Raw genomic sequence first — 55,778 nt, 5'->3', positions numbered from 1 at the left:
CGAGTGCCGTTCGGAGGCGGCGAGGAAGGCCGCGTTGCGGATCCGGACGTGGCTCAGGTCGCCCAGCGCGGTGACCCGGGCGAGCCGGCGGTGGCCGAGCCCGGCGAGATAGCCGACGGCCTCGTCCATGGCCGCGGCGTCGTCGGTCCAGACCGTGGTGAAGCCGTCGGTGACGCTGGGGTCACCCACGAGGACCGCCGGCAGGCCGACCTCGCGCAGCACGGCCAGTCGCCGGTCGTCGACCCGCAGGTCCATCACGACCGCCGCGTCCACCCGGCGTTCGGAGCTCCACGTGCGGTAGGTGGCCAGCTCGCTGTCCATGTCGGGACAGACCTGCAGCAGCAGCGCGTATCCTCGCGAGCCCAGCTCAGACTCCATCCCGGCCGCGAACTCCATGGAGAACGGCTCGCTCGCCAGCGTCCGTGGGTCCCGGCCGAGGATCAGCCCGAACGAGTCGGTCCGCGAGCCCGACAGCAGCCTGGCCGTCCGGTTGGGCGCCCAGCCCAGCTGGTCGGCCACGGCGAGGATGCGCTGGCGGGTCGCGTCGGAGACGCCGGGGCGGCCGTTGAGGGCGTAGGAGACCGCGCCCTTCGACACACCGGAGCGGCGCGCGATGTCGTTGATCGTGACCCGGGACATGCCTGCCCCCTCTCCGTCGCCGATCGTGATGCGTAATGTAGCGACTGAACCGGTTTTGGTACGTTCGACATGACCTTGACGCGCCGGCCGTGGCCGGCCCCCACCCCAGGAGGATCATGTCCCAGCACGACCTGTCGGTACAGCTCTACACCGTGCGTAACGCCTTGGCCGAGGACTTCGACGGCACCCTGGAGCGCATCGCCGGCTTCGGCTACACCCAGGTCGAGCCCTTCCAGTTCGTCAACTTCCTCGACGGCCTCGGGGCGCTGGCCAAGCACGGGCTCACCGCACCTACTGCTCACGTGGGTCTGTTGGCCGGCGACCAGGACGAGATCTTCGGGGCCGCCGAACAGCTGGGTATCGGCACGGTGATCGAGCCTGCGGTGCGTGAGCCGCAGTGGCAGGGGGCCGACGCCATCCGCGAGGTCGCCGCCCAGCTGAACGCAGCGGCCGAGAAGGCCGCCGAGCACGGTCTGCGGGTCGGCTACCACAACCATTGGTGGGAGCTGCAGTCCACGGTCGAGGGCCGGCACGGGCTCGAGGTGCTGGCCGACCACCTGGCCCCCGAAGTGGTGCTCGAGGTCGACACCTACTGGGCCAACGCCGGCGGCGCCGACGTGCCGGCCTTGCTGGGTCGGCTCGGCGACCGGGTCGTCGCGCTGCACGTCAAGGACGGCGACGGCAGCCTGGACACCAAGAAGCAGGTCGCGGTGGGTTCGGGCACGCTGCCCGTCTGGGACTACATCGCCGCCGGCCCCGAGAACGCGCTGCGCGTGGTCGAGCTCGACGACAGCGCCGGCGACCTGCTGGACGCGGTCCGGGACAGCCGCACCTACCTGCTCGCGGGACAGGGCGCCTGATGGCCGGGGCGACCCGGCGGACCGGACCGGTCGGCGTCGGCATCATCGGCGCCGGCGTGATCAGCACGACCTACCTCGACAACCTGACCGCGTTCGGCGACACCGAGGTGCTCGCCGTCGGCGACCTGTTCCCCGAGGCGGCGCGGGCCCGGGCGGCCGAGTACGGCGTGGGCGTCGCCGGTGAGGTGTCCGACGTCCTCGACCACCCCGACGTTGAGCTGGTCATCAACCTGACCATCCCGGTGGCCCACGCCGAGGTGGCGGGCCAGGCGGTCGCCGCCGGCAAGCACGTCTGGAACGAGAAGCCGCTGTCGCTGGACCGGGCGAGCGGCCAGGCGCTGCTCAAGGCGGCGGACGCGGCCGGGCTGCGGGTCGGCTGTGCCCCGGACACCTTCCTCGGTACCGGTCTGCAGCAGACGCGCCGGCTGCTCGAGTCGGGGGTGATCGGTACGCCGCTGAACGCCCTGGTGCTCATGCAGGGTCCGGGCCCGGAGTCGTGGCACCCCAACCCGGCGTTCCTGTTCGCCGAAGGCGCCGGCCCGCTCTTCGACATCGGCCCGTACTACCTGACCGCGCTGACGCAGTTCTTCGGCGCGGTCAGCTCGGTGGCCGCGATCAGCGCCAAGGCCCATGACACCCGGACGATCGGCTCCGGCCCGCGGGCGGGTGAGGTGTTCGACGTGACCGTCCCCAGCCAGCACGCAGCGCTGGTGGCGTACGCGTCCGGTCAGTCGGCCACGATGATCTTCTCGTTCGACTCCGCCGTGCCGCGGACGTTGCTCGAGGTGACCGGCACCGACGGCGCGCTGCTCGTTCCCGACCCGAACCAGTTCGCCGGGGAGATCAAGGTGCGGCACCGCGACGACGAGGACTGGCAGGTCGTGGCCGAGACGACCGAGGTCTCCTCACGCGGCACCGGCGCCTTGGACATGGCCCGGGCCATCCGCGAGGACCGGCCGCACCGGGCCCAGGGGGCGCTGGCCTACCACGTGCTCGACACCATGATCGCGATCAGCGAGTCGGCCGAGCAGGGCGAGTTCGTCCGGGTGGCGAGCACCGTCGACAAGCCCGAGCCGCTGCCCGAGGACTGGGACCCCACGGCGGTCACCGTCTGACCGACGCGGGGGTCACGCTGATCGATCCTGTCGCGACTACGCGTCAGGATCGATCAGCCTGAGTCCGACCAGGTCGTTGACCGACCGCAGCACCGGCTTGGTGGTCAGGGCCGCCTCGTCCACGGCGACGCCGACGACGGTGAAGGTGTGCTGCTCGCCGGCCAGCAAGGTGACGAGGCCGGTGTCGACCCGGGCGGCCGGGTCGAGCCGGTCGGGGAAGAGCATCAGGTCCTTGACCAGGGCGGCGGCGGTCACGGTGACCGTCCAGCCACCGGCGGCGAGCTCGACCACCACCTCGGCGGCAGTGTCGGCGTCGACCAGCGCCAGCGCCGTGTCCTCGACGAAGTAGCCGTACGCCGGCGCCATCTCGGCTGCGGTCACCGCGATGACCTCGGCACGCGGGTCGGCGGGGGAGAGGACGTCGGCGTCCAACGCCACCGAGACCGCTGACCGCGGCTCCAGGTGGAACGCTGCCCGCTGCTCCGCCAGGACCGGCGAGCCGAGCCCCGTACCCCGCCTGGTGATCGCGAGCTCTCCCGACCAGGCTGCGTCACTGTCGTTGTGCGCGAACAGGGTGAGTACCGACGCTTCGTCCCCGTTCCCTGAGCCTGTCGAAGGGCGTGGTTGCAGCGTGGCTAGGTGCGGTGCGTAGACCCGGCGCAGCGCGTGCCACAGGGGCTTGCGGATCCCGGCGCTGTCGACCGCCGCCCAGGAGACGACGGGCCAGTTGTCGTTGAGCTGCCAGACCACCGCCCCGCGGTTGCGCGGGTACCAGCTGCGGAGGTGCTCGATGCCGTAGGCGACCGCCCGCGCCTGGTTGAGCGAGGTCAGCCAGTGCCAGTCGTCCATGTCGGCTCGGCCGTGCCCGTCGACCGGCCAGTGCGGCAGGTGGTCGCCCAGTCCGCGTTCGAGCTTGAGGTTGCCCTCGTGGGCCTTCTGGTGCACCAGCATCTGCGGGCCGTACGGGTCGAGCGGCTCGTCGTGCACCACCGCGGTCAGCGTCGACCACGCAGCCGGCCCCTGGAAGCCGAACTCGGAGACGAAGCGTGCCGGGTAGTCGCGGTAGTGGGTGTAGTCGACCTGGTTCCAGACGTCCCAGATGTGCATGGTGCCGCTGCGGTGGTCGTTGGGGTGGGAGTACTTGGCGAACGAGTACGGCGACCCGGGAGTGTACGGGGTGCGCGGGTCGAGCTCGGCCACGATCGCCGGCAGCAGCTCGGTGTAGTAGCCGTCGCCCCAGCTGCGGCCGGCCAGCGAGGTCTGCCAGTTCCACTCGACGAAGCCCCAGATGTTCTCGTTGTTGCCGTTCCAGACCGCGAGGCTGGCGTGGCTGCTGAGCCGGGTGACCGCCTCGCGGGCCTCGGCCTCGACCTCGCTGCGCAACGGCTCGTCCTCGCTGTAGGCGGCGCAGGCGAAGAGGAAGTCCTGCCAGACCAGCACGCCGAGCTCGTCGCAGACCGTGTAGAAGGACTCGCTCTCGTACAGCCCGCCGCCCCAGACCCGAAGCAGGTTCATCCCCGCGTCGACCGCGTCGCGGATGCTGGTGCGGTAGGTCTGCGGGGTCAGCCGGGTGATCAGCGCGTCGTCGGGGATCCAGTTGGCGCCGCGGACGTAGACGGGACGGGCGTTGACGGCGAGCACGAACTCGTGTCCCTGCGGGTCCGGCGCGGTGCTCAGGCTGATGGTGCGGAACCCGACCCGGCCGGACCAGTGGGCGAGCGCGTCGTCCGACGGTCCGAGGGTCACCGAGACGTCGTAGAGCGGCTGGTCGCCGTAGCCGACCGGCCACCACGGGCTGACGTCCGGCACCCGGGCCGTGAGCGCGATCGACGACTGCCCGACTGCCGCCGTTCCGGCCACCACCGTGGAACCGACCTGGACCGTGACCTCCACCTCGCTGGCTGCGTCCGGCAGCCACGCGAGGTCGACGTGGGTCTCGAGCACGCCGTCGGCGCCGTCGAGACCGGCCAGCGGGCGCACCGCAACCAGTCGTACGTCGCTCCAGCTCTCGATCCCGATCGACTTCCAGATGCCGACCCCGGCGAGGTCCGGGCCCCAGTCCCAGCCGTACTGGCTGGCCATCTTGCGGAGCGCGTTGAAGGGGTGCCCGTAAGCGCGTGGCCGGTCCCCGAGCTCGGCCGAGAGCCGCTGAGCGCCCCGTACCGGCGACTCGAAGCGCACCTGCAGCGTGTTGTCGCCCTCGACGAGAGCGTCGGTGACGTCGAACCGGTGACTGCGGTGCTGGTTGGCCGTCCGGCCGATCTCGGTGCCGTTCAGCACCACGGTGGCGAGGGTGTCGAGACCGTCCGCGACCAGGTCGTGCCGCGCCTGCAGCCCGCCCGCCCACCAGAAGCTCGTGGCGTAGGCCCAGTCGGTCTGTCCGATCCAGGCCAGCGCCGCCTCGTGCGCGCCGTCGAAGGGGTCCGGGATCAGACCCGCCGCCAGCAGGTCGACGTGCACCTCACCCGGCACGGTGGCAGCGAGGTCGCCCTGACCCACCGCCGCCCAGGCCTCGGGTACCGGGCTGAGCGCCGTCAGCGTCCAGGCGGTGCCGGCGGCGGAATCGAGCGAGGTACGGCGCAGCGGTGTCGTCTGTTGAGGGCGCGCCGTCCTGGTCGGGTCCGAGGTCACGCGCGGCACGCTACTTGACCGGTTCAGCAGTCCTCAAGACCGGCCACGTCCGGAGTTGTTACCCGCGAGTAGGTTCCGGCGCTACGCTGACGCGATGAGTGACTTCGACGTCTACCGGCTCACCGACGAGCACGACGCCTTCCGGGCCGCCGTCCGGGAGGTATGCACCGAGAAGGTGGCACCGAACGCGACCGAGGTCGACGAGCTGGCCGAGTTCCCGAAAGCGTCCTTCGAGGCCCTGCGGGCGGCGGAGTTCCACGCCCCGCACATCCCCGAGGCCTACGGCGGCGTCGGCGCCGACGCGCTGGCGACGGTGATCGTGATCGAGGAGGTGGCCCGCGCCTGCGCCTCCAGCTCGCTGATCCCGGCGGTGAACAAGCTCGCCACGTTGCCCTGGATCCTGGCCGGCAGTGAGGAGCTCAAGCAGCGCTATCTGCCGGCGGTGGCCCGCGGCGACGCGATGGCCTCCTACTGCCTCTCCGAGCCGGGCGCCGGTTCCGATGCGGTCAGCATGACGACTCGCGCGGTCCGGGACGGCGACGGCTGGGTGCTCAACGGGGTGAAGCGCTGGATCACTAACGCGGGGGTCTCGGACTTCTACACCGTCTTCGCCGTCACCGACCCGACCGCCCGGTCGAAGGGGATCAGCGCGTTCGTGGTCGAGCGGTCCGACGCGGGCGTCTCGTTCGGGGCGCCGGAACGCAAGCTCGGCATCAAGGGCTCGCCGACCTGCGAGGTCTACCTGGACGACGTCCGGATCCCGGGCGACCGGATCATCGGCGCCGAGGGGACGGGCTTCGCGACCGCGATGCGCACCCTCGACCACACCCGGATCACCATCGCCGCCCAGGCGGTCGGCATCGCCCAGGGGGCGCTCGACTTCGCGCTGGGCTACGTCAAGGAGCGAGAGCAGTTCGGCCGCGCGATCGCGGAGTTCCAGGGTCTGCAGTTCATGATCGCCGACATGGGCATGAAGCTGGAAGCCGCGCGGCAGCTCACCTACGCCGCCGCGGCCAAGTCCGAGCGCGGGGACGCCGACCTGACCTACTTCGGGGCCGCGGCCAAGTGCTTCGCCTCCGACACCGCCATGGCGGTCACCACCGACGCCGTCCAGCTGCTCGGCGGCTACGGCTACACCCGCGACTACCCCGTCGAGCGGATGATGCGCGACGCCAAGATCACCCAGATCTACGAGGGGACCAACCAGGTGCAGCGGATCGTGATGGCCCGTCAGCTGCTTCGAGGGCTGCCCTCGAGCTGACCAGGGCCTTCGCGGGAGCGCCCCCGCGAGACCCGCCGCCGCTGTCGCCTCGGTCGTGGTGACCGTCGCGCTGGTGCTCGTGTCCCGAGCCCGGATCTCGACCAGCAGCCAACCCGGGCTCGTGTCGACCCTGTTGCCCGGGCTGCTGATCACCGTGGCCCTCGAGACGGTCGTCGCCGTGGCGATCTGGGTGCTGCGGGACCGTCCCAGCCGGTGAGCCGCCAGGGGGATCGGGTCTTCGGCCTGGGTTCGTTCACGCTGCGCTGCGACGGTCGGGCCGTCGCTCCGCTCGCGGTGGCCGAGACCTCGGCTACCCGGAGCAAGGGTCTCGGGGGGACCGACCGCATCGAGGGCGCCCTGTGGATCACCCGGTGCCCCTCGGTGCACATGGTGGGCATGCGCTACCCGATCGACGTCGCCGTGGTCGACCGCGGCTGACCCAGCCGTCATCGACGCCGGGTGCCTCGTGCCGCAGGGCCGCCGGTGCGGTCAGGCCGCCACCGAGACGGTGGCGGCGAGGGCGAGCAGGGCGCGTCGGCCACGGTGGGCCCGTTCCCAGCGGTCGCGGGTGTCCGACCAGCCCGAGGCCGGTGGGTCGGTGGGCCGCCAGTCCCGGATCTGGACGTTGACCGGCTCGTTGCCGCGGAGCGTGACCGCGATGGAGGCGCCGACGAGCGCGGCGGTCAGGGCCCGAGCCGCCGCTCGCCGCGGCCGCCGCTCGGTGGCCGCCACCGCGGCGGCCAGTGCCGCACCGGCTGCGGTGGTGAGGAAGAGCGGTGGGGCGAGCCGGGACATGACCCGGTCGAGCCGCTGGTGGCCCGCGACCCAGCCCGACCAGTCCGGCGCCCGGCGCAGGTACGCGGTCGGGTCGAGCACGACCAGGCCCACCGTGGCCCCCAGGCTGCCCAGGTGGAGTCCCTCGGCGAAGGCTCCTGCGTTCATCCGGCCAGCCTGGCGGATGAGCGGCTCCGGCGGCAAGCCCTGCCCCCTCCGTGGTCCGGGGCGGGGCCCTGGTCGAGGATGTCGGGGAACAGATCAGAGGAGGTCGTCGGTGATCCGTCACACCGTGTCGTTCGTGCTGGTCCACCCGCCGGGGTCGGCGGAGGAGACAGCGTTCCTGACCCAGGGCCGGACTGTGCTCTCCGCGATCCCTGGCGTGGAGGACTTCGTGGTGTCGGCTCAGGTGAGCCCGAAGAGCCCGCACCGGTTCCAGTTCGCGATGTCGTTCGCGGACGAGGCGGCCTACCGGGCCTACGACGCGCACCCCGCCCACGTCGGATTCGTGACGTCGTCGTGGGTTCCCGAGGTCGCCGACTTTGCTGAGCTCGACCTCGTACCGCTGCCGCCCGAGGGCTGACCACGACCGAGAGCTACGCGAGTCGGCTAGCGCGCGGTGCGCTCCTGGTCGGCGATCCGTGCGAGCTGGTCGTCGGCGACCAGTCCGGCCACCACGACGGCGGAGCCGCCGCCGAGCACGGGCCCGAGGGCCGCGGCCCGGGCCGTCGGCCAGGCCGTCGAGGGTCGGACGAGCTGGCGGCCTGTTGGCCAGCTGCCGCTGACCAGGTCGGCCTGGCTCAGCCGGCGTTCGGGATCCTGCCAGGCCAGGGCCACGGCGGGCTGGGCGGAGGGGGCGTAGCGGTCGGCCTGGCCCCGGACCTCGAGGGCGTAGTCGAGCACGCTCGAGGCCAGTCGACCGCCGAGCGGCAGCCCCAGCGGGTGCAGCGAGCAGGCCACGACGTCCGGTCCGGCGTCGGCGTACGGCACCCAGTCGGGGCCGGTGACCAGCAGCCGTGCGTCGGTCGCCGCGCCCTGACGCACGAGCACCGGTCCGACGATCACCGCGGCGCCCACCTGCCAGCAGGCCAGCTCCCAGACCACGGTCACCCAGTGCCCGGGCGCGGTCTCGGCCAGCACCAGGGCCACCCGGTCGCCGGCTGTCACGTCCAGCTCGTCGAGCAGGTGGGAGGTCTTGTCTACCCAGTTGAGCAGCGTGGTCGCCGACAGCTCGATCCGGGTGCCGACGGCCGGCTCGTAGTAGGTCAGCAGCGGATCCGGACCCGCCTCGGCGGCCCGCCGGCGCAGCCGCGCGGAGACCGAGTTGTCAGACACCAGTTGTCCCATAGGGCAACTGGCTTCTGACAAGTCGGCGAACGGTTACTCGGCGGCCGGTCACTGGGCGTACTTCTTCAGGTCGGAGGTGTCGCCGCGGGCGACGTCGGCGAACATCGCCTTGGCCTTCGCGTCGTCCCAGAGGACGGCCGACCCGACCGGGGTCGAGGCGTCGGGGTTCGAGACCGGCACGGTCAGGGTGAGCCCGTCGCCGTTCGCGATCGTGCGCATGGCCAGGCCGAGGGAGGCGACCTGGGCCAGCGAGGTGTCCTCGCCGAGGGTGACGGCCTTGGCGGTGGCGGTGTTGAGCCGCCAGTAGCGCACCGGGTTGACCACGGTGGCCGGCGAGGCGGCCTTGGTGGCCACGGCTGCCAGCATCGCGCGCTGCCGTTCGACCCGGCCGAGGTCGCCGCGGGGGTCGGCCTTGCGCATCCGGACGTAGCCGAGCGCCTCGGTCCCGCCGAGGGTCTGGCAGCCCTTGGGCAGGTCGAGGTGGCTGTCGGAGTCCTTGATCGCCTTGGGCAGGCACATCCGGATGCCGTCGAGGGCGTCGATCACGTTCACGAAGCCGCCGAACCCCACCTCGAGGTAGCCGTCGATCCGCAGCCCGGTGCTCTGCTCGACCGTCTGCTCGAGCAGCTTGGGCCCGCCGAACGCGAACGCGGCGTTGATCTTGTCCTGGCCGTGCCCCGGCACCGGCACGTAGGAGTCGCGGGGGAGGGAGATCAGCGCCGGCTTGCCGCCGGGCGGCACCGAGACCAACATGATCGTGTCGGTCCGCTGACCTGCGGTCGAACCGGTACCGAGCTTCTTGCGTTCGGCCTTGGTCAGCCCTGCGCGTGAGTCCGACCCGACCAGCAGAAAGGTGCTGCCCGGCTGCTGGGCCGGCCGGCTCCCGGAGGGGGCGTCGTCGACCCGGCTGACCTGCTGCCAGGCGTACGCGGGCACGCCGACCAGCCAGCCGATGATCAGCACCAGCAGCACGGCGAGCACCCGCAGCACGGTCCGGACGGGCCGTCGGCGTCGGGCCGGCCGCCCTGACGGAGCTACGGGCGGGACAGATCCTGGCGGCGGTCCGGGGGTCTGCTCCGGCGGCGGCGCAGGACGATAGGTCGGGGCCGGCGCTGGGGCTGGCGCTGGGGCGGGCGCCGGACGGGGTCCCGCGAAGCCGGGCGGCGGGGCCGGCAGCACCCGAGTCGGCTCGGGCTCCGGCCGCTCCGGGGCGCGACCGTACAGCCAGTCGAGGTCGTCATCGCGGCTGGGCGGCATGGCAGGAGGCTACTCGTCCGCACTGTCACCGACCATCGACACGTGGACCACGAAAGCGGGTCGGTCCCGGCGTGGCACGGCCGGCGGTCGGCCCTCGCGCGGACATACTTGCGGAGATCTGCCGGGGCGGGCCCCGGTCGGTCGTACCCCGTCGCAGACCGAGAGGCCCCCGCGTGACCAGTAGTACCGCGGAGGACCCGCGCCACCTCCCGGGCGGGACCGGCACCTCTCAACAGCGCAGCGAGCGGGTCAAGCTGCGCCGGGGGCTCACGTTCCTGGGGATGACGCTGGTGCTGCCGGGCTCGGCCCAGATCGCCGCCGGCAACCGTCGGGTCGGCCGGATCGCGCTGCGGATCTGGGTGGGGCTCTGGGTGCTGCTGGCGCTCGTCGCGCTGCTCGCGCTGGTCTGGCGCAGCGGGGTGATCGGCCTGGTCACCTTCGGCCCCACCCTGCGGGTGGTGCAGGTCGCCCTGATCGCGCTCGGCCTGGGCTGGGGACTGCTGCTCATCGACGCCTGGCGGATCTCCCGCCCGCCGGAGCTCGCCCGACGACACCGGCTCGGGTTTGCGGCGCTCAACGTCGGCCTGGTCTTCGCGGTCGTCGGCGGCCTGCTCGCCTCGGCCTCGGTGGTCTCCTCCCAGCGGGACCTGATGACGACGGTGTTCGCCGGCGGTGGCGACCACCACGTGAAGTCCGGCCGCTACAACGTGCTGCTGCTCGGTGGCGACGCCGGCAAGACCCGGGTCGGCCTGCGGCCGGACAGCATGACGGTGGCCAGCGTCGACGCCGAGACCGGACGCACCGTGCTGATCAGCCTGCCGCGCAACCTCGAGGACGTTCCCGGCCTCCTCGCCGCTGCACGCCAAGTTCCCGCGCGGCTACTCCTGCCCCGACCACTCCTGCATGCTGAACGCGATCTACACCTACGCGAGCGAGCACCAGGAGCTCTATCCCGGCGTCAAGAACCCCGGGGCCCAGGCGACGCTCGAGGCGATCGAGGGCGTGACCGGCCTGGAGATCAACTACTGGGCGCTGATCGACCTCAAGGGCTTCGAGGACCTGGTCGACGCGGTCGGCGGGATCACCATGGACGTCTACCGGCGGGTGCCGATCGGCGGCGGCCACGTCAAGATCTACGGCTACGTCGAGGCGGGCAAGAACCGCCACCTCGACGGCCGCGAGGCCCTGTGGTTTGCCCGGTCGCGGTCGGACTCCAGCGACTACGACCGGATGGTCCGGCAGAAGTGCGTGATGAACGCGATGCTCGACCAGCTCGACCCGACCACGGTGCTGACCAAGTTCAACAAGATCGCCGAGGCCGGCAAGGAGGTCGTGGCCACCAACGTGCCCACGTCGGAGATCAACACCATGATGGAGCTCGCGATGCAGGCCAAGCTCCTCCCGACCTCCAGCCTCGCCGTCGTGCCGCCGCTGATCCAGCCCGGTGAGCCGGACTTCGCGGTCATCCGGTCGGCGGTCAAGGCCAAGATCGCCGCCTCGGAGGCCAAGGACGCCCCCGCCCCCTCGACGACCCCGACACCCAGCGCCAGCCCGTCGGTCAAGAAGAAGAAGAAGGCGTCGACCTCGTCCGACGACAAGGCCGACACCGACGACCTGACGGCCGTGTGCTCGGCCTGAGCGGGACCGCGACTGCCAGGATGGTCCGGTGACCACAGCCGGCCCGAGCGCTCCGACGCCTCCCGCGGCTGCCTGGCCCGGGGTCAGCGTGGTGATCCCCGTCCTCAACGAGGAACGGCACCTCCGGGCGGCCGTCGACCGCGTGCTCGGCCAGGACTATCCCGGTGAGCTCGAGGTGGTCCTTGCCGTCGGGCCGAGCCGGGACCGGACCCACGAGATCGCCGCGGCGCTCGCGGCCGGTGACCCGCGGATCCGGGTGGTCGACAACCCGGCCGGTCGGACCCCGCACGCCCTCAACGCCGGGATCGCGGCGGCGCGGCACGACATCATCGTCCGCGTCGACGGCCACGGCGAGCTCACCGACGGCTACATCGCCCGGGCCGTCGAGCTGCTCGAGGAGACCGGCGCGGCCAACGTCGGCGGCGTGATGGACGCGCAGGGGACCACCCCGTTCGAGCAGGCGGTCGCGTCGGTCTACACGAGCCGGGTCGGGCTCGGCGGGTCGCGGTTCCACCTCGCGTCCTCCCCGGCCGGTGAGGCCGAGACGGTCTTCCTCGGGGTGTTCCGGCGCGAGGCGCTGCAGGCTGTCGGCGGCTTCGACGAGTCGATGCACCGGGCTCAGGACTGGGAGCTCAACTACCGGCTGCGCGGCAGCGGCCAGCGCGTCTGGTTCTCCCCGGAGCTGCGGGTGACCTACCGGCCCCGCTCCTCGCTGGGGGCCCTGGCCAAGCAGATGTACGACACGGGCAAGTGGCGCCGGGAGGTGGTCCGGCGACACCCCGAGACCGCGAACGTGCGCTATCTCGCCCCGCCCGTCGCGGTCGCGGCCATCGCCGTCGGCAGCCTGGCGTCGGTCGTGGGTGCGGTCACCGGTCGCCGGCTGCTGAAGGCAGGCTGCGTCGCCCCGCTCGGTTATCTGGCCGTGGTCACCGGCGGGTCGCTGACCGCCGAACGAATGCCTGCGGCCGCCCGGGCCTGGTTGCCCGTGGTGCTGGTGGTCACCCACCTGTGCTGGGGAGCCGGCTTCCTGGTCGGCTTGGACGACCGGCCGTAGTTTGACTCTTATGTCCTGACAAAGTGCAGGATGAGGCAACCGCCCGTCAGGAGCCCCGCATGCCTCTCGTCCGTATCGACGTCCAGACCGGCCGTACGCCGGCCGAGCTCCGCCGCCTCGCCGACGTGGTCCAGGAGGTGATGCTGGACGTCTTCGCCGCTCCGCCGCGCGACCGCTACCAGATCATCACCGAGCACCCGGTCGGACACATCATCGCCGAGGACACGGGGCTGGGGCTCGAGCGCAGCGACGGGGTGCTGGTGGTGCAGATCTTCCAGCAGGGCCGGACGCGCGAGCAGAAGGAGGCGGCGTACGCACAGCTGGCCCGCCGGCTCGAGGCCGACTGTGGGGTGCGACCGACCGACCTGATCGTCTCGGTGACCGCCAATGAGCGGGCGGACTGGTCCTTCGGTCTGGGCCGCGCGCAGTTCCTCACCGGCGACCTGTGAGCACCGACTCGTCCCAGCCGGCGCTTGACGGTTTGTCTGTACAAAATCTTGACACCTGTCGAGCCCAACGCCTACGGTTTCTGCAGAGTCGGCCGGCGGCGCAGCCAGGTTCGGCCAAAGGAGAGTTATGAACAGCGACTCCGCCGTCTCGGGCGGTCCCTCTGGTCCGCCGTGGGAGGTGCTCACCTTCGGCCGCGCCGGGGTGGACATCTATCCCCTGCAGGTCGGGGTCGGGCTCGAGGACGTGACGTCGTTCGGGAAGTACCTGGGAGGAACGACGGCCAACGTCGCGGTGGCCGCTGCGCGCTTCGGCCACCGGACCGCCATCATCACCGGGGTCGGCGACGACCCGTTCGGACGCTACGTCCGCCGCGCGCTGCGCGACCTGCGCGTGGACGACCGGCACGTGGTCACCAACCAGACCTACGCGACGCCGGTGACCTTCTGCGAGATCTTTCCGCCGGACGACTTCCCGCTGTACTTCTACCGCAAGCCCACGGCGCCCGACCTGCAGGTGCGGCCCGCCGACATCGACTTCGACGCCGTCCGCGGCACCGCGCTGATGTGGCTGTCGGTCACCGGGCTCAGCGAGGAGCCGAGCCGCGAGTCGCACTTCGCGGTGCTCGAGGCACGCGCCCGCCAGCCGCACACCGTGCTCGACCTCGACTACCGGCCGATGTTCTGGGAGACCCCGGCGCACGCGACCGAGCAGATCCAGAAGGTGCTGCCCCAGGTCACCGTCGCCGTGGGCAACCGCGAGGAGTGCGAGGTCGCCATCGGCGAGACCGAGCCCGAGCGTGCCGCGGACGCCCTGCTGGCGGCCGGGGTCGAGCTCGCCGTGGTGAAGCAGGGGCCCAAGGGTGTGCTGGCCAAGACCCGGTCGGGTGAACGTCTCGAGAGCCCGCCCATCCCGATCACCCCGTTCAACGGCCTGGGCGCCGGTGACTCCTTCGGCGGCTCGCTCTGCCACGGTCTGCTGGCCGGCTGGCCACTGGCCAAGATCCTGCAGCACGCGAACGCCGCCGGCGCGATCGTGGCCTCGCGGCTCGAGTGCTCCACCGCCATGCCGACCGAGGCCGAGATCGAGACCCTGCTGGCCGGCGGCGACCCCAACGAGGGCCTGTCCGACCGACTGGCCGTCCATCCCGAGGCCCTCGGCCACGCCTTGGGAGGCGGCCGATGAACCCGACCCTGACCCCGCTCGACGTCGTCGGTGCGCCCCCCGCCTTCGTGGGTTCGGTCGCCGAGATCAACGAGGTCCGGGTGCGTGAGCCACAGCGGATCCGTCAGCTGTTGCTGTCGCGTCGCCGCCGCGAGCTGCTCGGCCCGGACGGCAGGCTGATGATCGTCGCCTGCGACCACCCGGCCCGGGGCGCGTTGGCGGCGGCCGGCCGGCCGACCGCGATGAACAACCGGCGGGACCTGCTCGAGCGCCTCGCCACCGCCCTCGCGCGGCCCGGCGTCGACGGTCTGCTCGCCACGGCCGACATCGCCGAAGACCTGCTGCTGCTGGGGGCGTTGGAGGGTCTCCTGGTCTTCTCCTCGATGAACCGGGGCGGGCTGCAGGGGGCGACCTTCGAGATGGACGACCGGCGGACCGGCTACGACGTCCAGGGCACGATCGACGCCCGGTTCGAGGGTGCCAAGATGCTGACCCGGATCGACCTCGACGACCCCGGCACAGTGGCCACGCTGGAGCAGTGCGGCCAGGCCGTCACCGACTTGAACCGAGCCGAGCTGATCGCGATGGTCGAGCCGTTCATGTCGCGGCGGGTGGGCGGACGGGTGGTCAACGACCTCAGCCCGGACGCGGTGATCAAGTCGGTGCACATCGCCCAGGGCCTCGGCGCCTCCAGCGCGTACACCTGGATGAAGCTGCCCGTGGTGGCGGAGATGGAGCGCGTGATGGAGTCGACCACCCTGCCCACCCTGCTGCTCGGCGGCGACCCCGACGGCGCGGCCGACGACACGTACGCCTCCTGGCGGGCCGCGCTCGCGCTGCCGTCGGTCCGTGGGCTCGTGCTCGGCCGGACGATGCTCTACCCGGCCGACGACGACGTGGCCAAAGCGGTCGACACCGCCGTCTCGCTGGTTCGATGAGCAGGGGCCCGATGAGTGCCTACTACCTTCCGGCGGGAACGGCCGCGGCGGGGGAGTACGACCTCGAGGTGACGCCGGAGTCGGCGTCGTGGGGCTACTCCAGCCTGCGCGTGCTGACCCTCGAGCCTGCGGGGACACACACGTTGCACACCGATGGCGACGAGGTCCTCGTCGTGCCGCTCGCGGGCTCGCTCGCCGTGGAGGTCGACGGCGTCCACCTGGAGCTCGACGGGCGCCGCGACGTCTTCGCCGGCCCGACCGACTTCGCGTACCTGCCCGTCGAGTCGGTCGCCAGCCTGCACTCCACGGCCGGCGGCCGGTTCGCGCTCTGCGGCGCCCGGACCGACCGGGTGCTGCCGGCCCGCTACGGCTCGGTGGCGACGGTGCCGGTCGAGCTGCGCGGCGCGGGTCGGTCGAGCCGGCAGGTGCGCAACTTCGGTACTCCCGAGGCCCTGTCGGCCGGTGCCGTCATCGCCTGCGAGGTGATCACTCCCGGCGGCAACTGGTCGTCCTACCCGGCCCACAAGCACGACGAGGCGACCGAGACCGAGTCCGAGCTGGAGGAGATCTACTACTTCGAGATCACCGCCGGGCCGCACGGCGAACCGGGTCTCGGCTTCATGCGCACCTCGTCCTCACCCGGCCACGAGATCGACATCCTCGAAGAGGTGCACGACCGCGACGCCGTGCTCGTCCCGTACGGCTGGCACGGCCCCGCCGCTGCCGCCCCGGGCCACGACATGTACTACCTGAACGTGATGGCCGGTCCCCCGCACCCTGGACCTGCCGGCGCCGAACGCACCTGGCGCATCTCCGACCACCCGGACCAGACCTGGGTCCGCGACACCTGGGCCGACCAGGACGTCGACCCCCGCCTGACCCAGCAGAGAGGCTGAGGCTATGACCGAGACAGTCCGCTTGACCGTCGCCCAGGCGATGGTGAGGTTCCTCGGCGTCCAGTACTCCGAGTCCGACGGTGTCGAGCAGAAGCTGTTCGCCGGTTGCTTCGGCATCTTCGGCCACGGCAACGTGGCGGGTTTCGGCCAGGCGCTGCTGCAGGCCGAGCTTGCCAGCACTTCGGCGGGGGGGCGCGGGGGGGTCGTCCCCCCCGGAGACGACACAGCGACGGGGCTGCTGCCCTACATCCTGGGCCGCAACGAGCAGGCGATGGTGCACAGCGCGGTCGCTTACGCCCGGATGAAGAACCGGCTGCAGACCTACGTCGTGTCCACCAGCGTCGGCCCGGGTGCCACCAACATGCTGACCGGCGCGGCGCTGGCCACCATCAACCGGCTGCCGGTGCTGCTGGTGCCGGCCGACACGTTCGCTGACCGGAGCGCCTCGCCGCTGCTGCAGGAGCTGGAGCTCCCCGGCACCGGCGACATCACGGTCAACGACTGCTTCCGCCCGGTCTCGCGCTACTTCGACCGGATCTGGCGGCCCGAGCAGCTGCCCGCCGCCCTGCTGAGCGCGATGCGGGTGCTCACCGACCCGGCCGAGACCGGTGCGGTGACGATCTGCCTGCCCCAGGACGTCCAAGCCGAGGCGTACGACTGGCCGCTCGACCTGTTCGACCGCCGGGTCTGGCACGTGGCCCGGCCGCTGCCCGAACGGTGGGCTGTCGAAGCCGCGGCGGACATCATTCGCTCCGCGAAGCGGCCGCTCGTGGTCGCCGGCGGCGGCGTGCACTACTCCGGCGCGGTGGACGCGCTGGCCGCGTTCTGCGAGGCGACGGGCATTCCCGTCGGTCAAAGCCAAGCAGGCAAGGGATCCCTGGTCTACGACCACCCGCAGTGCCTGGGCGCGATCGGCTCCACGGGGACGACGGCGTCGAACGCGGTTGCCGCCGAGGCCGACGTGGTGATCGGGATCGGCACCCGCTACGGCGATTTCACGACCGCCAGCCGGACAGCGTTCCAGAGCCCGGACGTCCGTTTCGTGAACATCAACGTCGCCGGGATGGACACGATCAAGCAGGCCGGACTGGGCGTCCAGGCTGACGCCCGGGAGTCGCTGGAGGCCCTGACGGAGCTGCTCGAGGGCTACCGCGTCGACGACGCGTACGTCGCCCGGTACACCGAGCTGGACGCGACCTGGGACGCGACCGTCACCGCCGCGTACGCCGAGACCGAGGTTCGCGCTGGGGGGCCGACCCAGGCCGGCGGGCTCAGCCAGAACGCCGTGATCGGCCTGGTCAACGAGCTGTCCGACCCGCGCGACGTGGTGGTCTGCGCCGCCGGCTCGATGCCCGGCGACCTGCACAAGCTGTGGCGGACCCGCGACCCCAAGGGCTATCACGTGGAGTACGGCTACTCCTGCATGGGCTACGAGGTCGCCGGCGGGATCGGTGTCCGGATGGCTTGCCCCGACCGGGACGTCTTCGTGATGGTCGGCGACGGCTCCTACCTGATGATGGCCACCGAGCTGGCGACCGCGGTCCAGGAGGACATCAAGATCATCATGGTCCTGGTCCAGAACCACGGCTACGCCTCGATCGGCGCGCTGTCGGAGTCGCTGGGCTCGCAGCGGTTCGGCACGAAGTACCGCTACCGCAACCCAGCCACCGGCCGGCTGGACGGCGACCTGCTGCCGGTCGACCTGGCCGCCAACGCCGCCAGCTTCGGCCTCGACGTGACCAAGGTCGCCACCGCGGCTGAGTTCGCCGACGCCGTCAAGGTGGCCAAGGCGGCCGAGCACGCAGTCGTGATCTACGTCGAGACCGATCCGCTGGTCGACGCCCCGAGCTCGGAGTCCTGGTGGGACGTCCCCGTCAGCGCCACCTCCACCTTGGCGTCCACCCAGCAGGCGCGCCAGGTCTACGACGAGCACAAGGCGACCCAGCGGCTGTTCCTCCAACCCAGCCGCTGATCAAGATCAACTTCTCGAATCGTCAACCCAGCAACGAAGCAGGAGCACCAGTGGCATCCAAGATCACGATCGGCACGGCCCCGGACTCGTGGGGAGTCTGGTTCCCGAGCGATCCCGAGCAGGTCCCGGCCAGCACCTTCCTGCGTGAGGTGGTCGAAGCCGGTTACGAGGCGATCGAGCTCGGCCCGTACGGCTATCTGCCCAGCTCTGCGGCCGAGCTGCAGGAGGCCCTCGACGAGCACGGGCTGACGGTGCTGGCCGGCACGGTCTTCTCCCACCTGCACCAGCCCGGTGCCTGGGACTACACCTGGAAGCAGGTCACCGACGTGGCTGCTCTGACCCAGGCGGTCGGGGGCGAGCACATCGTGGTCATCCCCGAGCCCTGGCGCGACCACAAGACCGGTGCGCCGAAGGAGAGCCCGGACCTCAGCGACGAGCAGTGGCAGCTGCTCACCACCCAGCACGACGAGCTCGGGCGCCGGATCCTGGAGGAGTACGGCCTGGCCGTTCAGTTTCATTCCCACGCCGACACCCACGTCGGCTACCAGCCGGAGATCGAGCGGTTCCTGGAGGCCACCAACCCCGCGTACGTCAACCTCTGCCTCGACACCGGCCACGTCGCCTACTACGGCGGCGACTGCCTGGAGCTGATCTCGAAGTACCCGGAGCGGATCGGCTACGTGCACCTGAAGCAGGTCAACCCCGAGATCGTCGCCCGGGTGCTGGATGCGGACCTGTCCTTCCCGGAGGCCGTGCGGATGGGTTCGATGATCGAACCGCCCCTCGGTGTCCCGGACATGCCCCCGCTGCTCGAGGCGCTGAGCGGTCTCGGCCGCGACATCAGCGGCATCATCGAGCACGACCTCTACCCGACGACTCCCGAGGTGCCGCTGCCGATCGCGAAGCGCACCCGGACGTACCTGAGCTCCTGCAGCGGGGCCGACATCGACCTGGGAGACCGTTCATGAGTGACCTGAGGATCGCCGTGCTGGGCGTCGGCATGATGGGCGCGTTCCACGCGGACGCGCTGAGCAGCCGGATCCGGGGTTCCCGGGTCAGCGTGGTCAGCGACTTCTTCGCAGACAAGGCCGCCGAGGTGGCCGGCCGGGTCGGCGGCCGGGTCGAGACCGACCCGATCGCCGCGATCAACGCCGACGACGTGGACGCCGTGCTCATCGCCAGCCCGGGCCAGGCGCACGACGAGCAGGTCAACGCCTGCCTCGACCGCGGCGTCCCGGTGCTGTGTGAGAAGCCGTTGACCACCGCCGTCGCCTCGGCCCGCGCGATCGTCGACCGCGAGGCTGCGCTGGGCACCCCGCTGATCCAGGTCGGCTTCATGCGCCGCTTCGACCCCGAGTACGTCGCGCTGAAGAAGCTGATCACCGACGGTGGGCTCGGCAACCCGCTGCTGGTGCACTGCACCCACCGCAACCCCGACGTCCCGCCGCACTTCAACTCCGAGTTCATGATCAGGGACTCGGTCGTGCACGAGGTCGACGTGGCCCGGTTCTTGCTGGACGAGGAGATCGTCAGCGTGCAGGTGATCAGGGGCGTCGCTACCAGCGCTGCTCCCGCGGGCACGTCCGACCCGATGATCGTGGTCTTCGAGACCGCGTCGGGCCGGATCGTGACCGACGAGATCTACGTCCGGACGGGTGTGGCCTACGAGGTGCGGACCGAGGTCGTCGGCGAGCGCGGCAGCGCCACCATCGGGCTCGACCAGAACCTCGTGGTCAAGACCACCGACGGCCGTTGGGGCGGCTCGATCACCCCCGGCTTCGTCGAGCGGTTCGGGATCGCCTACGACATCGAGCTGCAGCGCTGGGTCGACGCCGCCCGCACCGGAACCATCGACGGACCCGGCGCCTGGGACGGCTACGCGGCGGTCGCCGTCTGCGAGGCCGGCGTCGAGGCCGTGCTGACCGGCCAGAAGGTGGCCGTCGACCTGGGGGCACCGCTGTGAGGCTGGCGCTCGACCCGCAGATGTTCTTTGCCACCCACAGCGTCTGGGAGCTCCCGGATGTGGTCGCGAGTCTCGGCTACTCCTGGATGGAGCTGTCGCCGAAAGGCGACTTCGTCCCCTTCTTCAAGCACCCCCGGGTCGACGACGCGGGCGTCCGCAAGCTCAAGAAGGTCGCGGCCGACGCCGGGGTCGGGATCGCCTCGCTGCTCCCGGTGCTGCGCTGGGCGGGTCCCGGCGAGGACGAGCGGGTGGCCGCCGTCCGCGCCTGGAAGCGGACCATCCAGATCGCGGTCGACCTCGGCGTGGACACCATCAACACCGAGTTCAACGGCCGGCCCGAGGCGGCTGAGCACGCCGAGGCGCAGTTCCTGAAGTCGCTGGACGAGCTGCTGCCGATCTTCGAGCGCGAGGGGATCTCCCTCATCCTGGAACCGCATCCCGACGACTTCGTCGAGGACGGACTCGAGGCGCTGCAGCTGGTCCGCGGGCTCAACCGGGACTGGATCGGCTTCCTCTACTGCACCCCCCACGCCTTCCACCAGGGCCACGACGCGGCGACGATCATCACCGCGGCGGCGGAGAAGGTGCGGTACGTCCACCTAGCCGACGCGTTCGACCACACCGCCAGCCACGGGCTGCGCTACATCACCAACCCGCCCGGCAACCCCGTCCGGGTGCACCAGCACATGGAGACGGGCCGCGGCGAGGTCGACTTCGACGCGGTCTTCGCGGCCCTGGCCTCGGTAGGCTTCGACGGGGTGGTCTCCAGCTGCGTCTTCGGTTTCGAGGAGGACGCGCGCGGCATCTCCGAGCGCCAGCGGGACACGGCGACGGACCTGGTCGACCGGCACTTCGGCGGCACCACCCTGCTCACCCCCTCCAGCACCTGACCAGCACCTGACCAGCAACTGACCACCGACGAGGACGAGGACAACGACATGGCAAGCACGCTGCACCACTGGCTCAACGGCGCGACCTTCGAGGGGAGCGGCGGCCGTTTCTCCGACGTGACCAACCCGGCGACCGGCGAGGTCAGCGCCCAGCTGGCGCTGGCGTCGGAGGCCGACGTCAAGGAGGTCGTCGCCGGCGCCAAGGCGGCGTTCCCGGGCTGGCGGGACACCTCGCTGGCTCGTCGGACGCAGGTGCTGTTCGCGTTCCGTGAGCTGCTCAACGCGCGCAAGGACGAGCTGGCCGCGATCATCACCGCCGAGCACGGCAAGGTGCTGTCCGACGCGCTCGGCGAGGTGAGCCGGGGCCAGGAGGTCGTCGAGTTCGCCTGCGGTCTGCCGCACTTGGTCAAGGGCGCGTTCACCGAGAACGCCTCCACCAAGGTCGACGTGCACTCGGTCCGCCAGCCGCTCGGTGTGGTCGGCATCATCTCCCCGTTCAACTTCCCGGCCATGGTGCCGATGTGGTTCTTCCCGATCGCCATCGCGGCCGGCAACACCGTCGTGGTCAAGCCGAGCGAGAAGGTGCCGACCGCGGCGCTGTGGATGGCCGAGCTGTGGAAGGAAGCCGGGCTGCCAGACGGTGTGTTCAACGTCCTGAACGGCGACAAGGTGGCCGTCGACGGCCTGCTGACCCACCCCGACGTCGCCTCGATCTCCTTCGTCGGCTCCACCCCGATCGCCCGCTACGTCTACGAGACCGGCACCAGCCACGGCAAGCGGGTGCAGGCCCTCGGCGGGGCCAAGAACCACATGCTGGTGCTGCCGGACGCTGACCTCGACCTGGCGGCTGACCAGGCGGTCAACGCCGGCTACGGCTCGGCGGGGGAGCGGTGCATGGCGATCTCGGCCGTGCTCGCCGTCGGTCCGATCGCCGACGAGCTGGTGGACAAGATCAAGGAGCGTACGGTCGGCCTGCGGACCGGGGACGGCCGTCGCGGCTGTGACATGGGCCCGCTGGTCACCGCCGTCGCGCGCGACCGGGTGTCGGGCTACGTCGAGGCCGGCGAGGCGGCTGGCGCCACCTTGGTGGTGGACGGCCGGAAGGTGGAGCCCGACAGCGACGGTGAGGGCTTTTTCGTCGGCCCGACGCTCTTCGACCACGTGACCACCGACATGAGCATCTACACCGACGAGATCTTCGGCCCGGTGCTCTCGGTCGTCCGGGTCAACAGCTACGCCGAGGGCGTGCAGCTGATCAACGACAACCCGTACGGCAACGGCACGGCGATCTTCACCAACGACGGCGGCGCTGCCCGGCAGTTCCAGAACGAGGTGCAGGTCGGCATGATCGGCATCAACGTCCCCGTCCCGGTGCCGATGGCCTACTACTCCTTCGGGGGTTGGAAGAACTCGCTCTTCGGCGACAGCCACGCCCACGGCATCGAGGGGGTCAGCTTCTTCACCCGCGGCAAGGTGATCACCTCTCGCTGGCTCGACCCGAGCCACGGCGGCCTCAACCTCGGGTTCCCCCAGAACGACTGACCTGATCCGTAGCACCTCTTGCTACACTCGCCTTCATGAGCCGGATCATCGCCCAGCGGGAACTGCGGAACGACAACGCCCGGGTGGTCGAGGCGGTGGTCGCCGGGGAGAGCTTCATCGTCACCCGCAACGGGGAGCCAGTGGTGGAGCTTCGGCCCGTACGAGCGGGGCGGCGCCGGTTCATCGCGCGTGAGGACGTGGCTGAACTGGCCCGCGCGCAGGTTCGGATCGACCACGAGCGCTTCCGAGCAGATCTGGACGACGTGATCGACCAGGAGCTGAGGTGACGTCAGGTCTGCTCGACACCTCGGTCGTGGTGGACTGGCATGACCCGGACGTCGTCGCGGCCCTGCCGGACGAGATGGCGATCTCGGCTGTCACCGCGGCTGAGCTCGCCGCAGGCCCGCACCTGGCCCGCAGTCAGGAAGAGGCGGCGCGACGCCAGGCGCGGTTGCAAGAGGTGGAAGCCCATCTCGAACCCATCTCCGTCGACGCCGCTGTTGTCCGCAGCTACGGCCTGATGGTGGCCGCGGTCGTGCGGGAGGGTCGTAAGCCTCGCGGCCGCTTTGCCGACCTGCTGATCGCCGCCACTGCGCACGCATCAGGTCTCGACCTGTACACCCGTAACGGGGACGACTTCGTGGGTCTGGAACCGCTGATGACCGTCCACCGACTCTGAAGTCACCGCAAGAAGTCATCACCACCATCCCCGTGACCGAGGCCAAGAGTCGTGGCGGACGCTCGGTCAGTCGAGGCTGAAGGCGCGGCGGAAGCGTTCCAGGGCGACCTCGCTGTCGCCGCTGGCCCAGGCCTCCAGACCGACCGTCCCGGTGTAGCCGACGTCGCGGAGCGCCTGCGCGACCCGCGGGTAGTTGATCTCCCCGGTGCCGGGCTCGCAGCGGCCTGGCACGTCGGCGACCTGCACCTCGCCGATGTACGGCGCGCACGTCGTGATCAGCTCGACGAGGTTCCCCTCGCCGATCTGGGCGTGGTAGACGTCGAGCATCAGTCGCAGGTTCGGATGGTCGACCGCGGCGACGAGGGCGAGCGTGTCGGCGGCCCGGGCGAAGGGTGTGCCGGGGTGGTCGACGGCGGTGTTGAGGTTCTCCAGGCAGAAGACGACTCCGTGCCGCTCACCGAGCGCCGCGATCCGGCCCAGGGTGTGGCCCGCCTTCAGCCACATCGCGCCGGTGACGACCTCGACGGGCACCACCGGCAGGCCCCGGCCGTCGAGGCCGGTGCCGTGCAGGTTGAGCCGCGGGATGCCGAGCTGGGCGGCGACGGGGATCGACCGCTCGGCGGTGGCGAGCAGCTCGTCGGCGCCCGCGTCGTCGGTCAGGCTCCCGGTGACGTAGCCGGTCATCGACGAGAAGGTGGCGCCGGTCGCGGCGAGGGCCGCGATGTCGTGCGTGGTCCAGTCCCAGATCTCGACCGCGAAGCCGAGGTCGTGGATCCGTCGGACCCGCTCGACGACCGGCAGGTCACGAAAGATCATCTCGGCACACGCGGCCAGGGTGAAGGCCGACATCAGGCTCGCCCGTTGACCGGCAGGGCGCTCCCGAGGGCCACCGGGGCGTTGCTGCGGACGGATTCCGCGCAGGCCAGGGCCAGGGCGAGGGCCCGCCGGGCGTCGCGGCCGTTGACGTACGGCTCCCGGCCCGCCGCGATGGCGGCGCCGAACTCGACGAACTCGGCCACGTAGGACTCGCCGAGGAGCTCGACGTCGCCTCGGGCGGTCTCGCCGTGCAAGCCGCCGGCGTCCCGCAGCACCATCGAGGTCCGGGCGCCGTCGCCGGCGGTGACCATGCCGGCCGAGCCGAAGACCTCGGCGCGGACGTCGTAGCCGTAGGCGGCGGAGAAGCTGGCCTCGGCGACGGCACGGGCCCCGTTGTCGAAGGTGATGACCACGACGGCGGTGTCGAGCAGTCCGGCGGCCTTGAAGTCCGGCGCGACCAGCGCGTCGGCCGTGGCGTAGACCTCGACCGGCTCGGCGCCCGGGTTCAGCCACAGCAGGGTGTCGAAGTCGTGGATCAGGGTCTGCAGAAAGATCGTCCACGGCGGCACGCCGGCCGGGTCGGCAAGCCCGGGGTCCCGGGTCAACGAGCGCATCAGCTGCGGTGTCCCGACCGCGCCAGCCGCCACGGCGTCGTGCGCCGCGCGGAAGCCGGCCGCGAATCGTCGGTTGAACCCCACCTGCAGCGTCACCCCAGCGTCGGCCACGGCCGCCAGGGCCGCGTCCAGGTCGGGCAGGGTGAGTGAGGCCGGCTTCTCGCAGAACACCGGCTTGCCGGCCGCCGCGGCGGCGACGATCAGCTCGGAGTGGGCATTGCTGGAGGCGGCAATCACCACAGCCTCGACCTCGGGGTCGGTAACCAGCGCGTACGGGTCGGTGGTCGAGCGCGCCCCGTAGCGCTGCGCCAGCGCGCCGCCGACGTCCGCGCGCGGATCGGCTACCACCGCCAGCCGCAGACCCGGCACCCGCTGGGCCAGGATCTGGGCATGGGAGGTGCCGATCCGACCGGCTCCGATGAGGCCGACACCGATGGCGTCACGTCCGATGGTCACGACTACCTGCTATCCATTTGGCAACTAGAGCGCTCTAGTCTAGATCGCTCTAGTATTGGGCTGACGGCGAACAGTCGTCAACTCGCGACCGGACCACGAGGAGCGCCCATGGCCACACCCGGACATCGACGGCCGCCGACGATGGAGGACGTCGCGGCTCGAGCCCAGGTCTCACGCGCCTTGGTGTCGATCGTCTTCCGCGACCTCCCCGGAGCGAGCGACGCCACCCGGGAGCGCGTCCGGCAGGCCGCCCAGGATCTCGGCTACGCCCCTGACCAGCGGGCCCGGCTGCTGAGCCGGCGGCGTACCGGCCTGCTCGGCGTCCAGTTCGGGATCGAGCACCCCTTCCACGGCGAGCTCGTCGAAGCGCTCTACACCGCCGCCGAGGCGCGCGGCCATGAGCTCGCGCTCAGCGCCGTCGCCCGGACGCGGGCCGAGGACCGGGCGGTCGAGAGCCTGCTGTCCTACCGGTGCGAGGCCCTGATCCTGCTCGGCCCCCGAGCGACCGCGGCCCGGATCGACGCCCTGGGCGCGCGGGTGCCCGTCGTGGTGGTCGCCCGCCACCTGCGGAGCCGGCAGGTCGACGTCGTCCGGACCGACGACGTCGACGGGGCCCGCCAGGCGACCCGGCACCTGATCGGGCTCGGCCACCGGGCGATCGCGCACGTCGACGGCGGCGGTGCGCCCGGCACAGCCGACCGACGGCGCGGCTACCAGCAGGCGATGGAGCAGGCCGGGCTGGCTGACCAGGTACGCGTCCTGCGCGGCGGGCTGACCGAGCAGGCGGGAGCCGGCGCCGGCGCGGCGCTGCTGGACGCGCGCCTCGGCGACGGCCGGCCGACCGCCGTCTTCGCGTTCAACGACCGCTGCGCGCTGGGGGTGGTCCAGGCGGCCGACCGCCTCGGCTCGGCGACACCGACGGACCTCTCCGTCGTTGGGTTCGACGACAGTCGGGTGGCGACGCTGCCGTGGGTGCAGCTGACGACCGTCCGGCAGGACACCCGCCAGCTGGCTGTCGACGCCGTCGACCATGCCGTCGCCCGCCTGGACGGCTCGCCCCGCGCCGCCTCCAGCATCGTGGCGCCCCGACTGGTCGTCCGCTCGAGCACGGCCCACCGCCGGCAGTAGGGGATCAGGGCGACGCTGGCTGGTTGAACGGGGTGATGACCTGGATCTGGGACGGTGTCGACTGCGGCCGGCCCGGAAGGGCCCGGTGAGCCTGCAGAATCAGCTGGCAGGCCTGGCGCAGGTCGGCGCGCAGGTCGTGGTGCAGCACGGCCGTCAGGTGCTGCCGCCGGAGCAGGGTGGTGTTGTCGCCGTCCAGGTCGTGCGCGATGAAGGGGGCCGGGATCCGGCCGGCCCGCCGGAAGGCCTCCACGATGGCGGTGTTGCCACCGCCGATCGAGTAGACCGCGCCGATGGTCGGGTCGTCGGCGAGAGCGCGGGTGACGGCGGCGAGCATCGACGCATCGAGACCGTCGGTCTCCGACACCTCGCGGATGGTCCGAGCGGGCGCCAGGGCCCGCATGGTCGAGCGGAACCCGATCTCGCGCTCCTCCTCACCGCGAAAGCTGCTGCTGCTCAGGGTCACGAGGACCGAGGTGGTCGCCTCGTCCGACATCCGGCTGACCAGGTACGCGGCCGTGGCACCCGCCGCCCGGTTGTCGATGCCGACGTAGCCGATCCGCCGGCTCAGCGGCAGGTCCGTGACGACGGTGACCACCGGGATGTGCAGCTCGTGCAACCGCTCGACCGCGTCAAGGACGGCGGGGTCGTCGGGTGCCTTCAGCAGGACCCCGGCCGACCCCCGGTGTGCGATCGCGTCGAGGACCTGGGCCAGCTCCGTCGGTGACCCCTCCTCCCGGAGGTGGAAACGGCAGCGGAGCACGGCCGGCCGCAGCCCCGGTAGCTCGGCCTCCAGAGCGTTCCGGACGGCCGAGGTGAACCGCACCGGCGCCTGCATCACCAGGTCGAGCCGGAACGTCCGTCCACCGAGCTGCACCTGGTCGCGCTGGCGGTCGAGCTCGGCAATCGCCCGTCGCACCTGGGCGGCCGTGCTCTCGCGGACGCCCGGCCGTTCGTTCAGGACCCGGTCGACGGTCGCCTGGCTGAGGCCGGCCTGGTCGGCGATATCGCGGACACGGTGCGGGTGCAACGACCTCTCCCTGACGGCTTTTTGATGGCTTTCAGACGATTCTAGGACGTCAGACTCGACTAGCGTGACTCTCACCGCCACACCGCCGCCGGCTGCCCGACCAGCCGGAGCCCGCCCTGAGGAGCGTCATGTCGACCAGCGTCACCCCCCGTCCGAGCACCCGGCCGGCCCGCTACACCGAGTCCGACTGCCGGGTGGAGGACTTCGCCGCCCTGGTCGACCAGGCCACCGACCTGGCGGACTACCCGCACGCCGCCGACGTCCAGCGCAACGTGTTGATCTACGACGCGCCGGCGCTGCGCCCGGCCCTCACCACCGAGGACGGCCGGCTCGAGGTCGAGGCCGAGCTCGTCCGGGCTCTCACCGACGGGCCGGGAGTGGTGGCCTTCCGGGGTGCGTTCCCCGACTCGGCCGTGGTCGACCGGGCGACGGCGGCTTTCGAGGAGATCATTGCCGGCGAGTTGGCGACCGGCGGTCACAACGACCACTTCGCCAAGGCGGGCGCGAACGACCGGGTCTGGAACGCGCTAGAAAAGCTGGCGGTGCGCGACCCCGGCACCTTCGTCGACTACTACGGCAACGACGTCCTGGCCCTGGTCAGCCGGGCCTGGCTCGGCCCGGGCTACCAGGTGACCTCCCAGGTCAACGTCGTGCGGCCCGGCGGGCAGGCCCAGGACCCGCACCGCGACTACCACCTCGGCTTCCTGTCCAACGAGGTCGCCGCGCGCTACCCGGCCCACGTCCACCTGCTGTCTCCCGTGCTCACCCTGCAGGGCGCGGTCGCCCACTCCGACATGCCGGTCGAGAGCGGGCCGACGATGTACCTGCCCTACTCCCACCAGTACGCCCCGGGCTACCTGGCGTGGCGGCTGCCGGAGTTCCGCGCGTTCTTCGCCGAGCGTTACGTCCAGCTGCCGCTGGCCAAGGGCGACGCGGCGTTCTTCAACCCCGCCCTGTTCCACGGCGCGGGCACCAACGTGTCGGCCGACGTGCAGCGGATGGCCAACCTGCTGCAGGTCTCGTCCGCCTTCGGCCGGGCGATGGAGACGGTGGACCGCGCCAAGGTGTCGCGCGCGGTCTACCCCGTGCTCCAGGCGCGCCGAGCGTCCGGGGCCGACCCGGCCAGCCTGCGGAACGCCATCAGCTGCGCCGCCGAGGGCTACCCGTTCCCCAGCAACCTCGACCTCGACCACAACGTGGACGGCCTGACCCCGTTGGCCCAGAGCGCGCTGCTCGAACGAGCCCTCGCCGAGGACTGGTCACCGGACCGGGTCGCCGAGGCCCTCGACGCGTACGCCGCCCGGCACCGCACCGACGAGATCTGAGCGGAGCTCCACGAACATGCGCATCGGACTCATCGGCCTCGGCCGGATCGGCGCCCTGCACGCCGCGAACCTTAGCAACAACGACCGCGTCGACCAGCTGCTGGTCACCGATATGGCCCCGGGGGTGGCGGAGGCCACCGCGGCCAAGCTCGGCGCCACCGCGGTCCCGAGCACGGACGCGCTGCTGGCGAGCGGTCTGGACGGCGTGCTGATCGGCTCCTCGACCCCCACCCACCTGCCCCTGCTGCGAGCCGCGGTGGCCGCCGGCATCCCGACCTTCTGCGAGAAGCCGGTGGCCGAGGACCCGTATGCGGTGGGGGAGTACCTCGAGGCCATCAACACGTCCGGCGTCCCTGTCCAGATCGGGTTCCCGCGCCGCTTCGACCCGGCTTTCTCGGCGGCCAAGGCGGCCCTCGACGGCGGCGAGCTCGGCTGGCTGGCCACGGTCCACTCCACCACGCTCGACCCCGCGCCGCCGCCGGCGGCCTACGTGGCCGTCTCCGGCGGCATCTTCCGCGACTGCGCGATCCACGACTTTGACGCGGTCCGCTGGGTCACCGGCCGCGAGGTCGTCGAGGTGTACGCCACCGGGAGCAACCGCGGCGCGCCGTTCTTCGGCGAGGCCGACGACGTCGACACCGCGTCGGCGATCCTGACGTTCGACGACGGCACCCTGGGCGTCATCTCCAACACCCGCTACAACGGGCAGGGCCACGACGTCCGGCTCGAGCTGCACGGGTCGGCCGGCGCCATCGCCGCGGGGCTCGACGAGGGCCTGCCGTTGCGCTCCGCCGACCCGGCGGTCCAGTTCCCGGCCGGGCCGGCCCACGTCTTCTTCATGGACCGGTTCGCCGAGGCCTTCCGGATCGAGGTCGACACCTTCCTGTCGGTGGCCGCGGGGCAGCAGGCGTCGCCCTGCACGCTCGCCGACGGGCTCGAGGCCAGCTGGATCGCCGAGGCCTGCACCCGGTCGCTGCACGAGCGCCGGCCGGTCCGCGTCGACGAGGTGCGGCCGGCGCGATGAACGCAGGCTCCTCGACCCCGGCCCTCGTCGCCACCTGCTGGACGAGCGCGGGCGACGTCGCGCCGCTCGACGATCCCGAGGTCAGCCCGTTCTCGGCTCTCGAGCGGGTGCACGCCGTGGCGTCGACGGGCTGGACCGGCCTCGGCTTCGGTCAGGACGACCTGCGGGTCGTCCGCGACACGATCGGGTTCGCCGTCCTCCGGACCGAGATCGAGTCCGCCGGGCTCCGGCACGTCGAGGTCGAGCTCGCCTCCGGGTGGTGGCGGGACGACGTCGGCTGGCGAGACACCTGGGAGCCGCTGCTCGAGGCGGCCGCCGAGCTCGGAGCCTCGTTCATCAAGGTCGGCACCGCGTTCGGCAGCCCGGTGCTGGACGTCGCCCCGTTCGTGGCCCCGCTGCGCCGCCTCGCCGCCGAGGCCGCCGCCGCCGGCACCCGGGTCGCGCTGGAACCGCTCCCGTTCGGCTACATCGGCTCGATCCCGGCGGGCGCCGACCTGGTCAGAGCCGCCGGCCACCCGGCCGCCGGACTGTTGGTCGACTTCTGGCACGTCTTCCGCGCCGGCACGACGCTGTGGCAGCTCGTCGACTGCCTCGACGCCAGCATGGTCTTCGGCGTGGAGCTGAGCGACGCCGCAGCCGAGTGCGTGGGCAGCCTGTTCGAGGACACCCGCGACCGCCGTACGCTCCTCGGGGACGGCGCCCAGGACGTCCCCGGCTTCATCGACGCCCTGCGTACGATCGGCTTCGACGGACCCTGGGGCGTCGAGATCCTCTCCATCGATCACCGCCGCCGCCCCCTGCTCGAGGCCCTGACCGCCGCGTACGCATCGGCCGCCAGCACCTTCACCCGGGCCGAGCCCGGGGGGTCACTTCACCTGCTGTAGGGCGACCTCGCACCCCGGGGAAGGGGCGCCTCGACGTCGGTGGGTCTGTGAAGTGACCCTGCAGCAGAGGGCCAGGGGTCCGAGCCCGACCGACTGGCGTGCGAACTGCGAGAAGCCGACTGAGTCACTTGGTCAGAATGTTAAAACAAAGTCTTGACACCGGCTGTTCGGGCCGCCAGTCTTGGTCGCGTCGGCGCGGATGCCGGCGAAGACATGGAGGTCTTCTCTCAGATGTCACGCTCGCACCCTTGGCCGAGCGCGCTGACGACCAGCGCATCGGCGGCGCTCGCCGCGGCCCCGTGCCAGGGGCACACCAGTCGAATCCCGGGCCCGCGGACCTCACTCCGCTCTTCCGGGGTCGCTCGTACGTCGGGCACCAGACGGTCTGCCGCTCCCCACTTCCACCAGGCGCTCGAACGACCCCTGGCACCCCACGAAAGGAATCACCGATGATCCTGAACCGATCGCGCAAGACCCTCAGCCTGGCGGCGGTCGCGGCGGCAGCCGTGCTCGCGCTCTCTGCGTGTAGTGGCGGTGGCGCCCCGAAGACCGACGCCAGCGCCGGCAGTGACACCGGAGCCGGCGACAACTCCGGCTACACGATCGCCATGGTCACCCACGAGACGCCCGGAGACACGTTCTGGGACAAGATCAAGGCCGGCGCTCAGCAGGCGGCCAAGAACGAGGGCGTCACCCTCAAGTACTCCAACGACCCCGACCCGGGCAAGCAGTCGACGCTGATCCAGAACGCCGTCGACTCCAAGGTGCAGGGCATCGCCACCACGCTGGCTACACCGGACGCCCTCAAGGGAGCGGTGCAGAACGCCAAGGCCGCCGGCATCCCGGTCGTCGCCTTCAACTCCGGAATCAGCCAGTACAGCGAGGTCGGCGCCTCGATGTACTTCGGCTCCGATGAGGACCTGGCCGGCCAGACCGCCGGACAACGGATCCAGGCCGCCGGCGCCAAGCACCCGCTGTGCGTCATCCAGGCCTCGGGCTCGGTCGCACTTGAGGCCCGCTGCGCTGGTGTCAAGAAGGTCGTGAGCACCACCGAGAACATCCAGGTGAACGGGGCCGACGACTCCTCGGTCGTGTCGTCCCTGCAGGCCAAGCTGAGCGAGGACAAGTCGATCGACTACATCGTCACCCTCGGCGCCCCGATCGCGCTCGACGCGCTCAAGGCGATGGACCAGGCCAGCAGCTCGGCCAAGCTCTGCACCTTCGACCTGAACGTCGACGCCGCCCAGGCCATCAAGGACGGCAAGATCACGTTCTCGGTCGACCAGCAGCCCTACGTCCAGGGCTTCATGGCCGTCACCGCGCTGTACTTGCAGATAAAGAACGGCAACGACATCGGTGGCGGTAAGGCAACCCTGACCGGTCCGTCCTTCATCGACAGCAGCAACATTGACAAAATCCTGCCGTTCGCCAAGAACAACACCCGCTAGCCCGTCGGACGGGGGCCCGGGGACGCGTTCCTGGCCCCGTCCGTACATCGTCGGAATCGGAGAGCACCATGAGTCAAACCGTCAAGACTCCGCCCGCGGTAGGTGCGCCGGCAGAGAGCTCGAACCGTGTCACCCTTGGCCTGTCGAACAGGCTGCTGGCCCGGCCGGAGGTCGGCGCCCTGGTGGCGGCGATCCTGATCTTCATCTTCTTCCTCATCGTCGCCCCGGCCTTCCGCTCCGGCGGGTCGTTCTTCACCGTGCTGTACCAGAGCTCGACGATCGGCATCGTCGCGGTCGCGGTCGGCATGTTGATGATCGGTGGTGAGTTCGACCTCTCAGCCGGTGTGCTGACCACGTCGGCCGGGCTGATCAACGCGATGCTCTGCTACCAGCTCGGGCTGAACCTGTGGGTCGGCGCCCTGGTCTCGCTCGTCGCCACGCTGGCGATCGGCTTCCTCAACGGCTACCTCGTGGTCCGGACCGGGATCCCGAGCTTCCTGATCACCCTGGGCACCTTCTTCACGCTGCAGGGCGCCAACCTCGGCATCACCAAGCTCGTCACCGGCTCGGTCTCGACGGCCAACATCAACCAGATGGAAGGCTACGCCTCTTTGCACGCGGTCTTTGCCTCGAGCTTCCGGATCGGCGGCATCACGGTCTGGGGTGTGGTGGTCTGGTGGATCGTCTTCATCGCCCTCTCGGCCTACGTCCTGCAGCGCACCAAGGTGGGCAACTGGATCTACGCGGTCGGCGGCAACGCGGACAGCGCCCGCGCGGTCGGCGTCCCGGTCCGCAAGGTCAAGATCGGCCTGTTCATGACCGTGGCCTTCCTGGCCTGGTTCATCGGGATGCACACGCTCTACAACTTCAACACCCTGCAGTCGGGCAACGGCGTGGGCAACGAGTTCCTCTACATCATCGCCGCGGTGGTGGGCGGGACGTTGATGACGGGCGGCTACGGCAATGCGATCGGCGTGGCCATCGGCGCCTTCATCTTCGGCATGACCAGCCTCTGCATCGTGTACGCCGGCTGGGACCCCAACTGGTTCAAGGCCTTCCTGGGCGTCATGCTCCTGTTGGCCGTCCTGGTCAACCTCTACGTCAAGAAGCTCTCCACGACACGGAAGGTGGGTTGAGATGACCGACACCCTGTCCGAGCACGCCGACCCGGATCTGCACCACGGCGAGACCCTGGTCGAGATGATCGACGTCGGCAAGACCTACGGCGCCATCCGGGCCCTCAAGGGCATCAACCTCAAGGTGAACGCCGGCGAGGTCTCCTGTGTGCTGGGCGACAACGGGGCCGGCAAGTCGACCTTGATCAAGATCATGGCCGGCCTGCACCCGCACAACGAGGGCGAGCTGCTCGTCGACGGCGCGCCGGTGAAGTTCAGCTCGCCGCGTGAGTCCCTCGACCACGGCATCGCCACGGTCTACCAGGACCTCGCCGTGGTGGGCCTGATGGAGGTCTGGCGCAACTTCTTCCTCGGTTCGGAGCTGACGAACGGCAAGCTTGCCTTCTCCGGGCTGCGGGTGCGCGACATGAAGCGCATCGCCGACGAGGAGCTGCGCAAGATGGGCATCGTGGTCAAGGACATCGATCAGCCGATCGGCACCCTGTCCGGCGGCCAGCGGCAGTGCGTCGCGATCGCCCGGGCCGTCTACTTCGGGGCCCGCGTCCTGATCCTGGACGAGCCGACGGCGGCGCTCGGCGTCAAGCAGTCCGGGGTGGTGCTCAAGTACACCGCCGCGGCCCGCGACGCCGGGCTGGGCGTGGTCTTCATCACCCACAACCCGCACCACGCGTTCCTGGTCGGTAACCACTTCGTGATCCTGAAGCTGGGCCAGGCGGTGCTGGACAAGAAGCGCTCGGAGGTCACCCTCGACGAGCTGACCCGGCAGATGGCCGGTGGCGACGAGCTCGCCGAGCTGTCGCACGAGCTCCAGCGCTGACCGACGTTCCCTGAGCCTGTCGAAGGGCAGGCTCAGGGAACGACTGGACGCCATCGAAGGAAGGGGTGAGCCGTGCAGTACGCACGACTCGGCAGCACCGACCTCACGGTCTCCCAGCTCGCCTTCGGCACCGCGCCGCTGGGCGGTCTCTTCGGCCGTGTCGAGGAGAGCGACGCCATCGCGCTCGTGCACGAGGCGCTCGACCTCGGCATCACCTTCCTCGACACGTCGCCCTTCTACGGGTCGGCCGAGGAGAGACTCGGCAGCGCCCTGGTCGGTCGGCGCGACGAGGTCGTGCTGGCGACCAAGGCGGGGCGGTACGGCCCTTCGGACTTCGACTTCACCCCGGCCCGGCTGCGGCGCAGCGTCGAGCAGAGCCTGCGGCTGCTCAAGACCGATCACCTCGACATCCTGCAGCTGCACGACATCGAGTTCGTCCCGCTCGGTCCGGTGTTCGAGGACGCCCACGCCGAGCTGGTGGCCATCCGCGACGAGGGTCTCTGTCGTTACATCGGGATGACCGGCTACCCGCTGGCTACGATGACCCGGGCGATGCGCGAGGCCGGCCTGGACGTGCTGCTCACGTACGCCCACGCCACCCTGTTGGACGACAGCCTGCAGCGTGAGCTCGCGCCGGTCGCCGCCGAACAGGGGGTCGGACTGATCAACGCCGCCGCCGTTGCGCTGGGCCTGCTGACGCCGCACGGCACGAGCATGGGCGCCGACCACCCGGCCGGCGAGCCCGTTCGGCAGGCCGCCCGGGCGATGGCCGACCTGGCCGCTCAGCGTGACGTCGACCTCGCCTTCGTGGCCAACCAGTACTCGGTGCAACGCTCCGGCTGCGCCACGACCCTGATCGGCACCGGCCGTTCCCAGCACCTCCGCTCCGCCGTTGACGCGGCCGAGACCCCGCTGGACGACGAGCTGGTGGACACGCTGGTCGCGCTCCGGCCGGCGCCGGCCGAGCGGGTCTGGACCAGCGGCTTGCCCGAGAACAACTGAGTCACCTCCACACGCTCGGGGTCACATCGACGGACCCTCGCCAACGGTCGTCTCGTCGGCCTGCAGCGGTGTGCGGTCAGTCATCCCACCGCGGGGCGGCGGTGCTGCCCCTTACCACCAGGCGTGGCTCGAGCACGGTCTGTTGTGGCTGGGGACGGGTGCCCTCCAGGCGCTCGACCGCGGCCCGGATGGTCTGTGCGGCCTGGACCGTCGCCTCCTGGCTGACCGAGGTCAGGTCCACTGCAGCGAGCTGGGCGACCAGGGAGTCGTCGTAGCCGGTGACCGACACCGAGCCCGGCACGTCGACACCGGCCCGGGTCAGCCGGTCCAGGACGCCGAGGGCGGCGTGGTCGTTGAACGCGGTCACGGCCGTGGGCAGCGGGCCGCGCAGCAGCTCGTCGGCAGCTCGTCGGCCGTCGGCCTCACCGCCACCGCCGTCGACCACGCGAGCCTGGTCGGCGACCCCGTGCCGGCGCATCGAGCGGAGGTAACCGCGTCGGCGGTCGGCGGCGATGCTGCCGCGACCGCCGTCCACATGAAAGATCTGCCGGTGCCCAAGCGACACCAGATGTCCGACCGCCGCCTCGAGGCCCCGGTCGTCCGCCGTCCGGACCACGTCCACCCCGGTCGCGCTGACCCGCCGCCCCACCACCACGACCGGACGGGTGGCCGCCAGCCGCTCCAGCTCGGCTCGCGGCAGGTCCGAGCCGAGCAGCACCAGCGCCTCGCAGCGGAACTCGAGCAAGGTCTCGACGGCCCGCCGTTCGTCGTGGCTCGACGAGACCGTGCTGAGCACGATCTCGTAGCCCGCCTCGTCCGCGGCGGACTGGAGCGCCTCGACCAGCTCGCCGTGGAAGGCGTTGCGCACGTTCAGGGTCAAGCCGAGGTGCTTGTTGCGGTGCAGTGCGAGCAAGCTGGCGGTCCGGTTGGCCCGGTAGCCGATGCTCGACGCCGCGGCGAAGACCCGCGCCCGGGTCTCCTCACTGGCCCCGGGCGCCCCCCGGAAGACGATCGAGACCAGTGCCTTCGACACCCCGGCGGTCGCGGCCACGTCGCGCATCGTCGGCGGCCCGGACCGGACGACGGCACCGTTCATCGGGACTCCTGTGGGCTCGTTCGCGCAGATTTGACAGCCGCGCAGGGATGGGTGGATCGTACTCTAGACCGCTCTACTAGACCGGTCTAGTTCGAGCCCGGGCTGCGCGCCCTTCATCGTCGAGAGGACCTCCCCATGAAGCTGGGTGCCTACACTGTCTGCCTGCACGACAAGCCGCTGCCCGAAGCCTTGGCCGTCCTGGCGGGAATGGGCCTGGACAGCGCGGAGATCAACTCGGGCGGCTTCGTCGGCACCTCGCACCTGCCGGTCGCTGACCTGGCGAGCAGCGAGACCGCCCGCTCGGAGTACCTCGGGCAGTTCGACGCCGCCGGGGTCACGCTGACCGCGCTCAACTGCAACGGCAACCCCCTCGACCCCGACCCGTCCGGGGCGGGGAAGCAGCACGCGGCCGACATCTACGCCTCGATCGAGCTTGCCGCGCTGCTCGGCGTGAAGCGCGTCGTCACCATGTCCGGCGCGCCGGGGTCAGAGTCGACCTCGACGCTGCCGGTCTGGAACGTGCTGCCCTGGCACAGCGCTTTCCTGAAGATCCAGGAGTACCAGTGGAGCATCGCGGTGCCCTTCTGGACCGAGGTCCAGGCCTTCGCGGCGGACCACGACGTCAAGGTGTGCCTGGAGATGCACCCGGGCAACGTCGTCTACAACCCCCGCACCATGCAACGGCTCGCCACCGAGATCGGCGCGACCCACGTCGGGGCCGAGATGGACCCCAGCCACCTGTTCTGGCAGGGGATGGACCCGACGGAGGCCACCAAGGTCTTGGGCTCGCTGGTCTACAACGCCGCCGCGAAGGACACCCGGATCAACCCGGCGGCCCAGGTCAACGGCACCATCGACGACAGCTTCACCCTCGCCCACGAGGGCGACCCGAGCTTCCTCAGCCTGGGCGGCCCGCACTCACTCAGCGTCTGGCCTGCCGAGCCCTCCTGGGACTTCGTGGCCGTCGGCCGCGGCCACGACCTCGCCTGGTGGACCGGCTTCGTCGCCGCACTGGAGGCCATCGATCCCGACATGGCGATCAACATCGAGCACGAGGACCTCGAGCTCGACCAGCTCGAAGGCTTGGGTCTCGCCGCCGACACGCTGCTGAAGGCGGCCGGACGATGAGCGCCTCCACGAGTGCTCCGGTGAGCGTCGCCGTGATCGGCGCCGGCATGGCCGGTCGCAGCCACATGCACGCCTACCGCACGGCGCAGACCGTGTTCGGCACGGACGCCCCACCCGTACGACTGGCCGCGGTCGCCGACCTCAACGCCGACTTCGCGTCCAGCCAGGCCGCGCGGTACGGCTTCGAGCGGTACGAGACCAGCTGGCAGGCGATCGCCGAGGCCGACGACATCGACGCCGTCAGCATCGTGGTGGCCAACCACCTGCACCGGCCGATCGCGGAGGCGCTGCTGGCCGCCGGCAAGCACGTGCTCTGCGAGAAGCCGCTGGCCCCCAGCGTCGAGGACGCCCAGGCGATGGTGACCGCGTCCGAGAACGCCCCCGGCCTGGTCGCGGCCACCGGCTTCACGTTCCGCCGCTCGCCGGCCACGAGCGCGATCAAGGAGCAGGTGGCGGCTGGTTCGATCGGGGACGTGCTGCACTTCAACGGGCAGTACTGGTGCGACTACGCCGCCGACCCCCAAGGTCCGATCAGCTGGCGTTACGAGGGCGAGCTGGGCTCGGGCGCCCTGGCCGACATCGGCAGCCACATCCTCGACCTGAGCGAGTTCATCTGCGGGCCCATCGTCGAGGTGCGCGGCGCCGAGCTGCCGATCCTGATCAAGGACCGGCCGGTGCCCCTGGGCGCGGCGCTCGGTCACGCCGGTGGGGTCGCCGTCAGCGACGAGCGGCGGGCCGTGACCAACGACGACGTCGCGACCTTCGTGGTGACCTACGAGAGCGGGGCCGTCGGCACGTTCTCGGTCTCCCGGGTGGCGGTCGGGTTCGCCAACGCCCTCCAGTTCCAGCTGTTCGGCAGCCGCGGGGCCGCGTCGTTCGACTGGCACCGTCCGTCGGAGTTCGGCTTCGTCGACCTGGTGCCGGCCGCGGCGACCAACGGGTGGCGGCAGGTGATGGTCGGGCCCGAGCACCCCTACGTCGCGGCCGCCCAGTCGATGCCCTTCGCCGGGGTGGGGGTCGGCGGCCAGGACAGCTTCACCTACCAGGCGCGCGCGTTCCTCGACGAGATCGCGGGTCTGGACCGGCTGCCGCGGTGCGCCACGTTCGCCGACGGTCTGCACAACCTGGCCGTGGAGGAAGCGGTGGTCACGGCCGCCCGGACCGGCGCGGCCACCAAGGTCGGCTGAGCTGCTCAACGGCGCCCGCGCCAGCGCCGAGCTGATCGACGCCTGCTGCGCCGCCGCTGGGCTGCCGTTCCGCAGCGGTCCTTCCGCTCTAGAGAGCGGGGCGCTCTTTTGCTAGATTGATCAGACAAATACGACAAGGAGGTCAAACCATGAGTGTTGCCGTTGCGCACCAGGCAGCGCCGAGCTCGTCGCTGCCGCTCAAAGAGGCCGCCCTGGAGGCGCTTCGCCGCGGGACGACGCTGGCGGTGATCCACGTCGTCGACGACCTCGACCTTGACAAGGACGAGGCGCTCCGCACCGGTCTGGCCGACGAGGTACGCCGGATCCTTGCCGAGGGGCTCGGCGACGTGGAGTGGATGCTCTACCCGGTGACCGGGACGGCCGACGTCGCCGAGACCGTTCTCCGCGTCGCCGGGGAAGCCGCGGCCGAGCTGCTGGTGATCGGCGCCCGCCGCCGTTCCCCGGTGGGCAAGTTCCTGCTCGGCAGCGTCACCCAGACCCTGATCCTCGAAGCCGACTTCCCCGTGCTGGTGGTCAAGGACCCGCGCTAGCGACCAGCCGAGCCGCCACTCAGGTCAGAACCAGCCGAGGGTGAAGCCGACCAGCACGGCGACGATGGCGGCGAGGGCGCCCAGACCGCCGATGACGGCCCCGACGATGCCCACCCTCTCCGCCGTTCCTCCTCGAGACGTCAGGCCCAGCCCCTCGGCCACGGTGGTGACCAGCCCGCGCGCCTCGTCGGTGTCGAAGCTCAGCTCGGCGGTCGGCCGCACCTGTCCGGTGCCGTCGATGCTCCCCGAGCGCTGTCGGCCGAGCTTCCTGAACCGTCCGAACGAGCGGGACGCACCACCGGACAGCTGGCCGGTCCCGGCGTCCCACGAGACCGTCCGGAAGTCGTCGGTGATCGAGTGCCAGCCCTCCCCGGCGCGGACGTGGGCGATGGCGGAGCGGTGCACCCCCCGCTCGCGGAGCAGGCCGTTCCACCGCTGGTTGCCACAGTCGAGGGCCACGTCAAACCCGGTTGCGGTCGGGTCACCACGTACGGGGTGTCGACCGCAGCGGCGGCCACCGCCGCGTAAAGCTCCAGAGCGGGCACGGGGTCACGACCGGCCTCGTCTCCCGAGAGCGTCGGAGCACCACCTTCGCCAACCGCGTCGCTACCCTGTCCGCCATGCGTTACGTCCTCATCATGGCCGGCGGCTCAGGTAAGCGGCTGTGGCCGCTCTCGCGTCAGGACATGCCCAAGCAGCTGCTCAAGGTGCTCGGCGGCAAGAGCCTGCTCCGGATCGCGTTCGAGCGGCTCGAAGGTCTGGTGCCGGCCGACCGGATCCTGGTCTGCACCGGCGCCGACTACGCGCACGTGGTGGCGGCTGAGCTGCCCGAGTTGGCGGCGGAGAACATCCTGGGCGAACCCGAGGGTCGCGACTCCCTCAACGCGGTCGCCTGGCCGGCTGCGGTGCTGGCCGCCCGTGACCCGGAGGCTGTCGTGGCGGTGGTCACGGCCGACCAGATCATGCACCCGGTGGCGAGCTTCCGAGCGGCTGTGGCCGAGGGTTTCACCGTGGCGGAGGAGGACCCGCAGGCGCTGGTGACCTTCGGCGTCGTCCCGACCAGCCCGCACACCGGCTACGGCTACCTGCGCCGCGGGCCGGGGATCCCCGGCCACCCGGAGGTCTCGGCCGTGGAAGAGTTCAAGGAGAAGCCTGACCGCAGCACGGCCGAGGCCTACGTCGTCTCGGGAGAGTACTGGTGGAACGCGGGCATGTTCGTCTGGCGGGCCCAGACCGTGCTCGACCAGCTGGCGCAGCTGCAACCGGAGACCCACGACTTGATCATGAAACTGGCCGCAGACCCTGACCAGCTGGGCACGATCTATCCGCGGCTGCTCAAGATCAGCGTCGACTACGCCCTGATGGAACCGGTCTCCCAGGGCCGAGGTACGGCCCGCGTGCTGGCCGTCCGGCTGCCGATCACCTGGCACGACGTGGGCGGCTTCGCTTCCCTGGGCGAGCAGCTGCCCCGAGATGACCAGGGCAACGCGACCCAGGGCGTCAGTGTGCTGGTCGATGCCCGGGACAACCTGGTGATCAACCACACCGAGGACGGCCGGGTCGTCGCGGTCGTCGGGCTGAGCGACACGGTGATCGTCCAGACGCCCCAGATCACGCTGGTCTGCCCGGTCAGCGAGGCGGAACGGATCAAGGAGCTCGTCGCCGAGGTGACGGCCCGGCTGGGCCTCGACTACGCCTGAACGGGCCGTCCGGGGTGGGTCGACCGAGGCTCAGGCGCCGCCGGGCTCCGGGGAGCTCGCCTCGGGGTACTTGGCCATGAAGTCGGCGATCGCCGGGCCGCTGACGCTGCCGCACGGCTGCCGGACGCCCCGCTGGGCGGTGGTGTCCGTGGGGTTGGCCGGGTCGGCGGTCCAGCGGGTCAGCACCAGGTTCTTGCCGGCGGGGAAGCCCTCGCCGTCGTCGGTGCTCCACGGCGCGGCGATGAACTTCTGCGTCGCGTCGAGGTCGTCGCTGGAGAAGGTCTTGGCGATCTTCTGCAGGGTGTCGATCTCGTCGCTCGGTGCGTCGGCGCGGTACCAGACCACCGTGTAGCCGTGCTCCAGGTTGTGCACCAGCGTCTCGACGGCCGGCCGGTCGTCCACGGTGTAGGAGTGCTTCGAGAACGAGGCGGGGCTGGGGTAGTGCTTGCCCGAGTCGGGCGGGGTCTGGTCGTAGGTGACCTGGGTGCCCTCGGCGACGTGCTCCTGGTTGCCGGTGGCCGGGTGCTCGTCGACCGGGTCGCAGCTCGCGGCTGCGGCGGCGACGCCGAAGTCGGTGATGGTGGCGTTGCGCGCGCGGTAGTCCCCCACGAACAGGTAGATCGGGTAGGCGAGCAGCGCGATCGCGAGCACGCCGCAGATCACCAGCAGGCCGACGGTCCGTCGCCGCTGCTCGGACCGGCGAGCCGCCTCGAACGAGGCGAGCCGGTCACGTCGGCTCGGCGCGCCGGCTGCGGGCTTCGGGGACTTGGCCACCGGTGGTTCTCCTCGGGTCGCGCCCCGGTCGGGCGCCGGTCTCGGACTGGTCGGACGAGCTGGTCCTACGGCTACGTGAGGCGGCTGGCCGCCGGCACGAAGGCCCGAGTCTAACGGCTGTTCCTGGGTCGGCCGGCTCGTCGGCGGGGGCCGTGGGAGAAGGGTGGGGTGCGCGCCCCGCTCAGGCCTGCTCGAGCACGGCGGTCAGCACCGCCGCGGCATCGGCACCGACCCCGGCACCCTCGACCACCGCGCGGACCCGGTCGGCTTCGTCGAGGGCGACCAGCTCTTCGTAGCGGTCGGCCTGGCCGGTGGCGCCGAGCACGGCGGCGAGCACCGCCTCCCGCGCGCCGAGGCGGAACAGGTCGAGGGCGAGCGGGCGGATCAGGTCCGCGGCGCGGCCGTCGGGCCGACCCGTCGGCTCCACCAGATGACCGAGGCCGCGGACCACCGCGACCGGACGTCCGGCCAGCTTGGCCTTGGCCAGGTCGGCGGCCCCGGCGATCTCGTCCGCCACCGCCATGGCCGTCACCTGCAGGTCGTTGCCGTACGCGTCCTGCCGGCCGGCGTAGCGCTCGAGCACCCGCAGTCCGGCTGCGCCGATCGCGTGGTCGGTCTGGCCCTCGCGCCAGGCGCGGCCGGCGGTGTCGGAGACGACCACCCCGAGGTCGAGGCCGCTCCGGCGGGTCAGCTCAGCGTGCAGGGCCGCGGCGCTCGCGTCCGGGTCCGGCGGCAGCACGAGGACCGTGCCGGGGGCGACGTTGGAGTTGTCGACGCCGGCGGCGGCCACCGTCAGGCCCGAGCGGGTACGGACGATCCGGGTCGGGCCGCGGCGGGCGACCGTGGCCGCGGTCTGCTCGGTGATCGCCTCGTCGCGCTGGTCGGCGAGCCGGACGAGCCCGTCGGCCTTGCTGATGACCTTGGACGTCACCACCACGACGTCGCCGGAGCGCAGCGGTCCGAGCGGGTCGGCCGTGGCGGCCCTCAGCACGACGTCGACCAGGTCCGTGCCGGCCGTGATCTCGCCGATCCCCGTCGGGGCGAAGACGGTGACCACGCCGCTGTCCGGGTCGGGGCTCATCCGCGGCGAGCCGGCGCGGTCGCCGCGTCCCCGGCGTCCACCGCGAACCGCACGAAGGCCGCGGTGGCGTCGGCGTCCCGCATCACCAGGTCGGTGACCGCGACGCCCAGCCCGGCGGCGGCCACGCTGCCGGCGGAGTCGGCGTCCCGCTGGTCCAGCACCCACAGGTCCAAGACGCCGTCGGCGGCACGCGCACCGTAGTGCCGGCCCACGGCGGCGGCGTCGACGGCCACGCCGATGGCCGGCAGCAGCCGGTGCGCCATCCCCAGCACCGGAGCGCCGCCGAGGATGCCGGCAAAGCCGACGACGGGGGCCGGGCTGGCGCGCAGCGCGTCCCGCAGCCCGGGCACGGCCAGGATCGGTCCGATCGAGACCACCGGGTTGCTCGGCGCGACCAGCACCAGGTCGGCGGCCGCCAGCGCCGTCAGCACCGCGGGGGCCGGCCGGGCGTCCTCGATCCCCACCCGGACGACCTCGAGGGCGTCGGGGACGGCGTGCAGCCGGACCCAGTACTCCTGGAAGTGCACGGCCCGGCGCCCCGAGGGTTCCTCTGGCGCCGCGATCACGACGTGGGTCTCGACCCGGTCATCGCTCATCGGCACCAGGTGCAGCTGCGGGTCCGCCGCCAGCCAGCGCGCACAGAGCGCCTCGGTCACCGCCGACAGCGGATAGCCGGCGCTGAGCATCTGGGTACGGACGAGGTGGGTGCCGAGGTCGAGGTCGCCGATGGAGAACCAGCTGGGCTCCACCCCGTACGCCCCCAGCTCGGCCAGCACCCGCCAGCTCTCCTCGAGCCGACCCCAGCCGCGTCCGTCGTCGCCGCCCCCGCCCAGGGTGTACATCACGGTGTCCAGGTCCGGGCAGATCCGCAGACCGTGCAGGGTGATGTCGTCGGCGGTGTTCACGACCACGGTGATCTCGGCCGCCGGGTAGGCCCGGCGCACGCCCTGGACGAACTTCGAACCACCGACGCCACCGGCCAGGACCACGATCTGCACGTCGTCCAGTGTCCCAGAGCCCGGCGAGCGCGAACGCCGCGGCGGTGGCCGCGCTGGTGCCGCACTTATCGTGAGGACATGGAGAGCCTGCTGCGCTGGCGCGAGCCCGCCGTCGTCGTCCTCGCCGCGGTCGTCGTGCTCCGGGTCGCCGTCGCCGCGGCCGCCGCACTCACCGCGTCTGGGGTCACCGGGCCGGAACCGGGAGCGGCCGTGCTGCCGTTGCTCGTCGCCGCGCTGGCCCTCAGCTGCCACGTCACCCCCCCGACGCCGCACCGCCGGGTCGTCACCGCGGTGGCGTTCGCGGCGGTCGCCCTGTCGCTCGTGCTCGCGGTGGTCCTCACCGTCGCCGCTGACCGCACCGGCCAGTCCGCGCCGGGCGCGCTGGACCTGGCGGCCGCGCTGCTCGACCTCGTCGTGCCGGTCGTCACCGTCCTGGTCCTGGCAGCCCTGCTCCGGGGTCCGGCCGGGGCGCCGGGCGAGCGGTCCGCCGACGACCAGCAGGCGCTGAGCGCACGACCGGAGCCTGCCCAGCCCGAGATCCCGGCGCCGCCCGGGCAGCAGCCGACCTGGGCGCCGGACGTGGCGGCGGGCGCCGCGTGGCTGAGCGCGGGCGACGCCGCGTCCGGACGGCCGGCGACCGGCTGGGGGACCGCGGCCGGTACGGGCTGGGACGCACCCGCGCCCGCTCCCGCCGAGAGCGTCCCCGCGCCGCCGCCGGATGAGCCGCATCCGTGGGCGGCCGGTCCGCGCTGAGGTCGCCGTTCGGTGCCGCTGAGCCTGCTCGACCGGGCCAGCGCGTCCTCTTTTACACCACCGAAACGCCGAACGGACTTGACGAACCGGGTGTGGCGGGCATGTAATTTCACCAGTGTTATTCGCCGTACTGGCCCGATGACCGGTGGTGAGCTGCCGCTGGTCAGCGGTGGGGGGCTGCCAGCCTTGGGGAATGGCCAGGCCGTTGCCCTCGCGGCCCGCGAAGCGGTGGGGGTGGCAGCTCACACACATGCGGGGTCGAGGAGGCACACATGCAAGAACTGGCGCCCAGCTTCACGGAGCTGACTGCGGTCATGACGGGTCCGGGTTACGAAGGGCTGGACGACGAGGGCGACGACGGCCTGATGGGCTGGCAGGAGCGCGCGCTCTGCGCCCAGACCGACCCGGAGGCGTTCTTCCCCGAGAAGGGGGGCTCCACCCGTGAAGCCAAGAAGGTGTGCCTGTCCTGCGACGTCCGGGGCGAGTGCCTGGAGTACGCGCTGTCCAACGACGAGCGCTTCGGGATCTGGGGCGGCCTCAGCGAGCGCGAGCGGCGCAAGCTCAAGAAGCGCGCCGTCTGACCCCCGGCTTCTGAACGTGGAGAGTCGGCGCGACCTCGCATAAGGTGGGGCCGCCCGATTCGGGCATTCTGCCCGTGACCAGGGCAGACCCCACGTGGCCGGGAGCAGCGCACAGCGGATGGACAGCACGACCAGGGGTGGCGGCCGACGCGCCGGCGACACCGATGACTGGTCAGCGCTGCGCTCGGCACCCTTCGGTTCGGGCTCCGAGGACACCGATCCGTGGGCTTGGGCCGCGGCCGAACCCCCGGCGCCGGTGGAGCGGGACGTCTCGGGCCCGCACGTCACCGCCGTCCTCGTGGCCTTTGACGCCGCTCGCTGGCTGACCGCGACGCTGGACGGGTTGGCCGCTCTGGAACGGCGTCCGGACCGGTTGATCGCCATCGACAACGGCAGCACCGACGCCACCCTGACCCTGCTCGAACGGGCCCGCGACCTCGGGGTGCTGGACGCCGTGCACGCCGGCCGCGCCGGACAGGGGTTTGGCGACGCGGTCCGCTCGGCGCTCCGCCAGGACCGCGACGCGATGCTGCAGGAGAGCAGCACCCGGCTGCTGCGGCCGATCAGCAACTCCGCGCTCCGGCCGCTGGACACCCGGTGGCTCTGGCTGCTGCACGACGACGGCGTGCCGGCCCCGGACGCGCTCACCCGGCTGCTCGAGCACGTGCTGGCCGACCGTTCGATCGACATCACCGGCCCCAAGCTGCTGCTGCCCCGGCGGCGGCAGGTCGGCCAGCAGATCAGCGAGGTCGGGGTCACGATCTCAGGTACGGGCCGGCGCGAGCTTGGGCTCGACCCCGGCGAGATCGACCAGGGGCAGCGGGACCAGCCCGAGCCGAGGCTCGGCGTCTCCACCTGCGGCATGCTCGTCCGCACCCGGGTCTGGAACGACCTCGACGGCCTCGACCCGGCGCTGCCCGTCTTCCGTGACGGCGTCGAGTTCGGCTGGCGGGCGCACCTCAACGGCTACCGGGTGGTCACGACGCCGCGGGCTGAGATCACCCACCGCCAGGTCGGCCGAGCCGGGCTGCGGCCCCGCGGGCTGACCGGACGCCGTCCCGGCAAGGTCGACCGGCTGCTCGGCATGCTGGTGGTCGCCGGCCACGCCCCGGCCCGGGCGCTGCCCCTGGTCTGGCTGCGGCTGGTCTGGAGCTGTCTCGTGCACGCGGTCGGCTACCTGCTCGGCAAGGTTCCGGGTCGGGCCCTGGACGAGGTCCTCGCGCTGGGGGAGTTCGTCGCCTCGCCGGGGCGGATCCGGGCACTGCGGGCCCGGACGGCCGCCATCGAACCGGCCCCCGGGACGGGTGAGGTCGTGCAGGCGCTGCGGCCGCCGTGGTGGACCAGCCTGGCCATGGCCGCCGAAGTCGTCAACAGCGTGCTGTCCGACCGTTACCGTTCGGTGGCCGGCGAGGCCGACACCGCCACCCTGGACGAGCTCACCGGCGACGACTTCAGCTCGGTCACCGACGACCGCCCGCGCTCCCCCCTGCTCAGCCCGGTCGTGCTGACCCTGCTCGTGACCGTGGTCGCCGCCCTGTTCGCGGCCCGGGGCCTGTACGGTCCGGGCTCGCTCGCGGCGCCCGCCCTGCTGCCCGCCCCAGCCCGGCTGGTCGATCAGTGGCACTCGGTGTGGGCGCCGATCCCCGGCGCGCCCGGTCAGTCCAGCCCGCCCTGGCTGGCGCTGACCGCCCTCGGCTCGACCGTGCTGGCGGGCCGGCCCGAGTGGTTCGTCACCCTGGCCATCTGCGCGGTGGTGCCGCTGTCGCTGCTCAGCGCCTACCCCGTGGTCCGGCGGATGGTCGCCGACCAGCGGCTGCGGTTGTGGCTCGCGGTGGGCTACGCACTGCTGCCGGCCCTGCTGGGCGGGGAGAACCAGGGCCGGCTGTCGCTCAGCGTGCTCGCGGTCCTGCTGCCCCTGCTCGTCTCGGCGGTCCGGTCGCTGGCCCTGCGCCGGGTACGGACACCCGAGGCCTGGCGCGGCGGCTGGGGGGCCGGGGTCGTCCTCGTCGTCCTGGTGTCGTTCGAGCCGTCGCTGATGATCCTCGCCCTGCTCGCCGGCGCCCTTGGCGCGCTGCAGCTGCGCCGGACGCCGCGCAAGATCGGCCGGATCGGCATCGCGCTCGGGCTGCCGCTGGTCGTGCTGCTGCCCTGGTGGCCGAGCCTGATCCTGGCGCCCGGCCGGCTGCTGGTGGGCCCGGACGCCGCCCTGCAGGGGGCGCCGACCGCACCCGCGGTCTGGCGGTTGCTGCTCGGCCGCGACGTCGGCGCCGGACTGCCGCCGCTGTGGCTCGGCGCCGTCGTGTTCGGGGTGATCTGGCTGGTCGCGATCGGCGGCCTGCTGCGTCGGTGGCAGCGCAAGATCGTCGTGGTTGCCTGGACCACCGCGCTGCTCGCGCTGGCGATGGCGGTGCTGCTGTCGCGGCTGGTGGTCAGCGTGCCGCCGCTCGGCACCGAGGTGCGCCCCTGGGTCGGTCCGTACCTGCTGATCGCCTTCGCCGCGCTGGGACTCGGCGGCGCCGTCGGCGTCGACGGCTTTTCCCGCGACATCCGCCGCCGCAGCTTTTCCTGGCTGCAGCCGGCCGCCGTGCTGTCCGGCGTCGCGGTCGCCGTGGTCACCGTCGGCGGCATGGCCTGGTGGGTCTGGGCCGGTGCCACCGGACCCGTCGACCGCGCAGGCTTGGACGCCGTGCCCCCGTACGTGCGCAACGCGATGGTCTCCGACACCGGCACCCGGGTCCTCGCGATCGATCTGACCCGGCCGACCACCCGGTTCTCGGTGCTCGCCGACCGCCAGGTCCGGCTCGGTGACGCCGACCGCGGCGGCACGTTCGGCGGTTCGGAAACCGCTCAGCAGGAGGCGCAGGACCTCGTGGTCCGGCTCGTCGCCGGTACGGCCGACTCCGACCTGGCCCCCCAGCTGAGCAGCCTCGGCGTCGGCTACCTCTGGGTCCGTGGCGCGGACGAGGAGGAGCGGGCCCGGATCGACAACACCCCGGGCCTCGGCGCGGCCAGCGGCAACGACGACGGCACCGTCTGGCAGCTCGACCCGCCGGTGACCCGGCGCACCATCGCCGACGGCACGACCCGGACGCCCGTGCCCGGCACCCCCTTCCTGCTCGCGCCCGGCGCCGAGGGCCGCCAGCTGTTGCTCGGCGAGGCGGCCGACCGGCGCTGGCGGGCCACCATCGACGGTTCTCGGCTGCCGGTGGTCGACGCCGGCTGGCAGCAGGGGTTCAGCCTGCCCGCTACGGGCGGAGTGGTGACGTACGCGTTGCCGTCGGTGACCCACTGGTTCCTCATCGGCCAGGGGCTCGTCCTGGTGGTGGCGCTCATCCTGGCTGCGCCAGGGGTCCGGCGGCCCGAGGTGCGCGACCCGGCCCGGACGGCTCGGCGCTCCGCCACGCTTGCGGAGGTGAGCTGATGTCGTCGGACTATCTCGGCTCGACCTTTCGGGACCGCCCCGGCCTGCGGCGGGCCGTCGTGCTGGTCGCTGCCCTGGTGTCGCTCGCGTTGATCGCCCTCGGCGGCTCGCTCCTGCACGCCGAGTCCGCTGTACCGTCCGCGCACCGCTCCGCCGTCGTCGGCCGGACCAGCACGGTGTGCACCGTGCCCACCGGCGACACAGCCGCTACCCCAGGTCCGCCTGCTTCGACGCCGGCGGAGACCCCGCTGCCGGGCACCACCCCGCTACCCGCGGAGACCCCCACGGAGACGCCGCTACCGCTCCCGACCCCGGCCACGCCGGCGGAGACCCCGCTGCCCGGGACGACGCCCGCACCCGGGACCACCCCGCTTCCCGGGACGACCCCGCTGCCGACCCCGCTACCGACCGCGACGCCGACCGCGACCGCGACCGCGACGCCGACCGTCGGCGGTGAGGCGCCCCCCAGCACCGTCTCCGCCGTCGCCGTGCGGCAGGGCTCCACCGAGAGCGGCACGCTCACCGGCTCAGGGCTCGGCGCCGACCAGGCCCAGCTGAGGCTCACCGAGCTGGGGACGGGGCAACAGCTGACCGAGGTCGACGCCCCCCTCGTGCTCACCGGCGAGGGGTCGATGGCCACGGCCGGCAGCGGTGTCGTCTCCAGCACCTCGACCGAGGGCGAGACCACCGGACTGATGGCGGCCCCCTGCCTGGTCCCAGGCACCGACCAGTGGCTGGTGGGGGTCGGCTCCACCGACGCCGACCGGACCGAGCTCATCCTCGCCAATCCCGACAACGCCCAGGCCGAGGTGGACCTGCGTTTCTACGGCCCCACGGGCCGCCTCGTGGTGCCCGGCAGTCCCGGCGTGGTGATCGGCGCCCACGAGACCCGGACGCTGCTGGTCTCCAGCCTGATCGACAGCCCGGGGCCGACGGCGGTGGCCGTCCGAGCCAGCGAAGGTCGGGTCAGCGCCGCCGCGCGGCGGCTGCGGACCGACGACCTCAAGCCCGCCGGCGCCGACTGGCAGGTGCCCTCCGTCGCGCCCACGACGTCCTCGGTCATCCCGGGCGTCCCGGGCGGCGACGGCCCGCGGGTGCTGGCCGTGGTCAACCCCGGCACCCAGCGCGCGACCGTGCAGGTCGGGGTGCTCGGGCTCAGTGGCGTCTTCGCCCCGGCCGGCGCCGACACCCTCGAGGTCGCGCCCGAGAGCACCGCCACGGTCGAGCTCACCGCCGGCCTGGCGGGGGAGTCCGGCAGCATCCGGCTGCGCAGCGACGAGCCGGTCAGCGGGGCGGTCGTCTCCACCAGCACCCGGTCCGACGCCGTCTCCGACTTCGCGGTCCAGTCGAGCCAACCGGCGTTGGTCCGGCAGGGGGTCAGCGCGTTGGCCACCAGCACCGGCTCGGTGGACAGCGAGGTCGTGCTCTCCAACGGCGGCGAGGCCGACGCGCCGATCACCTTCGAGGTGTTCAGCTACACCGGGGTGTCGCTGCGCAAGGACGACATCCTGCTGCCCGCCGGATCCACCGCGACCCGCCGGCTCACCTCCGCCGGCCCGTCCTACGTCGTGGTCTCGGTACCCGCCGACTCCTCGGTGGTCGGGTCGGTCACCCTGACCCAGCCGGACGGCGACGTCGCCGGGCTGGCCACCGTGCCGCTCACCTCACCTGACGTCGCGAGCCGGGCCGCCCGCGTCCGCGAGGACCCGGCCGTCGGCCGCTGAGACGGTGGGTCAGGTCGACCGGGCCCGAAGGCGTACGGGGACGGCGCGCCAGCCCCGTCTGCGCACCGTCGATGACGGTCAGTCGTCCTCGTCGGCCTCACCGTCGGGGTCGAGCTCGCCGGGGCTGCGACCGGTGAGGGCGGCGAGCTGCTCAACGACGGTCCGGTGCACCAACAGCTGCAGCCCGCGGCGGCTGCTGGCGCGGTGCTCGAGCGGTCGGCGGTAGACGACCACCTGGCCCGGGTGCTCGGCCGTCGCCTCCACCGCCAGCGCCAACGGCACCTGCGAGCCGGTCCAGGCCAGCGGCAGCACCGGGACGTCCTCGATCCCGAACGCCACGTCCATCACGGCCTCGGGGCAGTGCCGGGCCACCCGCTCGACCGCCGCGTGCACGGCCTCGTGGAACGCCTCGCCGGGCGTCGCGGGCCGGGGCGGGTTGGCCGGTCGAGCGACCAGCGGGTTGGGCAGGGCCAGGGGACCACGCAGACCGCGGCCGTGCCGGTCCCGACGTCGGCTGGACATGCCGCTCACCCTAACGGCGCCGGTCGAGACACGCGGCGGCCTCCCCGACGGGGGCGAGCCGGGCGAGTAGCGTCCAGCGGGTGAGGTCACGGGGCTGTTCGCGGTCGGGGTGCTCGGAACGGGCCACCTCCACGCTGACCTACGTCTACAGCGACTCCACCGCCGTGCTCGGCCCGCTGGCGACGCAGGCGGAGCCGCACGGCTACGACCTGTGCCGCCAGCACTCGACCGCGCTGTCGGCCCCGCGCGGCTGGGAGGTCATCCGGCTGGCCAGCGACACCGAGCCGCGGCCCAGCACCGACGACCTGCTCGCCCTCGCCGACGCCGTCCGCGAGGTGGGGATGTCCTACGACGCCGCGCCCTCGCTCGCCGAGCAGGTCAGCCGGCCCCGCCCCGGCATCGTCGAGCTGCGGCGCCGCGGCCACCTGACCGTGCTGGCCGACCCGGACGCCTGACGGCGGGCTTTCTCCACACACGTTCGTAATCCGCTTGCCCGTAGGATGCGCTGCGATGATCACCTCGACGATTTTCAAGGCTAACGACATCCGCGGCGTCACCGAGGGATCCGAGCCCGAGTGGGACGAAGCCGGCGCGTACGCGATCGGCGCGGCCCTGGTCGACGTGTTCGACCTGACCCGGACGGCCAGCGCCCTGCTGGTCGGCCGGGACATGCGGATCAGCGGCCCGCGGATGTCGGTCGCCTTCGCCGAGGGGGTGCTGAGCCGCGGCGTCGACATCATCGACGTCGGCCTGGCCAGCACCGACGAGCTGTGGTTCGCCTCCGGCAGCCTCGACCTGCCTGGGGCGATGTTCACCGCCAGCCACAACCCGGCGGCGTACAACGGGCTCAAGTTCTGCCTGGCCGGCGCGAAGCCGATCGCTCCCGCGCAGCTGGTCGAGATCGCCGAGCGCGCCCGCGAGCCCGTCCCGGCACCCGCGGCCGCCCCAGGGCGACGCCGCGAGCAGGATGTGTTGCCGGGGTACGCCGAGCACCTGCTCGGGCTGGTCGACCTGACCGGCATCCGCCGGCTCACCGTGGTCGCCGACGCGGGCAACGGGATGGCCGGACACACGCTGCCGGCCGTGCTGGGCACGCTCGACCTCGACCTGATCGGCCTCTACACCGACCCCGACGGCACGTTCCCGAACCACCAGCCCAACCCGTTGGAGCCGGAGAACCTCGTGGACGCGCAGGCGGCCGTGCTCGAGCACCACGCCGACCTGGCCCTGGTCTTCGACGGCGACGCGGACCGCTGTTTCGTGATCGACGAGCGCGGCGAGGTGGTGACTCCCTCCACGGTGACGGCGATGATCGCGGCGGCCGAGCTCGCGCGCGAAGCGGGCGCCACCGTCGTCTGCAACAAGATCACGTCCTGGTCGGTGCCCGAGATCGTCCGAGAGCGAGGCGGCGAGATCGTCGTGACCCGGGTCGGGCACACGTTCGTCAAGGCGGCGATGGCCGAGCATGGGGCGATCTTCGGCGGCGAGCACTCGGCGCACTACTACTTCCGCGACTTCTGGGGCGCCGACACCGGCATGCTGGCGGCGCTGCACGTGCTCGCCCTGCTCGGCCGGTCGGACCAGCCGCTGTCGGAGCTGAGCCGGGAATTCAGCCGCTATGCCCCCTCCGGCGAGCTCAACTCGACGGTCGCGGACGCCGGCGCCGCCCTGGCCCGGGTCGAGCAGGCCTTCGCCGGGCGCGGCGAGATCGACCACGTCGACGGCCTGACCGTGGCCGGCTCCGACTGGTGGGTCAACGTCCGGGCCAGCAACACCGAGCCGTTGCTCCGGCTGAACGTCGAGGCGGCGACGCCGGCCCGGATGGCTGAGCTGCGGGACGAGGCGCTCGCACTGATCCGCGCGGCCCCTGACTGACGCGGTCCTGGCTGACGCGGCCCGACCACGCGGAGCCCGGCGCGTGCGGACCGGGTAGAACTGATCCACCGACGACGACGAGGAGAACGACGATGGCGGTCGAGCTGGCGCCCGAGCTGCTGGAGATCCTGGCCTGCCCGCACTGCCACGGTGCGCTGGCGGTCGACCACGAGCGGGAGGAGCTGGTCTGCCTCGCGGCCGACTGCGGGCTCGCCTACCCTGTCCGCTCGGGCATCCCGGTGCTGCTGATCGACGAGGCGCGGCGGCCCGACCAGCCCGCGACCTCCCAGCCCGGGTCGGACTGAGCGCGGTGCCGCCCCTGCTGGCGTTCGACGACGCGCGGCTCGAGGACCGGACGGTGCTCGAGGCCGCTGACCCCGTGCTGCGCCGGCTGGCCGAGGCGGGGTCGCGGGTGCGGCGCGAGAGCGCGGACGCACTCCAGCCCCTCAGCACGCTGAGCGACCTGCCCCGGCCGCGGGCGGTCATCGCCGCCGGCTCGGAGGCGCGGTTCCTGCGGGCCATGCTCGAGCCGGTCTGCCCTGTGCCGTTCGTGGCGTGGCCGGCGCCGGGGCTGCCCGGCTGGGTCGGCGCCCTGGACCTGGTGGTGGTGATGGCCAGCGACGGCGCGGGGCCGGGCCTGATCGCCACGGTGCACGAGGCCGTCCGTCGTGGTGCCCAGCTGTTGATCGCCTGCCCGCAGGCCTCGCTGGTCGCCGAGCACGCCGGTTCGCGTTCCACCGTCCTGCTGCCGACGACGACCGCCGACCCGCTGTCGGCTGCGGTGGTCACGCTGACGGGTCTGCAGCGGCTGGGGCTCGGGCCGGAGGTCGACCCGCAGGCGGTGGCCGACGCCCTGGACCGGGTCGCGGAGGACTGCTCGCCGTTCGCCGGGATCGCGGAGAACCCGGCCAAGGACCTGGCCATCGCGCTGGCCGAGGCGCAGCCGCTGGTCTGGGGCGGCTCCGTGCTCGCTGCCCGAGCCAGCCGTCGGGTGGTGGAGACCCTGCGCGCCGCGAGCGGCCGCGCAGCACTGGCCGCTGACGCCGACGCGCTGCTGCCCATCCTGGAGTCCCAGGCGCCGCACGACCCGTTCGCCGACCCGTTCGAGGACGCCACCGACGCCGACCGCCGACCGACGCTGGTGTTGCTGGACGACGGCAGCCAGGACGCGTTGGTCCGACGGGACCTCCGGCGGTTGATGGCCGCCGCCGAGCACCAGGACATCCGGGTTGCCACCATCAGCCACCACGCCGGTTCTGAGGTCGAGCGCTACGCCGCCCTGCTGCAGACCGGGCTGTTCGCCGCCGTCTACCTTGCGGTCGGGCTCGGCCGCTACGTCGACCTCTGACGCGTCGGCCCAGCGCCGTACGTCTGAGAGAATCCTCCGGTGAGTACTGAAGGTGGGACCAAGGCTGTCGTCGCCGCGTTGACCGCCAACCTGATCATTGCGGTGACCAAGCTCGGCGCCTGGTTGCTGACCGGTGCCTCCTCGATGCTGGCCGAGTCGATCCACTCCTTCGCCGACTCCGGCAACCAGGTGCTGCTGCTCGTCGGCGGCAAGCGGGCCAAGCGGGAGGCCACGCCGAGCCACCCGTTCGGCTTCGGCCGCGAGCGCTACATCTTCGCGTTCCTGGTCTCCATCGTGCTGTTCAGCATCGGTGGCCTGTTCGCGCTCTACGAGGCCTACCACAAGTACGAGGAGATCCAGGAGGGTCACGGCAACGAGCTGCTGGACAGCCAGTGGTGGTGGGTACCGCTGGCCGTTCTCGGCGCCGCCATCGTGGCCGAGGGCTTTTCGTTCCGCACCGCGATCGTCGAAGCCAACAAGTCGCGCGGCCAGCAGAGCATCACCAAGTTCATCCGCTCAGCCAAGGCGCCCGAGCTGCCGGTCATCCTGCTGGAGGACTTCGCGGCCCTGATCGGCCTGGTCTTCGCACTGTTCGGCGTCGGCCTGACCCTGCTCACCCGCAACGGCATCTTCGACGTGATCGGCACGGCGATGATCGGCCTGCTCCTGGTGGGGGTGGCCATCACGCTGGCCCTCGAGACCAAGAGCTTGCTGCTCGGCGAGGCGGCCACGCCCGAGGCGGTACGTCGGATCGAGGCGGCGATCGCCGACACCGACGGCGTGACCGGCGTCATCCACATGAAGACCCTGCACCTCGGCCCAGAAGAGATCCTGGTCGCCGCCAAGATCGGCGTGCAGGCCCAGGACAGCGCTGGCGACGTGGCCGCGACGATCGACCGGGCCGAACGCAACATCCGTTCCGTCGAGCCGATGGTGACCGCCCTCTACCTCGAGCCGGACATCTACCGCGCCGACTACGTGCCCGACGCCCGGCCCGAGGCGCCCGCGCCCGCCGGGCACTGAATCATTGGGACTCGCTCTGACCCTCCTCCTTCGTCGTCGCCGGACGACGGAAAAGCCTGTCGTCCGCCTCCTCCTCGGCACGGAGGCGCGAGATCCGGTGTTGGTTCGTCAGAACTGTCGGTTGACCCCTCTAGGCTGTGGCCATGGACTACCGCGTTTCAGATCTGACCCTGGCCGAGTTCGGCCGCCTCGAGATCGGGCTCGCCGAGCACGAGATGCCTGGCCTGATGGCCATGCGCGAGCAGTACGGGGAGTCCAAGCCGCTCGCCGGGGCCCGGATCGCCGGGTCGATCCACATGACCACCCAGACGGCCGTGCTGATCGAGACGTTGGTGGCGCTGGGCGCCGAGGTCCGTTGGGCGAGCTGCAACATCTTCTCCACCCAGGACCAGGCCGCCGCGGCCGTCGTCGTCGGCGACGGCACGCCGGACGCCCCGAACGGGTCCCCGGTCTTCGCCTGGAAGGGTGAGAGCCTCGAGGAGTACTGGGAGTGCACCAACGAGATCCTCAGCTGGCCCGACGGCAAGCTGGCCAACATGATCCTCGACGACGGCGGCGACGCCACGCTCCTGGTGCACAAGGCCGTCGAGGCGATCAAGACCGGTGAGATCCCCGAGGTCGACGACGAGGACCCCGAAGAGCTGCACGTCATCATCGAGCTGATCCGCAGCACCATCGCTGCGGGCAAGGACTGGGTCGCCATCGGCAACGCGATCCAGGGCGTCACCGAGGAGACCACCACCGGCGTCCACCGGCTGTACGAGATGTTCCGCGCCGACGCGCTCCTCTTCCCGGCCATCAACGTGAACGACTCGGTCACCAAGTCGAAGTTCGACAACAAGTACGGCACCCGGCACTCCCTGGTCGACGGCCTCAACCGGGCCACCGACGTGCTGATCGGCGGCAAGACCGTCGTGGTCTGCGGGTACGGCGACGTGGGCAAGGGCTGCGCCGAGGCGCTGCGCGGCCAGGGTGCGCGCGTCATCGTGACCGAGGTCGACCCGATCTGCGCGCTGCAGGCGGCGATGGACGGCTTCCAGGTCCTCACCCTCGAGGACGCCCTGTCCTACGCCGACATCATCGTCACCGCGACCGGCTGCCTCGGCGTGGTCAGCGCCGAGCAGATGAGCCGGATGAAGAACCAGGCGATCGTGGCCAACATCGGTCACTTCGACAACGAGATCGACATGGCGGGGCTGGCCAAGCGCGCCGACGCGAGCCGGGTGCGGATCAAGCCGCAGGTCGACCAGTGGGTCTTCGACGCCGGCACCG

At 71.8% G+C, this 55,778-nt stretch carries 56 protein-coding genes (1 of these 56 running past the window's edge); 41 read left to right on the top strand and 15 right to left on the bottom strand.

Annotated elements, in window-relative coordinates:
• Nucleotides 1–639, bottom strand: partial view of a LacI family DNA-binding transcriptional regulator gene (locus ACFE76_RS15785; RefSeq protein ID WP_375432726.1) — the 5' portion only. 393 nt of this gene lie to the left of the window's left edge; only the first 639 of its 1,032 coding nucleotides appear in the window; it begins with the start codon at nt 637–639; the stop codon falls past the left edge of the window.
• 116 nt (nt 640–755) lie between these two features.
• Here ACFE76_RS15785 and ACFE76_RS15780 point away from each other — a divergent pair, with 116 nt between their 5' ends.
• Nucleotides 756–1,499 carry a sugar phosphate isomerase/epimerase family protein gene (locus tag ACFE76_RS15780; RefSeq protein ID WP_375432725.1) on the top strand — a complete coding sequence of 248 codons (744 nt, stop codon included), beginning with the start codon at nt 756–758 and terminating at the stop codon, nt 1,497–1,499.
• Nucleotides 1,499–2,614, top strand: coding sequence for a Gfo/Idh/MocA family protein (locus ACFE76_RS15775; RefSeq protein ID WP_375432724.1), 1,116 nt, complete (start codon nt 1,499–1,501; stop codon nt 2,612–2,614). The genes ACFE76_RS15780 and ACFE76_RS15775 overlap by 1 nt, the downstream gene beginning before the upstream one ends.
• A 36-nt stretch (nt 2,615–2,650) precedes the next feature.
• Here the strand turns inward: ACFE76_RS15775 and ACFE76_RS15770 are convergent, their stop codons facing one another.
• Complete coding sequence (locus ACFE76_RS15770) at nt 2,651–5,245, bottom strand: glycoside hydrolase family 2 protein (protein WP_375432723.1); 2,595 nt, start codon at nt 5,243–5,245, stop codon at nt 2,651–2,653.
• A gap of 94 nt (nt 5,246–5,339) precedes the next feature.
• Here ACFE76_RS15770 and ACFE76_RS15765 point away from each other — a divergent pair, with 94 nt between their 5' ends.
• From ACFE76_RS15765 to ACFE76_RS15755, 3 genes are read left to right on the top strand one after another with little or no spacing between them, the layout of a single operon-like run.
• The gene (locus tag ACFE76_RS15765) at nt 5,340–6,506 is read left to right on the top strand and encodes an acyl-CoA dehydrogenase family protein (protein WP_375432722.1); all 1,167 of its coding nucleotides are present in this window, start codon (nt 5,340–5,342) and stop codon (nt 6,504–6,506) included.
• 58 nt (nt 6,507–6,564) lie between these two features.
• Nucleotides 6,565–6,723: a hypothetical protein gene (locus tag ACFE76_RS15760; RefSeq protein ID WP_375432721.1), complete on the top strand. Its 159-nt coding sequence runs from the start codon at nt 6,565–6,567 to the stop codon at nt 6,721–6,723.
• Complete coding sequence (locus ACFE76_RS15755) at nt 6,720–6,944, top strand: hypothetical protein (RefSeq protein WP_375432720.1); 225 nt, start codon at nt 6,720–6,722, stop codon at nt 6,942–6,944. Before ACFE76_RS15760 ends, ACFE76_RS15755 begins: the two co-directional genes overlap by 4 nt.
• A 51-nt stretch (nt 6,945–6,995) precedes the next feature.
• Here the strand turns inward: ACFE76_RS15755 and ACFE76_RS15750 are convergent, their stop codons facing one another.
• Nucleotides 6,996–7,448, bottom strand: coding sequence for an anthrone oxygenase family protein (locus ACFE76_RS15750; RefSeq protein WP_375432719.1), 453 nt, complete (start codon nt 7,446–7,448; stop codon nt 6,996–6,998).
• A 109-nt stretch (nt 7,449–7,557) separates the two neighbouring features.
• Between ACFE76_RS15750 and ACFE76_RS15745 the strand changes: the two genes are divergently transcribed.
• Complete coding sequence (locus ACFE76_RS15745; protein ID WP_375432718.1) at nt 7,558–7,863, top strand: Dabb family protein; 306 nt, start codon at nt 7,558–7,560, stop codon at nt 7,861–7,863.
• A 26-nt stretch (nt 7,864–7,889) separates the two neighbouring features.
• Here the strand turns inward: ACFE76_RS15745 and ACFE76_RS15740 are convergent, their stop codons facing one another.
• The 3 genes from ACFE76_RS15740 to ACFE76_RS15730 form a co-directional block, all read right to left on the bottom strand.
• A complete protein-coding gene (locus tag ACFE76_RS15740) occupies nt 7,890–8,615 on the bottom strand; it encodes a TIGR03089 family protein (protein WP_375432717.1) in 726 nt (241 codons plus the stop codon).
• 60 nt (nt 8,616–8,675) lie between these two features.
• Entirely contained in the window at nt 8,676–9,884 is a 1,209-nt protein-coding gene (locus ACFE76_RS15735; RefSeq protein WP_375432716.1) for an LCP family protein, read from the bottom strand.
• 229 nt (nt 9,885–10,113) lie between these two features.
• A complete protein-coding gene (locus ACFE76_RS15730) occupies nt 10,114–10,320 on the bottom strand; it encodes a hypothetical protein (RefSeq protein ID WP_375432715.1) in 207 nt (68 codons plus the stop codon).
• A 467-nt stretch (nt 10,321–10,787) separates the two neighbouring features.
• Between ACFE76_RS15730 and ACFE76_RS15725 the strand changes: the two genes are divergently transcribed.
• The 13 genes from ACFE76_RS15725 (at nt 10,788) to ACFE76_RS15665 (ending at nt 23,067) form a co-directional block, all read left to right on the top strand.
• The gene (locus ACFE76_RS15725; protein WP_375432714.1) at nt 10,788–11,522 is read left to right on the top strand and encodes an LCP family protein; all 735 of its coding nucleotides are present in this window, start codon (nt 10,788–10,790) and stop codon (nt 11,520–11,522) included.
• A gap of 28 nt (nt 11,523–11,550) precedes the next feature.
• On the top strand, nt 11,551–12,576 hold the full coding sequence (locus ACFE76_RS15720) for a glycosyltransferase family 2 protein (RefSeq protein WP_375432713.1): 1,026 nt from the start codon (nt 11,551–11,553) through the stop codon (nt 12,574–12,576).
• A gap of 59 nt (nt 12,577–12,635) precedes the next feature.
• Complete coding sequence (locus ACFE76_RS15715; RefSeq protein WP_375432712.1) at nt 12,636–13,025, top strand: tautomerase family protein; 390 nt, start codon at nt 12,636–12,638, stop codon at nt 13,023–13,025.
• A gap of 127 nt (nt 13,026–13,152) precedes the next feature.
• Nucleotides 13,153–14,208: a 5-dehydro-2-deoxygluconokinase gene (gene iolC / locus ACFE76_RS15710; protein WP_375432711.1), complete on the top strand. Its 1,056-nt coding sequence runs from the start codon at nt 13,153–13,155 to the stop codon at nt 14,206–14,208.
• On the top strand, nt 14,205–15,125 hold the full coding sequence (locus tag ACFE76_RS15705; protein WP_375432710.1) for a deoxyribose-phosphate aldolase: 921 nt from the start codon (nt 14,205–14,207) through the stop codon (nt 15,123–15,125). The genes iolC and ACFE76_RS15705 overlap by 4 nt, the downstream gene beginning before the upstream one ends.
• Nucleotides 15,126–15,136: 11 nt before the next feature.
• Entirely contained in the window at nt 15,137–16,021 is an 885-nt protein-coding gene (iolB, locus tag ACFE76_RS15700) for a 5-deoxy-glucuronate isomerase (RefSeq protein ID WP_375432709.1), read from the top strand.
• A gap of 4 nt (nt 16,022–16,025) precedes the next feature.
• Nucleotides 16,026–17,993, top strand: a complete 1,968-nt coding sequence (iolD, locus tag ACFE76_RS15695; RefSeq protein WP_375432708.1) for a 3D-(3,5/4)-trihydroxycyclohexane-1,2-dione acylhydrolase (decyclizing) — start codon at nt 16,026–16,028, stop codon at nt 17,991–17,993.
• 50 nt (nt 17,994–18,043) lie between these two features.
• A complete protein-coding gene (locus ACFE76_RS15690) occupies nt 18,044–18,961 on the top strand; it encodes a TIM barrel protein (RefSeq protein WP_375432707.1) in 918 nt (305 codons plus the stop codon).
• Nucleotides 18,958–19,956, top strand: coding sequence for a Gfo/Idh/MocA family protein (locus ACFE76_RS15685; protein WP_375432706.1), 999 nt, complete (start codon nt 18,958–18,960; stop codon nt 19,954–19,956). Before ACFE76_RS15690 ends, ACFE76_RS15685 begins: the two co-directional genes overlap by 4 nt.
• Complete coding sequence (locus ACFE76_RS15680) at nt 19,953–20,846, top strand: sugar phosphate isomerase/epimerase family protein (RefSeq protein ID WP_375432705.1); 894 nt, start codon at nt 19,953–19,955, stop codon at nt 20,844–20,846. The genes ACFE76_RS15685 and ACFE76_RS15680 overlap by 4 nt, the downstream gene beginning before the upstream one ends.
• A gap of 48 nt (nt 20,847–20,894) precedes the next feature.
• Nucleotides 20,895–22,388 carry a CoA-acylating methylmalonate-semialdehyde dehydrogenase gene (locus ACFE76_RS15675; RefSeq protein ID WP_375432704.1) on the top strand — a complete coding sequence of 498 codons (1,494 nt, stop codon included), beginning with the start codon at nt 20,895–20,897 and terminating at the stop codon, nt 22,386–22,388.
• 35 nt (nt 22,389–22,423) lie between these two features.
• Nucleotides 22,424–22,675, top strand: coding sequence for a type II toxin-antitoxin system Phd/YefM family antitoxin (locus ACFE76_RS15670; protein WP_375432703.1), 252 nt, complete (start codon nt 22,424–22,426; stop codon nt 22,673–22,675).
• A complete protein-coding gene (locus ACFE76_RS15665) occupies nt 22,672–23,067 on the top strand; it encodes a type II toxin-antitoxin system VapC family toxin (protein WP_375432702.1) in 396 nt (131 codons plus the stop codon). The genes ACFE76_RS15670 and ACFE76_RS15665 overlap by 4 nt, the downstream gene beginning before the upstream one ends.
• 66 nt (nt 23,068–23,133) lie before the next feature.
• Here the strand turns inward: ACFE76_RS15665 and ACFE76_RS15660 are convergent, their stop codons facing one another.
• Both ACFE76_RS15660 and ACFE76_RS15655 read right to left on the bottom strand, forming a co-directional pair.
• Nucleotides 23,134–23,916 (bottom strand): TIM barrel protein, encoded by a 783-nt coding sequence (locus ACFE76_RS15660; protein WP_375432701.1) that lies wholly within the window; start codon nt 23,914–23,916, stop codon nt 23,134–23,136.
• The gene (locus ACFE76_RS15655; RefSeq protein WP_375432700.1) at nt 23,916–24,953 is read right to left on the bottom strand and encodes a Gfo/Idh/MocA family oxidoreductase; all 1,038 of its coding nucleotides are present in this window, start codon (nt 24,951–24,953) and stop codon (nt 23,916–23,918) included. Before ACFE76_RS15655 ends, ACFE76_RS15660 begins: the two co-directional genes overlap by 1 nt.
• Nucleotides 24,954–25,061: 108 nt before the next feature.
• On the opposite strand from ACFE76_RS15655, the gene ACFE76_RS15650 reads away from it, so the two are divergent.
• Complete coding sequence (locus tag ACFE76_RS15650) at nt 25,062–26,081, top strand: LacI family DNA-binding transcriptional regulator (protein ID WP_375432699.1); 1,020 nt, start codon at nt 25,062–25,064, stop codon at nt 26,079–26,081.
• Nucleotides 26,082–26,085: 4 nt separating this feature from the next.
• On the opposite strand, the gene ACFE76_RS15645 is transcribed toward ACFE76_RS15650, so the two are convergent.
• On the bottom strand, nt 26,086–27,108 hold the full coding sequence (locus ACFE76_RS15645) for a LacI family DNA-binding transcriptional regulator (protein ID WP_375432698.1): 1,023 nt from the start codon (nt 27,106–27,108) through the stop codon (nt 26,086–26,088).
• 128 nt (nt 27,109–27,236) lie between these two features.
• Between ACFE76_RS15645 and ACFE76_RS15640 the strand changes: the two genes are divergently transcribed.
• From ACFE76_RS15640 to ACFE76_RS15610, 7 genes are all read left to right on the top strand, one after another.
• Nucleotides 27,237–28,433: a phytanoyl-CoA dioxygenase family protein gene (locus ACFE76_RS15640; protein WP_375432697.1), complete on the top strand. Its 1,197-nt coding sequence runs from the start codon at nt 27,237–27,239 to the stop codon at nt 28,431–28,433.
• A 16-nt stretch (nt 28,434–28,449) separates the two neighbouring features.
• Complete coding sequence (locus tag ACFE76_RS15635; protein WP_375432696.1) at nt 28,450–29,457, top strand: Gfo/Idh/MocA family oxidoreductase; 1,008 nt, start codon at nt 28,450–28,452, stop codon at nt 29,455–29,457.
• Nucleotides 29,454–30,341 (top strand): sugar phosphate isomerase/epimerase family protein, encoded by an 888-nt coding sequence (locus ACFE76_RS15630; protein ID WP_375432695.1) that lies wholly within the window; start codon nt 29,454–29,456, stop codon nt 30,339–30,341. Before ACFE76_RS15635 ends, ACFE76_RS15630 begins: the two co-directional genes overlap by 4 nt.
• 449 nt (nt 30,342–30,790) lie before the next feature.
• Nucleotides 30,791–31,789, top strand: coding sequence for a substrate-binding domain-containing protein (locus ACFE76_RS15625; protein WP_375432694.1), 999 nt, complete (start codon nt 30,791–30,793; stop codon nt 31,787–31,789).
• Between the two features lie 68 nt (nt 31,790–31,857).
• Nucleotides 31,858–32,925, top strand: a complete 1,068-nt coding sequence (locus tag ACFE76_RS15620) for an ABC transporter permease (protein ID WP_375432693.1) — start codon at nt 31,858–31,860, stop codon at nt 32,923–32,925.
• Between the two features lies 1 nt (nt 32,926).
• Complete coding sequence (locus ACFE76_RS15615) at nt 32,927–33,742, top strand: ATP-binding cassette domain-containing protein (protein WP_375432692.1); 816 nt, start codon at nt 32,927–32,929, stop codon at nt 33,740–33,742.
• 72 nt (nt 33,743–33,814) lie between these two features.
• A complete protein-coding gene (locus tag ACFE76_RS15610) occupies nt 33,815–34,744 on the top strand; it encodes an aldo/keto reductase (protein WP_375432691.1) in 930 nt (309 codons plus the stop codon).
• A 76-nt stretch (nt 34,745–34,820) separates the two neighbouring features.
• Here ACFE76_RS15610 and ACFE76_RS15605 read toward each other — a convergent pair whose 3' ends face one another.
• Entirely contained in the window at nt 34,821–35,840 is a 1,020-nt protein-coding gene (locus ACFE76_RS15605; protein ID WP_375432690.1) for a LacI family DNA-binding transcriptional regulator, read from the bottom strand.
• Nucleotides 35,841–35,975: 135 nt separating this feature from the next.
• On the opposite strand from ACFE76_RS15605, the gene ACFE76_RS15600 reads away from it, so the two are divergent.
• The 3 genes from ACFE76_RS15600 (at nt 35,976) to ACFE76_RS15590 (ending at nt 38,706) form a co-directional block, all read left to right on the top strand.
• Nucleotides 35,976–36,968: a sugar phosphate isomerase/epimerase family protein gene (locus ACFE76_RS15600; RefSeq protein WP_375432689.1), complete on the top strand. Its 993-nt coding sequence runs from the start codon at nt 35,976–35,978 to the stop codon at nt 36,966–36,968.
• Complete coding sequence (locus tag ACFE76_RS15595; protein ID WP_375432688.1) at nt 36,965–38,155, top strand: Gfo/Idh/MocA family protein; 1,191 nt, start codon at nt 36,965–36,967, stop codon at nt 38,153–38,155. Before ACFE76_RS15600 ends, ACFE76_RS15595 begins: the two co-directional genes overlap by 4 nt.
• A 149-nt stretch (nt 38,156–38,304) precedes the next feature.
• Nucleotides 38,305–38,706, top strand: coding sequence for a universal stress protein (locus ACFE76_RS15590; RefSeq protein WP_375432687.1), 402 nt, complete (start codon nt 38,305–38,307; stop codon nt 38,704–38,706).
• Nucleotides 38,707–38,730: 24 nt separating this feature from the next.
• Here the strand turns inward: ACFE76_RS15590 and ACFE76_RS15585 are convergent, their stop codons facing one another.
• On the bottom strand, nt 38,731–39,165 hold the full coding sequence (locus tag ACFE76_RS15585) for a hypothetical protein (RefSeq protein ID WP_375432686.1): 435 nt from the start codon (nt 39,163–39,165) through the stop codon (nt 38,731–38,733).
• Nucleotides 39,166–39,326: 161 nt separating this feature from the next.
• Here ACFE76_RS15585 and ACFE76_RS15580 point away from each other — a divergent pair, with 161 nt between their 5' ends.
• The gene (locus ACFE76_RS15580) at nt 39,327–40,406 is read left to right on the top strand and encodes a mannose-1-phosphate guanylyltransferase (RefSeq protein ID WP_375432685.1); all 1,080 of its coding nucleotides are present in this window, start codon (nt 39,327–39,329) and stop codon (nt 40,404–40,406) included.
• 30 nt (nt 40,407–40,436) lie between these two features.
• On the opposite strand, the gene ACFE76_RS15575 is transcribed toward ACFE76_RS15580, so the two are convergent.
• From ACFE76_RS15575 to cofD, 3 genes are all read right to left on the bottom strand, one after another.
• Nucleotides 40,437–41,180: a DUF3105 domain-containing protein gene (locus tag ACFE76_RS15575; RefSeq protein ID WP_375432684.1), complete on the bottom strand. Its 744-nt coding sequence runs from the start codon at nt 41,178–41,180 to the stop codon at nt 40,437–40,439.
• Nucleotides 41,181–41,361: 181 nt separating this feature from the next.
• On the bottom strand, nt 41,362–42,261 hold the full coding sequence (gene cofE, locus ACFE76_RS15570; protein WP_375432683.1) for a coenzyme F420-0:L-glutamate ligase: 900 nt from the start codon (nt 42,259–42,261) through the stop codon (nt 41,362–41,364).
• Nucleotides 42,258–43,259, bottom strand: a complete 1,002-nt coding sequence (gene cofD, locus ACFE76_RS15565) for a 2-phospho-L-lactate transferase (protein ID WP_375432682.1) — start codon at nt 43,257–43,259, stop codon at nt 42,258–42,260. Before cofD ends, cofE begins: the two co-directional genes overlap by 4 nt.
• Before the next feature lie 78 nt (nt 43,260–43,337).
• Between cofD and ACFE76_RS15560 the strand changes: the two genes are divergently transcribed.
• The 4 genes from ACFE76_RS15560 to ACFE76_RS15545 all read left to right on the top strand — a co-directional run bounded on the left by ACFE76_RS15560 (nt 43,338) and on the right by ACFE76_RS15545 (nt 49,738).
• Complete coding sequence (locus ACFE76_RS15560) at nt 43,338–44,012, top strand: hypothetical protein (protein WP_375432681.1); 675 nt, start codon at nt 43,338–43,340, stop codon at nt 44,010–44,012.
• Between the two features lie 314 nt (nt 44,013–44,326).
• The gene (locus ACFE76_RS15555; RefSeq protein ID WP_375432738.1) at nt 44,327–44,593 is read left to right on the top strand and encodes a WhiB family transcriptional regulator; all 267 of its coding nucleotides are present in this window, start codon (nt 44,327–44,329) and stop codon (nt 44,591–44,593) included.
• 118 nt (nt 44,594–44,711) lie between these two features.
• Nucleotides 44,712–48,014 (top strand): glycosyltransferase family 2 protein, encoded by a 3,303-nt coding sequence (locus ACFE76_RS15550; protein WP_375432680.1) that lies wholly within the window; start codon nt 44,712–44,714, stop codon nt 48,012–48,014.
• Nucleotides 48,014–49,738 carry a DUF5719 family protein gene (locus tag ACFE76_RS15545; RefSeq protein ID WP_375432679.1) on the top strand — a complete coding sequence of 575 codons (1,725 nt, stop codon included), beginning with the start codon at nt 48,014–48,016 and terminating at the stop codon, nt 49,736–49,738. The genes ACFE76_RS15550 and ACFE76_RS15545 overlap by 1 nt, the downstream gene beginning before the upstream one ends.
• Nucleotides 49,739–49,816: 78 nt before the next feature.
• Here ACFE76_RS15545 and ACFE76_RS15540 read toward each other — a convergent pair whose 3' ends face one another.
• Nucleotides 49,817–50,260: a metallopeptidase family protein gene (locus tag ACFE76_RS15540; protein ID WP_375432678.1), complete on the bottom strand. Its 444-nt coding sequence runs from the start codon at nt 50,258–50,260 to the stop codon at nt 49,817–49,819.
• Between the two features lie 80 nt (nt 50,261–50,340).
• Here ACFE76_RS15540 and ACFE76_RS15535 point away from each other — a divergent pair, with 80 nt between their 5' ends.
• From ACFE76_RS15535 to ACFE76_RS15510, 6 genes are all read left to right on the top strand, one after another.
• Complete coding sequence (locus ACFE76_RS15535) at nt 50,341–50,715, top strand: DUF3499 domain-containing protein (RefSeq protein WP_375432677.1); 375 nt, start codon at nt 50,341–50,343, stop codon at nt 50,713–50,715.
• 55 nt (nt 50,716–50,770) lie between these two features.
• On the top strand, nt 50,771–52,135 hold the full coding sequence (locus tag ACFE76_RS15530) for a phosphomannomutase/phosphoglucomutase (RefSeq protein WP_375432676.1): 1,365 nt from the start codon (nt 50,771–50,773) through the stop codon (nt 52,133–52,135).
• A 92-nt stretch (nt 52,136–52,227) separates the two neighbouring features.
• Entirely contained in the window at nt 52,228–52,440 is a 213-nt protein-coding gene (locus ACFE76_RS15525; RefSeq protein ID WP_375432675.1) for a Trm112 family protein, read from the top strand.
• Nucleotides 52,441–52,445: 5 nt separating this feature from the next.
• A complete protein-coding gene (locus ACFE76_RS15520; RefSeq protein WP_375432674.1) occupies nt 52,446–53,483 on the top strand; it encodes an SIS domain-containing protein in 1,038 nt (345 codons plus the stop codon).
• A gap of 39 nt (nt 53,484–53,522) precedes the next feature.
• On the top strand, nt 53,523–54,506 hold the full coding sequence (locus ACFE76_RS15515; protein ID WP_375432673.1) for a cation diffusion facilitator family transporter: 984 nt from the start codon (nt 53,523–53,525) through the stop codon (nt 54,504–54,506).
• 143 nt (nt 54,507–54,649) lie between these two features.
• Nucleotides 54,650–55,778, top strand: a 1,129-nt coding sequence (locus tag ACFE76_RS15510; protein WP_375432672.1) for an adenosylhomocysteinase, incomplete at its 3' end; no start/stop codon positions are given.

Origin of the sequence: uncultured Friedmanniella sp. (genome assembly GCF_964244005.1) — a bacterium.
Lineage (GTDB): Bacteria > Actinomycetota > Actinomycetes > Propionibacteriales > Propionibacteriaceae > Microlunatus.
The sequence above is the reverse complement of the archived record's forward strand: the minus strand, read 5'-3'. Positions and strand labels throughout refer to the sequence as shown.

Bases quoted from the DNA above. Each gene is read 5' to 3' on its own strand.
- ACFE76_RS15625 (WP_375432694.1), top strand. From the start codon at position 30,791: ATGATCCTGAACCGATCGCGCAAGACCCTCAGCCTGGCGGCGGTCGCG.
- ACFE76_RS15685 (WP_375432706.1), top strand. From the start codon at position 18,958: ATGAGTGACCTGAGGATCGCCGTGCTGGGCGTCGGCATGATGGGCGCG.
- iolC (WP_375432711.1), top strand. From the start codon at position 13,153: ATGAACAGCGACTCCGCCGTCTCGGGCGGTCCCTCTGGTCCGCCGTGG.
- ACFE76_RS15775 (WP_375432724.1), top strand. From the start codon at position 1,499: ATGGCCGGGGCGACCCGGCGGACCGGACCGGTCGGCGTCGGCATCATC.
- ACFE76_RS15750 (WP_375432719.1), bottom strand. From the start codon at position 7,448: ATGAACGCAGGAGCCTTCGCCGAGGGACTCCACCTGGGCAGCCTGGGG.
- ACFE76_RS15675 (WP_375432704.1), top strand. From the start codon at position 20,895: ATGGCAAGCACGCTGCACCACTGGCTCAACGGCGCGACCTTCGAGGGG.
- ACFE76_RS15580 (WP_375432685.1), top strand. From the start codon at position 39,327: ATGCGTTACGTCCTCATCATGGCCGGCGGCTCAGGTAAGCGGCTGTGG.
- ACFE76_RS15725 (WP_375432714.1), top strand. From the start codon at position 10,788: ATGCTGAACGCGATCTACACCTACGCGAGCGAGCACCAGGAGCTCTAT.
- ACFE76_RS15765 (WP_375432722.1), top strand. From the start codon at position 5,340: ATGAGTGACTTCGACGTCTACCGGCTCACCGACGAGCACGACGCCTTC.
- ACFE76_RS15595 (WP_375432688.1), top strand. From the start codon at position 36,965: ATGAGCGCCTCCACGAGTGCTCCGGTGAGCGTCGCCGTGATCGGCGCC.
- ACFE76_RS15715 (WP_375432712.1), top strand. From the start codon at position 12,636: ATGCCTCTCGTCCGTATCGACGTCCAGACCGGCCGTACGCCGGCCGAG.
- ACFE76_RS15525 (WP_375432675.1), top strand. From the start codon at position 52,228: ATGGCGGTCGAGCTGGCGCCCGAGCTGCTGGAGATCCTGGCCTGCCCG.
- iolD (WP_375432708.1), top strand. From the start codon at position 16,026: ATGACCGAGACAGTCCGCTTGACCGTCGCCCAGGCGATGGTGAGGTTC.
- ACFE76_RS15550 (WP_375432680.1), top strand. From the start codon at position 44,712: ATGGACAGCACGACCAGGGGTGGCGGCCGACGCGCCGGCGACACCGAT.
- ACFE76_RS15630 (WP_375432695.1), top strand. From the start codon at position 29,454: ATGAACGCAGGCTCCTCGACCCCGGCCCTCGTCGCCACCTGCTGGACG.
- ACFE76_RS15635 (WP_375432696.1), top strand. From the start codon at position 28,450: ATGCGCATCGGACTCATCGGCCTCGGCCGGATCGGCGCCCTGCACGCC.
- ACFE76_RS15530 (WP_375432676.1), top strand. From the start codon at position 50,771: ATGATCACCTCGACGATTTTCAAGGCTAACGACATCCGCGGCGTCACC.
- ACFE76_RS15735 (WP_375432716.1), bottom strand. From the start codon at position 9,884: ATGCCGCCCAGCCGCGATGACGACCTCGACTGGCTGTACGGTCGCGCC.
- ACFE76_RS15615 (WP_375432692.1), top strand. From the start codon at position 32,927: ATGACCGACACCCTGTCCGAGCACGCCGACCCGGATCTGCACCACGGC.
- ACFE76_RS15555 (WP_375432738.1), top strand. From the start codon at position 44,327: ATGACGGGTCCGGGTTACGAAGGGCTGGACGACGAGGGCGACGACGGC.
- ACFE76_RS15560 (WP_375432681.1), top strand. From the start codon at position 43,338: ATGGAGAGCCTGCTGCGCTGGCGCGAGCCCGCCGTCGTCGTCCTCGCC.
- ACFE76_RS15650 (WP_375432699.1), top strand. From the start codon at position 25,062: ATGGCCACACCCGGACATCGACGGCCGCCGACGATGGAGGACGTCGCG.
- ACFE76_RS15670 (WP_375432703.1), top strand. From the start codon at position 22,424: ATGAGCCGGATCATCGCCCAGCGGGAACTGCGGAACGACAACGCCCGG.
- ACFE76_RS15705 (WP_375432710.1), top strand. From the start codon at position 14,205: ATGAACCCGACCCTGACCCCGCTCGACGTCGTCGGTGCGCCCCCCGCC.
- iolB (WP_375432709.1), top strand. From the start codon at position 15,137: ATGAGTGCCTACTACCTTCCGGCGGGAACGGCCGCGGCGGGGGAGTAC.
- ACFE76_RS15620 (WP_375432693.1), top strand. From the start codon at position 31,858: ATGAGTCAAACCGTCAAGACTCCGCCCGCGGTAGGTGCGCCGGCAGAG.
- ACFE76_RS15545 (WP_375432679.1), top strand. From the start codon at position 48,014: ATGTCGTCGGACTATCTCGGCTCGACCTTTCGGGACCGCCCCGGCCTG.
- ACFE76_RS15590 (WP_375432687.1), top strand. From the start codon at position 38,305: ATGAGTGTTGCCGTTGCGCACCAGGCAGCGCCGAGCTCGTCGCTGCCG.
- ACFE76_RS15600 (WP_375432689.1), top strand. From the start codon at position 35,976: ATGAAGCTGGGTGCCTACACTGTCTGCCTGCACGACAAGCCGCTGCCC.
- ACFE76_RS15605 (WP_375432690.1), bottom strand. From the start codon at position 35,840: ATGAACGGTGCCGTCGTCCGGTCCGGGCCGCCGACGATGCGCGACGTG.
- cofE (WP_375432683.1), bottom strand. From the start codon at position 42,261: ATGAGCCCCGACCCGGACAGCGGCGTGGTCACCGTCTTCGCCCCGACG.
- ACFE76_RS15780 (WP_375432725.1), top strand. From the start codon at position 756: ATGTCCCAGCACGACCTGTCGGTACAGCTCTACACCGTGCGTAACGCC.
- ACFE76_RS15540 (WP_375432678.1), bottom strand. From the start codon at position 50,260: ATGTCCAGCCGACGTCGGGACCGGCACGGCCGCGGTCTGCGTGGTCCC.
- ACFE76_RS15660 (WP_375432701.1), bottom strand. From the start codon at position 23,916: ATGTCGGCCTTCACCCTGGCCGCGTGTGCCGAGATGATCTTTCGTGAC.
- ACFE76_RS15640 (WP_375432697.1), top strand. From the start codon at position 27,237: ATGTCGACCAGCGTCACCCCCCGTCCGAGCACCCGGCCGGCCCGCTAC.